General features: G+C 38.7%; 53 protein-coding genes, 1 other RNA gene and 6 pseudogenes (1 of these 60 running past the window's edge). 41 read left to right on the forward strand and 19 right to left on the reverse strand.

Translation table 11 applies throughout. The annotated features are described in order from the left end of the window. Nucleotides 1-12: 12 nt before the first annotated feature. Entirely contained in the window at nt 13-1,152 is a 1,140-nt protein-coding gene (locus NDM98_RS01995; protein ID WP_251608879.1) for a Gfo/Idh/MocA family protein, read from the forward strand. A 46-nt stretch (nt 1,153-1,198) separates the two neighbouring features. Further along, nucleotides 1,199-2,167 carry an aldose 1-epimerase gene (locus tag NDM98_RS02000; protein WP_251604057.1) on the forward strand — a complete coding sequence of 323 codons (969 nt, stop codon included), beginning with the start codon at nt 1,199-1,201 and terminating at the stop codon, nt 2,165-2,167. A 25-nt stretch (nt 2,168-2,192) separates the two neighbouring features. On the opposite strand, the gene NDM98_RS23745 is transcribed toward NDM98_RS02000, so the two are convergent. Both NDM98_RS23745 and NDM98_RS23750 read right to left on the reverse strand, forming a co-directional pair. Further along, entirely contained in the window at nt 2,193-2,846 is a 654-nt protein-coding gene (locus tag NDM98_RS23745) for an ROK family protein (RefSeq protein ID WP_307728595.1), read from the reverse strand. Continuing rightward, on the reverse strand, nt 2,818-3,360 hold the full coding sequence (locus NDM98_RS23750; protein ID WP_307728596.1) for an ROK family protein: 543 nt from the start codon (nt 3,358-3,360) through the stop codon (nt 2,818-2,820). Before NDM98_RS23750 ends, NDM98_RS23745 begins: the two co-directional genes overlap by 29 nt. Before the next feature lie 122 nt (nt 3,361-3,482). Between NDM98_RS23750 and xylA the strand changes: the two genes are divergently transcribed. Beyond that, nucleotides 3,483-4,814, forward strand: a complete 1,332-nt coding sequence (gene xylA, locus NDM98_RS02010) for a xylose isomerase (RefSeq protein WP_251604060.1) — start codon at nt 3,483-3,485, stop codon at nt 4,812-4,814. A gap of 60 nt (nt 4,815-4,874) precedes the next feature. Continuing rightward, a pseudogene (gene xylB / locus NDM98_RS02015) lies at nt 4,875-6,372 on the forward strand (xylulokinase). An 85-nt stretch (nt 6,373-6,457) separates the two neighbouring features. Here xylB and NDM98_RS02020 read toward each other — a convergent pair. Both NDM98_RS02020 and NDM98_RS02025 read right to left on the reverse strand, forming a co-directional pair. Beyond that, a complete protein-coding gene (locus tag NDM98_RS02020; RefSeq protein ID WP_203086826.1) occupies nt 6,458-6,658 on the reverse strand; it encodes a cold-shock protein in 201 nt (66 codons plus the stop codon). A gap of 182 nt (nt 6,659-6,840) precedes the next feature. Beyond that, entirely contained in the window at nt 6,841-7,023 is a 183-nt protein-coding gene (locus tag NDM98_RS02025) for a hypothetical protein (protein ID WP_251604063.1), read from the reverse strand. Nucleotides 7,024-7,129: 106 nt separating this feature from the next. Between NDM98_RS02025 and NDM98_RS02030 the strand changes: the two genes are divergently transcribed. From NDM98_RS02030 to NDM98_RS02050, 5 genes are all read left to right on the forward strand, one after another. Further along, a complete protein-coding gene (locus tag NDM98_RS02030) occupies nt 7,130-7,600 on the forward strand; it encodes a MarR family winged helix-turn-helix transcriptional regulator (RefSeq protein WP_251604066.1) in 471 nt (156 codons plus the stop codon). After that, the gene (locus NDM98_RS02035; RefSeq protein WP_251604069.1) at nt 7,597-8,577 is read left to right on the forward strand and encodes a ring-cleaving dioxygenase; all 981 of its coding nucleotides are present in this window, start codon (nt 7,597-7,599) and stop codon (nt 8,575-8,577) included. Before NDM98_RS02030 ends, NDM98_RS02035 begins: the two co-directional genes overlap by 4 nt. 22 nt (nt 8,578-8,599) lie before the next feature. After that, the gene (locus NDM98_RS02040; RefSeq protein ID WP_251604072.1) at nt 8,600-9,214 is read left to right on the forward strand and encodes an alpha/beta hydrolase; all 615 of its coding nucleotides are present in this window, start codon (nt 8,600-8,602) and stop codon (nt 9,212-9,214) included. A 154-nt stretch (nt 9,215-9,368) separates the two neighbouring features. Next, a complete protein-coding gene (locus NDM98_RS02045) occupies nt 9,369-10,079 on the forward strand; it encodes a hypothetical protein (RefSeq protein ID WP_251604075.1) in 711 nt (236 codons plus the stop codon). A 110-nt stretch (nt 10,080-10,189) separates the two neighbouring features. Next, the gene (locus tag NDM98_RS02050) at nt 10,190-10,342 is read left to right on the forward strand and encodes a hypothetical protein (RefSeq protein ID WP_251604078.1); all 153 of its coding nucleotides are present in this window, start codon (nt 10,190-10,192) and stop codon (nt 10,340-10,342) included. A gap of 2 nt (nt 10,343-10,344) precedes the next feature. Here the strand turns inward: NDM98_RS02050 and NDM98_RS02055 are convergent, their stop codons facing one another. Together NDM98_RS02055 and NDM98_RS02060 are read right to left on the reverse strand one after the other, a co-directional pair. Continuing rightward, nucleotides 10,345-11,682, reverse strand: coding sequence for an alkaline phosphatase (locus NDM98_RS02055; protein ID WP_251604081.1), 1,338 nt, complete (start codon nt 11,680-11,682; stop codon nt 10,345-10,347). A 114-nt stretch (nt 11,683-11,796) separates the two neighbouring features. Then, on the reverse strand, nt 11,797-12,072 hold the full coding sequence (locus NDM98_RS02060; RefSeq protein ID WP_251604083.1) for a hypothetical protein: 276 nt from the start codon (nt 12,070-12,072) through the stop codon (nt 11,797-11,799). A gap of 126 nt (nt 12,073-12,198) precedes the next feature. Here NDM98_RS02060 and NDM98_RS02065 point away from each other — a divergent pair, with 126 nt between their 5' ends. From NDM98_RS02065 to NDM98_RS02075, 3 genes are read left to right on the forward strand one after another with little or no spacing between them, the layout of a single operon-like run. Continuing rightward, nucleotides 12,199-13,014 (forward strand): ABC transporter ATP-binding protein, encoded by an 816-nt coding sequence (locus tag NDM98_RS02065; RefSeq protein ID WP_251604086.1) that lies wholly within the window; start codon nt 12,199-12,201, stop codon nt 13,012-13,014. Beyond that, complete coding sequence (locus NDM98_RS02070; RefSeq protein ID WP_251604089.1) at nt 13,011-13,547, forward strand: GNAT family N-acetyltransferase; 537 nt, start codon at nt 13,011-13,013, stop codon at nt 13,545-13,547. Before NDM98_RS02065 ends, NDM98_RS02070 begins: the two co-directional genes overlap by 4 nt. 12 nt (nt 13,548-13,559) lie before the next feature. Then, nucleotides 13,560-14,156, forward strand: a complete 597-nt coding sequence (locus NDM98_RS02075) for a DJ-1/PfpI family protein (protein WP_251604092.1) — start codon at nt 13,560-13,562, stop codon at nt 14,154-14,156. A 42-nt stretch (nt 14,157-14,198) separates the two neighbouring features. Here NDM98_RS02075 and pepF read toward each other — a convergent pair. Continuing rightward, nucleotides 14,199-16,006: pseudogene (pepF, locus tag NDM98_RS02080) on the reverse strand (oligoendopeptidase F). Between the two features lie 150 nt (nt 16,007-16,156). On the opposite strand from pepF, the gene NDM98_RS02085 reads away from it, so the two are divergent. Next, entirely contained in the window at nt 16,157-18,445 is a 2,289-nt protein-coding gene (locus NDM98_RS02085) for a DEAD/DEAH box helicase (RefSeq protein WP_251604095.1), read from the forward strand. 21 nt (nt 18,446-18,466) lie between these two features. Continuing rightward, complete coding sequence (locus NDM98_RS02090; protein ID WP_251604099.1) at nt 18,467-20,035, forward strand: bifunctional metallophosphatase/5'-nucleotidase; 1,569 nt, start codon at nt 18,467-18,469, stop codon at nt 20,033-20,035. Nucleotides 20,036-20,085: 50 nt separating this feature from the next. Here the strand turns inward: NDM98_RS02090 and phnE (NDM98_RS02095) are convergent, their stop codons facing one another. The 4 genes from phnE (NDM98_RS02095) to NDM98_RS02110 all read right to left on the reverse strand — a co-directional run bounded on the left by phnE (NDM98_RS02095) (nt 20,086) and on the right by NDM98_RS02110 (nt 23,512). Further along, nucleotides 20,086-20,868: a phosphonate ABC transporter, permease protein PhnE gene (phnE, locus tag NDM98_RS02095; RefSeq protein ID WP_251604102.1), complete on the reverse strand. Its 783-nt coding sequence runs from the start codon at nt 20,866-20,868 to the stop codon at nt 20,086-20,088. After that, on the reverse strand, nt 20,865-21,665 hold the full coding sequence (gene phnE, locus NDM98_RS02100; protein ID WP_251604105.1) for a phosphonate ABC transporter, permease protein PhnE: 801 nt from the start codon (nt 21,663-21,665) through the stop codon (nt 20,865-20,867). Before phnE (NDM98_RS02100) ends, phnE (NDM98_RS02095) begins: the two co-directional genes overlap by 4 nt. Next, complete coding sequence (gene phnC / locus NDM98_RS02105) at nt 21,662-22,432, reverse strand: phosphonate ABC transporter ATP-binding protein (RefSeq protein WP_251604108.1); 771 nt, start codon at nt 22,430-22,432, stop codon at nt 21,662-21,664. The genes phnE (NDM98_RS02100) and phnC overlap by 4 nt, the downstream gene beginning before the upstream one ends. 111 nt (nt 22,433-22,543) lie before the next feature. Then, nucleotides 22,544-23,512 (reverse strand): phosphate/phosphite/phosphonate ABC transporter substrate-binding protein, encoded by a 969-nt coding sequence (locus tag NDM98_RS02110; RefSeq protein WP_251604125.1) that lies wholly within the window; start codon nt 23,510-23,512, stop codon nt 22,544-22,546. 374 nt (nt 23,513-23,886) lie between these two features. On the opposite strand from NDM98_RS02110, the gene NDM98_RS02115 reads away from it, so the two are divergent. The 16 genes and pseudogenes from NDM98_RS02115 to NDM98_RS02190 all read left to right on the forward strand — a co-directional run bounded on the left by NDM98_RS02115 (nt 23,887) and on the right by NDM98_RS02190 (nt 37,373). Continuing rightward, entirely contained in the window at nt 23,887-25,143 is a 1,257-nt protein-coding gene (locus NDM98_RS02115; protein WP_251604128.1) for a ribonuclease H-like domain-containing protein, read from the forward strand. Between the two features lie 226 nt (nt 25,144-25,369). Further along, nucleotides 25,370-25,870 (forward strand): spore coat protein, encoded by a 501-nt coding sequence (locus tag NDM98_RS02120; protein WP_251604132.1) that lies wholly within the window; start codon nt 25,370-25,372, stop codon nt 25,868-25,870. Nucleotides 25,871-25,932: 62 nt separating this feature from the next. Next, nucleotides 25,933-26,485 (forward strand): annotated as a pseudogene (locus tag NDM98_RS02125) (SLOG family protein). Nucleotides 26,486-26,574: 89 nt separating this feature from the next. Further along, nucleotides 26,575-26,893, forward strand: a pseudogene (gene gpsB / locus NDM98_RS02130) (cell division regulator GpsB). 18 nt (nt 26,894-26,911) lie between these two features. Beyond that, nucleotides 26,912-27,310 (forward strand): reverse transcriptase-like protein, encoded by a 399-nt coding sequence (locus NDM98_RS02135; RefSeq protein WP_251604134.1) that lies wholly within the window; start codon nt 26,912-26,914, stop codon nt 27,308-27,310. Between the two features lie 76 nt (nt 27,311-27,386). After that, nucleotides 27,387-27,772: RNase P RNA component class B (gene rnpB, locus NDM98_RS02140), an RNA gene on the forward strand. Nucleotides 27,773-27,957: 185 nt separating this feature from the next. Continuing rightward, entirely contained in the window at nt 27,958-28,950 is a 993-nt protein-coding gene (locus NDM98_RS02145; protein ID WP_251604136.1) for an ABC transporter substrate-binding protein, read from the forward strand. Between the two features lie 62 nt (nt 28,951-29,012). Continuing rightward, nucleotides 29,013-30,014: an ABC transporter permease gene (locus NDM98_RS02150; protein ID WP_251604139.1), complete on the forward strand. Its 1,002-nt coding sequence runs from the start codon at nt 29,013-29,015 to the stop codon at nt 30,012-30,014. Next, a complete protein-coding gene (locus NDM98_RS02155; RefSeq protein WP_251604143.1) occupies nt 29,998-30,792 on the forward strand; it encodes an ABC transporter ATP-binding protein in 795 nt (264 codons plus the stop codon). The genes NDM98_RS02150 and NDM98_RS02155 overlap by 17 nt, the downstream gene beginning before the upstream one ends. Nucleotides 30,793-31,008: 216 nt before the next feature. Next, nucleotides 31,009-32,229 carry a serine/threonine transporter SstT gene (sstT, locus tag NDM98_RS02160; protein ID WP_251604146.1) on the forward strand — a complete coding sequence of 407 codons (1,221 nt, stop codon included), beginning with the start codon at nt 31,009-31,011 and terminating at the stop codon, nt 32,227-32,229. Nucleotides 32,230-32,384: 155 nt separating this feature from the next. Further along, entirely contained in the window at nt 32,385-33,512 is a 1,128-nt protein-coding gene (locus tag NDM98_RS02165; RefSeq protein ID WP_373370347.1) for a THUMP domain-containing class I SAM-dependent RNA methyltransferase, read from the forward strand. 231 nt (nt 33,513-33,743) lie between these two features. Further along, nucleotides 33,744-34,100, forward strand: coding sequence for a DUF4870 domain-containing protein (locus NDM98_RS02170; RefSeq protein WP_251604149.1), 357 nt, complete (start codon nt 33,744-33,746; stop codon nt 34,098-34,100). A gap of 126 nt (nt 34,101-34,226) precedes the next feature. Continuing rightward, the gene (locus NDM98_RS02175) at nt 34,227-34,589 is read left to right on the forward strand and encodes a hypothetical protein (RefSeq protein WP_251604152.1); all 363 of its coding nucleotides are present in this window, start codon (nt 34,227-34,229) and stop codon (nt 34,587-34,589) included. Nucleotides 34,590-34,638: 49 nt separating this feature from the next. Further along, on the forward strand, nt 34,639-36,207 hold the full coding sequence (locus tag NDM98_RS02180) for a gluconokinase (RefSeq protein WP_251604155.1): 1,569 nt from the start codon (nt 34,639-34,641) through the stop codon (nt 36,205-36,207). A gap of 111 nt (nt 36,208-36,318) precedes the next feature. Further along, entirely contained in the window at nt 36,319-37,095 is a 777-nt protein-coding gene (locus NDM98_RS02185) for an N-acetylmuramoyl-L-alanine amidase (RefSeq protein WP_251604158.1), read from the forward strand. A gap of 74 nt (nt 37,096-37,169) precedes the next feature. Beyond that, nucleotides 37,170-37,373: a hypothetical protein gene (locus NDM98_RS02190; RefSeq protein ID WP_251604161.1), complete on the forward strand. Its 204-nt coding sequence runs from the start codon at nt 37,170-37,172 to the stop codon at nt 37,371-37,373. Nucleotides 37,374-37,393: 20 nt separating this feature from the next. Here NDM98_RS02190 and NDM98_RS02195 read toward each other — a convergent pair whose 3' ends face one another. Then, nucleotides 37,394-37,717: an iron-sulfur cluster biosynthesis family protein gene (locus NDM98_RS02195; protein WP_251604164.1), complete on the reverse strand. Its 324-nt coding sequence runs from the start codon at nt 37,715-37,717 to the stop codon at nt 37,394-37,396. 134 nt (nt 37,718-37,851) lie between these two features. Here NDM98_RS02195 and NDM98_RS02200 point away from each other — a divergent pair, with 134 nt between their 5' ends. Together NDM98_RS02200 and NDM98_RS02205 are read left to right on the forward strand one after the other, a co-directional pair. Then, nucleotides 37,852-39,351 carry a carboxypeptidase M32 gene (locus tag NDM98_RS02200; RefSeq protein ID WP_251604167.1) on the forward strand — a complete coding sequence of 500 codons (1,500 nt, stop codon included), beginning with the start codon at nt 37,852-37,854 and terminating at the stop codon, nt 39,349-39,351. A gap of 114 nt (nt 39,352-39,465) precedes the next feature. Next, on the forward strand, nt 39,466-39,927 hold the full coding sequence (locus NDM98_RS02205) for an NADPH-dependent FMN reductase family protein (protein WP_251604170.1): 462 nt from the start codon (nt 39,466-39,468) through the stop codon (nt 39,925-39,927). Between the two features lie 63 nt (nt 39,928-39,990). On the opposite strand, the gene NDM98_RS02210 is transcribed toward NDM98_RS02205, so the two are convergent. Continuing rightward, a complete protein-coding gene (locus NDM98_RS02210) occupies nt 39,991-40,617 on the reverse strand; it encodes a MarC family protein (RefSeq protein WP_251604173.1) in 627 nt (208 codons plus the stop codon). A 153-nt stretch (nt 40,618-40,770) separates the two neighbouring features. Between NDM98_RS02210 and NDM98_RS02215 the strand changes: the two genes are divergently transcribed. The 7 genes and pseudogenes from NDM98_RS02215 to NDM98_RS24515 all read left to right on the forward strand — a co-directional run bounded on the left by NDM98_RS02215 (nt 40,771) and on the right by NDM98_RS24515 (nt 49,051). Next, a complete protein-coding gene (locus tag NDM98_RS02215) occupies nt 40,771-41,826 on the forward strand; it encodes an ABC transporter ATP-binding protein (protein ID WP_251604177.1) in 1,056 nt (351 codons plus the stop codon). Continuing rightward, a pseudogene (locus tag NDM98_RS24890) lies at nt 41,823-43,357 on the forward strand (ABC transporter permease/substrate-binding protein). Before NDM98_RS02215 ends, NDM98_RS24890 begins: the two are co-directional and overlap by 4 nt. A gap of 63 nt (nt 43,358-43,420) precedes the next feature. Continuing rightward, a complete protein-coding gene (locus tag NDM98_RS02225; RefSeq protein ID WP_251604180.1) occupies nt 43,421-43,834 on the forward strand; it encodes a CoA-binding protein in 414 nt (137 codons plus the stop codon). A 227-nt stretch (nt 43,835-44,061) separates the two neighbouring features. Next, entirely contained in the window at nt 44,062-46,038 is a 1,977-nt protein-coding gene (gene parE / locus NDM98_RS02230; protein WP_251604183.1) for a DNA topoisomerase IV subunit B, read from the forward strand. Continuing rightward, a complete protein-coding gene (gene parC / locus NDM98_RS02235) occupies nt 46,031-48,475 on the forward strand; it encodes a DNA topoisomerase IV subunit A (protein WP_251604186.1) in 2,445 nt (814 codons plus the stop codon). The genes parE and parC overlap by 8 nt, the downstream gene beginning before the upstream one ends. 89 nt (nt 48,476-48,564) lie before the next feature. After that, on the forward strand, nt 48,565-48,900 hold the full coding sequence (locus NDM98_RS02240) for a hypothetical protein (RefSeq protein WP_251604189.1): 336 nt from the start codon (nt 48,565-48,567) through the stop codon (nt 48,898-48,900). After that, nucleotides 48,833-49,051 carry a TraR/DksA C4-type zinc finger protein gene (locus NDM98_RS24515; protein WP_373370348.1) on the forward strand — a complete coding sequence of 73 codons (219 nt, stop codon included), beginning with the start codon at nt 48,833-48,835 and terminating at the stop codon, nt 49,049-49,051. The genes NDM98_RS02240 and NDM98_RS24515 overlap by 68 nt, the downstream gene beginning before the upstream one ends. A 42-nt stretch (nt 49,052-49,093) precedes the next feature. On the opposite strand, the gene ytvI is transcribed toward NDM98_RS24515, so the two are convergent. The 4 genes from ytvI to motA all read right to left on the reverse strand — a co-directional run bounded on the left by ytvI (nt 49,094) and on the right by motA (nt 51,967). Next, the gene (gene ytvI, locus NDM98_RS02250; protein WP_251604195.1) at nt 49,094-50,215 is read right to left on the reverse strand and encodes a sporulation integral membrane protein YtvI; all 1,122 of its coding nucleotides are present in this window, start codon (nt 50,213-50,215) and stop codon (nt 49,094-49,096) included. 150 nt (nt 50,216-50,365) lie between these two features. Further along, entirely contained in the window at nt 50,366-50,857 is a 492-nt protein-coding gene (locus tag NDM98_RS02255; RefSeq protein ID WP_251604198.1) for an OmpA family protein, read from the reverse strand. Then, complete coding sequence (locus tag NDM98_RS02260; RefSeq protein WP_251604201.1) at nt 50,833-51,183, reverse strand: flagellar motor protein MotB; 351 nt, start codon at nt 51,181-51,183, stop codon at nt 50,833-50,835. Before NDM98_RS02260 ends, NDM98_RS02255 begins: the two co-directional genes overlap by 25 nt. Further along, nucleotides 51,173-51,967 carry a flagellar motor stator protein MotA gene (motA, locus tag NDM98_RS02265; protein ID WP_251604204.1) on the reverse strand — a complete coding sequence of 265 codons (795 nt, stop codon included), beginning with the start codon at nt 51,965-51,967 and terminating at the stop codon, nt 51,173-51,175. The genes NDM98_RS02260 and motA overlap by 11 nt, the downstream gene beginning before the upstream one ends. A 331-nt stretch (nt 51,968-52,298) precedes the next feature. Here motA and NDM98_RS02270 point away from each other — a divergent pair, with 331 nt between their 5' ends. Together NDM98_RS02270 and NDM98_RS02275 are read left to right on the forward strand one after the other, a co-directional pair. Beyond that, on the forward strand, nt 52,299-53,168 hold the full coding sequence (locus NDM98_RS02270) for a YitT family protein (protein WP_251604207.1): 870 nt from the start codon (nt 52,299-52,301) through the stop codon (nt 53,166-53,168). Nucleotides 53,169-53,355: 187 nt separating this feature from the next. Further along, the gene (locus tag NDM98_RS02275; RefSeq protein WP_251604210.1) at nt 53,356-54,240 is read left to right on the forward strand and encodes a DUF6612 family protein; all 885 of its coding nucleotides are present in this window, start codon (nt 53,356-53,358) and stop codon (nt 54,238-54,240) included. A gap of 368 nt (nt 54,241-54,608) precedes the next feature. Here the strand turns inward: NDM98_RS02275 and NDM98_RS02280 are convergent, their stop codons facing one another. Together NDM98_RS02280 and NDM98_RS02285 are read right to left on the reverse strand one after the other, a co-directional pair. Continuing rightward, nucleotides 54,609-55,301, reverse strand: coding sequence for a M23 family metallopeptidase (locus NDM98_RS02280; protein ID WP_251604213.1), 693 nt, complete (start codon nt 55,299-55,301; stop codon nt 54,609-54,611). Between the two features lie 905 nt (nt 55,302-56,206). After that, nucleotides 56,207-57,671 (reverse strand): annotated as a pseudogene (locus tag NDM98_RS02285) (ATP-binding cassette domain-containing protein); it runs 798 nt beyond the window's last position.

The raw sequence follows: 57,671 nt of genomic DNA on the forward strand, positions 1-57,671 counted from the left end.
ATTAGAATAGGTATGATTGGTTATCAGTTTATGGGAAAAGCCCATAGCCATGCATATCGTGATATTCCATTTTTCTTTTCTACAAAAGCTAAACCAATTCTGAAAGCACTCTGTGGTAGAAACAAAGAAGCGGTGGAGGAAGCGGCTGAAACAATGGGTTGGGAATCGGTCGAAACAGACTGGCGAGAGCTTATTAAGAGAGATGACATCGATGTGATTGATATTGTTACTCCTAATCATACACATGCTGAAATCGCTATTGCAGCAGCAAAGGCTGGGAAACATATCATAACTGAAAAACCACTTGCCTTAACAGTTGAAGAAGCAAAAGAAATGAAAGAAGCAGTAGAACAGCATCAAGTGATCCATATGATTTGTCATAACTATCGTTTTGTTCCGGCTATTCAATATACAAAACAATTAATTGATCAAGGTCGACTAGGTAAGATTTTTCATTTTAGAGCAAATTATCTTCAGGATTTTATTATAGATCCGAATTTTCCGTTGATCTGGCGCTTGAAGAAAGAAGTGTCTGGTTCGGGGTCACTGGGTGACATCGGGGCACATAGTATTGATTTAGCCCGCTTTTTAGTTGGAGAAATGGATGAAGTTGTTGCAATGACCGAAACGTTTATTAAAGAGCGACCATTGGGGGAAATGTCAGGTGGTTTAAAAGCTGAGGCAAACAGTCAGGAGCTAGGAGAGGTAACCGTTGATGATGCAGTAGCTTTTATGGTGCGTTTTGATTCCGGAACCTTTGGAACTTTCGAAGCTACTCGTTTTGCAACAGGCAACCGAAATCGGAACACATTTGAGATTAATGGAGAAAAAGGATCCGTTCGTTGGGATATGGAGAATATGAACCATTTAGATGTGTATTTTACGGATGATGAAAAAGGAACTCAAGGATTCAGGAGAGTCCTGTGTACAGAGGAAGAGCACCCGTATGCAGAAGCATATTGGCCAGCAGGACACATCATTGGTTATGAACATACATTTATTCATTTACTCTATGAATTCTGTGAGTCTATTATAAATAAAAAGCAAGCAAAACCAGATTTCCATGATGGCTATCAAAATCAATTAATATTAGATGCTATTCAAAAATCTGCCACACATAAAAGATGGGAAAAAATCCCGAAAGCTGACTAAAGAAGATCAACTACGGTCTTCTACATAAAAGTAAAGGTGTGTTTACATGACTGCATATGTAAAAGAATCTGATTATCTTGGCGTTAAAGCTATTCAAGCAGGAACTGCTGAGTTAGACATTATTATCGTACCAGAGTGGGGATCAAATCTAATATCTATCACAACAAAAAATCCTCAAGTTGAGATCCTAAGAAAACCGGAAACGATTGAAGAATATGAACAGGCTCCCGTTCAATTTGGTGTGCCTATTCTGTTCCCACCAAACCGAATCAGTGATGGGCAATTTGAGTTTCAAGAACAGACCTATACATTTGATATAACAGAACCAGATAAACATAACCATATTCATGGGTTCGTATTTTCAAAACCGTGGAAACTCACGCATATGGAGGCGAATGGAAATCAAGCAAAAATTGTTACAACCATCCATTCTGCAGATCATCCTGATATTCTTAGACAATTCCCACATCCGTTTCGTATTGAAATGATATATTTGTTGGAGGGAACTATCTTAAAAAAGCAAGCCGTAATTACAAATCTAAGTGAAAAAGAGTTTCCATGGGGACTTGGCTATCATACAACTTTTACTTTTCCAGAGAAAACAAGTCGGTTCTCGCTTGCGGCAGATGAGCAGTGGGAACTGAATGAACGGTTGCTTCCGACTGAAAACATTATAAAGACCGAGTATACAGAGATTAAAACAGGAATAAATCTTGAAAAAGTAGAGCTTGATGACGCTTTTTTGGCTAAAGAACATCGGTTGGAAGCCAATCAAGCGGTACTAGATTTAGAAAATGGACGCATTCAAGTTCGATATAAGGCTGATGAATCGTTTAAGCATTGGGTTGTGTACAACGCAGATGGTAAACAAGGCTATGTTTGTCCAGAGCCATACACATGGATTACTAATGCACCAAAACTTTCTTTGCCAAAAGAGATTACAGGAATGCAGACTTTAGCGGCGCAGAAGTCGATTACAGTTAAAACAGAAATCGAAGTGATCATACAACCTTAATCGAAAATAAACCGCACAGTATCTCTTATATTGTGCGGTTTATTTTATGGTGCTGGTGATCATCAATAAACTGTTCGATAGAAAATGCTGTGGCACCAAGTACGGTTGAATCGGTAACAAGCTCCGAAAATACAATCTCAGTATGCAATTGCTCAGCAAACATTCGCTTTTCAACGGTTGCAATTAATTCTTGATAAAGGTAGTTATGTGCAAGTGCAAGCCGATTTCCAATAATGATTTGGTTTGGGCTGAACGTATGAATTAATGAAACAATACCTGCTCCGAGATAACGAGCAACATTCTCAAACTGCTGAACCGCCTGCTGATCTCCAGTTTTAGCTAGTTTTAATAATTCCTCAAGTGTTCTACTGGAATTGCTATGAGTAAGTAGGGCTTGCTCTGAAGCATATAACTCCCAACAACCTAAATTGCCGCAACGGCATGTGGGGCCATTCATCTCCATGGTCATATGTCCAACTTCTCCAGCATGTCCATGCATTCCTTTAAACAGGTTTCCATCTAATATAAGACCGGCGCCAATTCCAATGCCGACACTTAAATAAAGAATATTTTTTTGGTGTTCAGATGTATTATACGTTTGCTCACCAAGCACTCCGAAATTTGCTTCATTATCAATCCATACGGGAACGTCAAATGTCTCCATTAATTGTTGGTTCATTTGAACATGTTTCCAAGCCTAAGTTTGGGGCATGCAGAATGGTTCCATCAGTTGAGACGATAGCCGGTACACCAATTCCAATGCCTATTAAACCATAATAGGAGGTAGGGGACTTCTCACGTAATTGATGAACCATTCTAATGATTGTTTTTATGGTTTGCTCAGGTGGCATATTTTCGTGATCTTCTTGAAATTTTAAAAGGATATTCCCTTTTAAATCTGTTAAAACAGCAAGTAAATAATTTACGCCTAAATCAATTCCGATCGAAAAACCAACGCGTTCATTAAAATGCAATAAAACTGGTTTTCTACCACCGCTTGATTCACCAGGTCCAATCTCTAGCAAAAGTTCTTCGCTCAACAACTCGGCAACTAATGTCGAAACGGTCCCTTTATTTAAACCGGTTGCTTGGGCAATGTCTGCTCTTGATATCGGTTCCTGCTGTCTTACCATTTGTAAAACAAGCTGTTTGTTTTCCTTTTTAACAATAGTCTGATTAAGCGGCATAGTCATGGGAAGCTCCTCTGAAAAAAGATTCATTTTACTTAGTTTATTCAATAGACAAAGTGAAAGCAAGCTGTTATACTTTTTTGTGATGCAAGCGTTATCATAAATTGAATAGGAGAGTGTTATACATGGCTGTATTCAAAGATGTGGAACGTATTCAGTACGAAGGTCCGACCTCAAAGAATTCATTAGCATTTAAATATTATAATCCGAATGAACAAGTGAATGGTCAATCAATGGAGGAAATTCTTCGGTTCTCTGTGGCGTATTGGCATACGTTTACAGCAGGTGGAGAAGATCCATTTGGTTCTGCTGTCATGGAGAGACCATGGTTACATCTTCAAGGATTAGATCTTGCAAAGGCACGTGTAGAAGCAGCATTTGAATTATTTGAAAAGCTAGATGTTCCATATTTTTGCTTTCATGATATTGATATTGCTCCTGCTGGGTCATCATTAAGAGAAAGCAATCAGAATCTTGATGTAATCACAGCGATGATCAAAGATTACCAGAAAACAAGTAAAACCAAGTTACTTTGGAATACAGCTAACCTATTCACGCACCCACGATATGTACACGGAGCTTCTACATCAAATCTTGCTGACTCATTTTCCTATGCTGCGGCACAAGTAAAAAAAGGTTTAGAGATGGGCAAGGAGCTTGGTTCAGAGAACTATGTATTCTGGGGAGGCAGAGAAGGTTATGAATCTCTTCTAAATACCGATATGAAGTTAGAACAAGATAATATGGCTCGTTTTTTCCATATGGCTATAGAATATGCAAATGAAATCGGATATACCGGTCAATTTTTAATTGAACCAAAACCAAAGGAGCCAACTAAGCATCAATATGATTTTGATGTAGCTACTAGTTTATCCTTTTTACAAGCATATGGACTTGCGGATCATTTTAAATTTAATGTAGAGGCAAACCATGCGACATTAGCGGGTCATACGTTTGAACATGAATTGCGTACAGCAAGAATTCATGGAATGTTAGGATCAGTTGATGCAAACCAAGGCGATCCACTTCTTGGTTGGGATACTGATGAATTTCCAACAGATATGTATTCTAGTACACTTGCAATGTATGAGATTCTTAAAAACGGAGGACTTGGTAGTGGTGGGTTGAATTTTGATGCGAAGGTCCGAAGAACATCTTTTGAACCAATTGATTTATTTGAGGCACATGTAGCAGGTATGGATTGCTTTGCAGTTGGGTTGAAGGTTGCTGCAAAACTAATAGAAGACCGAGTGTTGGATGAACTTGTAGAAGATCGTTATTCTAGTTTTAAAGAAGGAATTGGACTAGATATCGTCGAAGGAAAAAGTAGCTTCCGTCAATTAGAGGAGCATGCACTTGGTCTCACGGAGATTCGTCCGCGTTCAGGGAAACAAGAAAAATTAAAAGGTATCATTAATCAATATCTACTTGAAACAATGCAATCGGTAAAAGCATAGCTCAAAACGTTGGAGTGTTTCTTCAGCGTTTTTTAAAATAAAGACAATTGAGGTGGTACGATGTCTTATGTAATCGGAATTGATTTAGGAACTAGCGCGGTAAAACTGATCCTTGTCGCTAAAGATGGTGAAGTTATCGATGAAGTAAGTAAACCATATCCTTTAATCCAACCCAAATCAGGTTATAGTGAACAAAATCCTGAGGAGTGGGTGAGTCAAACCAAACAAGGAATCTCAGAACTAGTTGAACGGCTTCAGGGTTCAGCTGATGAGATTGAAGGGATCAGCTTTTCGGGTCAGATGCATGGTCTTGTTCTGTTAGATAAAAGTTATCACGTTCTACGACCGGCTATTTTATGGAACGATACGCGCACAACAGCGGAATGCCGGTTAATAGAAGAGACTGTTGGTAAAGATACATTGTTACGTATAACAAAAAATCCCACACTAGAAGGGTTTACGTTACCTAAACTATTATGGGTAAAAGAACATGAACCAGACATATATTCTCAAGTTGCTGTTTTTTTATTACCGAAAGATTATCTTCGTTACGCGCTAACTGGAAAGATTCATAGTGAATATTCTGATGCAGGCGGGACTTTGCTTTTAGACATCCAAAATCAAACCTGGAGCAAAGAACTCTGCGATAAGTTAGAAATTAATGTTAATATGTGTCCACCGCTTGTTGAATCGCATGCTTTAGTTGGTCGCGTAACGACGCAAGTTGCCAAACAAACGGGTTTATCGGAACAAACAAAAGTATTTGCTGGCGGGGCAGATAATGCATGTGGAGCTATAGGCGCAGGAATACTTACTGAAGAAGATACACTCGTGAGTATCGGAACTTCAGGTGTTGTTTTAGCTTATGAACAAGATAAGAATAAAAAAATGAATGGCAAGGTACACTTTTTTCACCATGCGCAACCTGGTGCCTTTTACAAAATGGGGGTCACTTTATCTGCAGGCTACAGTTTGAGTTGGTTCAAGGACACATTTGCTACTGATGTACCTTTTGAACAATTAATTAATGAGGCGGGGGCCCGTGAGCCAGGTGCAAATGGATTATTATTTACACCTTATTTAACAGGGGAACGAACTCCACATGCAGATTCTGCTATTCGAGCTAGCTTTATTGGAATGAGCTCAACTCATTCTCGAGCTGATTTTGTAAGAGCTGTATTGGAAGGCATCACGTTTTCATTACGAGACTCCATTGAATTATTTCGAGAAGAGGGTACACCAATTAAACGCATTATTTCGATTGGCGGCGGGGCCAAGAGTAATGTATGGCTACAAATGCAGGCGAATATCTTTAATACGACAGTAGTTAAACAAACAAATGAACAGGGACCTGGATTAGGTGCTGCAATGCTCGCAGCGTTTGGAGTTGGCTTGGTTTAGTAGTTTAGAAGATTGTGCAAACGCCTTTTTACATGAGGATGCTGTGTATGAGCCGGAGCAAGAACAAGTTCAACGATATGACGCACTGTATCAGCTTTACGTAAAAATATATAAGCAAACCAATGAGCTTAATCAATCATTGTCAGTCTATCGATAGACATAAAAAAGAAGCTGCGTCTGTTCATAAACAGGCGCAGCTTCTTTTGAGTAAATAAAAACCCCCTCGAGAGGGGGTTGGTTAATTATGCTTTTTCAACGTTAGCTGCTTGCTCGCCACGGTTACCTTCAACGATATCAAAACGAACTGCTTGGCCTTCTTCAAGAGTCTTGAAGCCTTCGCTTTGGATAGCAGAGAAATGTACGAATACATCGTCCCCGTCTTCGCGCTCGATGAAACCAAAACCTTTTTCTGCATTAAACCATTTTACTGTACCTTCTAACATGTGTGTTTCCTCCTTGAAATTGTAGTACTAATTACGTTAACCATCAAGCTTCAAGAGGAAACGACATAAGGTATTCCTTCTATCCACGTTAATAAAACAATAAGTAGCATAGGTACATATTAGCACAGGCTACAGCAATATGCAAGCTATAATCTCGTAACCTGTGCAATTAAAAATCGCTTTTAATCACTCGACGATTTGTTTTTTGTTTTTTCAGGATGGCGCTGTTCTTTTTCCTCACGATTAATCTCTTCTAATGGTAATTCATCAATAGGCATGGATGATTGATCATGGTGACTTTGAGCATCTTCGTTCTTTTTGAATTTCTCTTTATCCACTTGTGCTTTTTTATTTGCTTCAGTCATCTTAATCCCTCCTTATTATTGTGCATAACCCATAAATATAATTTTAAACATCGGCTTGACTTCTATCAGTTTAGTGCTAAACTGATAACAAGAAGGGAGGCGTAAGATGCATAAGCCAAAAGAGCCACGTACAAAACAACAACGATTAAGTTTGTTATTATGGTTTCGTTTAGCTCGTTTCTACAATCAAAGTAACCGAATGTCTAATGAACATGTAAAGCCTTATGATTTAACAATCTCACAGTTTGATTTGCTTGTTCAGACACAGGCTAATCAGCCGATCTCACAAATGGATTTGGCCGAAAAACTTCTTGTCACCAAAGGTAGTATCACTCAAATGCTCGCAAAACTTGAACAAAGAGATTTAATTAAAAAAGAGCAAGATTGGCGTATCAAACGTATTTCACTGACGGAAAAAGGTGAATTACTTATGCAACAAGCGCGCCCTGACCAGTCAGCATTTCAATCTTCACTGTTTTCATCCTTAACTAGAGATGAACAAAAACAATTAAATATATTATTAAAAAAAATTCAAAAAGGGATCGAATCCCATACAAATCAGGAGGATGAACAATGAATATTTTGCCACTTAAAGGACAACATCATGTATCAGCGATTACAGCTAACGCTAAAGAAAACTTGCATTTCTACACAGAGATCTTGGGAATGAGATTGGTTAAGAAAACAGTTAATCAAGATGACACATCCGTTTATCATTTGTTTTATGCAGATGAGCGTGGTAACCCTGGAACAGATTTAACATTTTTTGAAATTCCGCATGCTGGAACGACTTATGAAGGGACAAATAGTATTAGTTTAACTTCATTACGAGTTGCTGATGATAATGCGCTTGACTACTGGGTGAACCGTTTAGAAGAACACGATGTGAAACATGAAGGGGTTACTGAAGAGTCAGGTAGGAAAACACTTGCATTCCGTGATTTTGAAGGACAGCGTCTACAGTTTGTGTCAGATGAACATAATCAAGGTGTTGCTGGCGGGAAACCATGGGATAAGAGTCCAGTGCCTGTTGAACATGGTGTGGTTGGTTTAGGACCTGTTCGTTTAACGGTTAGCAGACCTGATATTACAGCCAAAGTTCTAGTAGACGTGATGGGATTCAGTGAGGTACGTTCGTACACAGAGGAAACTAGCAGTCAAACCATTCGAGTATTTGAAACTGGTGAAGGTGGTACAGGTGGTGAGATTCATTTACTTGAGAGGAATGATCTTCAGCGTGAAAGACCGGGTAGAGGAAGTGTACACCACGTTGCTTTCAGAGTGGAGAATCAAGATGAATTAAACAAATGGGTTGAGCACATCAGTGCATCTGGACTTCCGAATTCAGGATTTGTAGAACGTTATTATTTCCGTAGCCTGTATTTCCGCGAACCAAATGGCATTCTATTTGAACTAGCGACAGATGGTCCAGGGTTTGAAGGAGACGAATCATTTGATACTTTAGGCGAGAATCTTGCATTGCCTCCATACCTTGAAAATCAACGTGAACAAATTGAAGCAACGATTAAGCCACTACACACAAAAAAAGGATAAGTATAAAAGGAGTGTAAAGCCAATGCATCATGAACATCTATTCAAAAAAGGTGAGGACACTAGCTTGCCAACAATTGTTCTTCTTCACGGTACAGGTGGAGATGAAAATGACTTACTTCCTATCGCAGAGATGATTGCAAAAAAAGCATCTGTACTTAGTGTACGTGGAAATGTATCTGAGAATGGTATGAATCGATACTTCAAACGTCTTGCTGCGGGTGTTTTTGATAAAGAAGATCTTTCAAAGCGCACAAATGAATTACACGAGTTTATTCAAGATGCAGCACATAAATATGAGTTTGATGCGAAAAAGGTTATTGCAATTGGTTACTCAAATGGAGCAAATATCGCAGCAAATTTGATTTATACGATTCAAGATTCATTGTATGGAGCTATCTTGTTTCATGCTATGCAGCCTCAAGAAGCTGTTCAAGTTGGACGCATTGAGCAAACAGCAGTGCTAGTCTCATCTGGAAAACGTGATAATATGATCCCAGCTGTAGAATCTGAAAAGCTGATTCAAACGCTTAAGCAATCGGGCGTAGATGTTACAGAATTCTGGACTGAAGGCGGTCATGAGCTAACGCGTGAAGAAATAGTCGAAGCCACACGATGGTTTACGGAACAAACAAAGTAAATCGCATAGATCAGGCACCTGATATTTGATCAGGTGTTTTTTCTATTTATGTAAGATAGTGCGAATATCCTTAAAACGGTTGACTTTCACTGCAATGATTTATAGTATAAAGGGGTTTCAGAGACTTATTTATTGCTAGAAATGAGGTCGTAACATGTCAGAACATGAAACAGGGATAAATGAAGAGCAACTATCCAAGCGTAAAAACTGGGTGCTTTTTGGAATTATAGGTATTATGACTTTAGGTATTATCTATTTAGCTATTTTTCAAGATATCTGGTATCGAGTAGTCGTATTAACGGCACTGATCTCCGGTGGGATTTTAATTTATCGACAGCTTTCTTCTATTCAGAAACATCTTAATGGAGGAGTACCAAGAGTTGAGCTATCAGATGACGTTGAAGATGCACGACTTTCTGAGCCGGAAATGCTTGAAAAGGAAACGGAGCTTCAACAGCTTGATCTAGATCGAACTCAAATGTTTGAAGAGTTATTAAGTCGATCTGCCATTGAAGAGCATGAAAAAACAGCATACCGAGAAAAAATGGCTGAAAAAGAAACAGAAACCTCGCGAATTCGTGAAGAGCTAGGACATGCGCCGAGTAAATTGCAGCAGGTATACGAAGGAACTAAAAAGTATTTTGTTAAAGATAATCCGATGAAAGAAATTGCCGCATCACTTGATTCTGAAATCATTGAAAATGGAACACTTTCAGAACTTAACGACGAAATCCAACGTATGATTCCTAGATTATCTAGAGAAAGCCTTGAATCACTAGAAAACTCAAATTATATGGATGAATCTTATAAGCTCACTCGATCAGGCTATAAAGAGCTTGTACAAGCAGCTGATCAACTTAAATAATGATGAAAAAGCACACGCCCTTATTGAAGAGGTGTGTGCTTTTGCTTTGTGTTTATATAATATCGATAGAGGGAACCTTGTTCACAAACAATATAAAGGGAGGAGTTAAGATGGTTATTATACTTGGGATGATTCTTTTTCCTATTGTGATTCTTCTTGCCTTAGTGCAAATAGTTCGAGGTTCTCAATTAAAAAAGGAACATCAAATCGAGCAGATAGTCACTCGGAAATTAAAAGAACATTATTCGAATCAAAAAGATTGATATTAATTGCCTATCAAAGCTTGCCGAATTCCTTGAAACACATCTGTATTATCAATTGTTCCAGTAAAATTAGTTGATTGGGGACCATAAGCATAAATTGGAACATCAATTGCCGTATGATTATCACTCGTCCAAGCCATTCCCGCTTTTTCACTAACTAGTGTATTAAGCGCCATTTTGGGGTCATTACTCTTTTTAATCCGTTCTAGCTCATCACCTGAAAAAGTCATAGATGTCTCCTCAGTTATCACCTCTTCTAAATTTGAGAAGGAGTGATCCACAAGTTGTATCATGTCTGCACCAGTCATGGAAACATCGTGTAGATTGGATGGGTTGAACTCGTCATCTGGTTGAATGGATAATCCACCTGTATCATGGTCACCGACGATAACGACTAATGTTTCTTTGTCTTGCTCTGCGAAATCAACAGCTAATTTAACTGCTTCCTCAAAAGCATGTGTATCTTTCATTGCGTACGCTGCATCGTTATCATGACCAACCCAGTCAATTTGACTGCCCTCAACCATTAGGAAAAAGCCTTCATCGGATTGAGAGAGGTGGTCAATTGCAAAGGAGGTCATTTGCGCAAGTGATGGTTCAATTATACTTGGACCAAAATTGGCGAGCAGCGCATCGTCTGCAAACAGTCCTAAGAATTTTTTTGATGAATCTGCTTCTGTAGCCAGTAGATCACGTTTGGTTTCCATATAGGTAAATCCATTGTCTTCCGCTTCTCCAATTAAATCTACACCATCTTCGCGAATTCCGCCTTGCTCAGGAGATTGAAATTGTTCCCTGCCACCACCTAAAAGTAAATCTATACCATCATGATGAATAAGTTGTTTAGCAATGCCTTCATAATCATTTCGTCCTTCAACACTAGCTGCAAAAGCTGCCGGAGTAGCATGATTTATGGTAGACGTGGCAACGAGACCATTCTTCTTGCCAGCTTGTCTAGCCAAATCAACAATTGATTCTAATTCCTCGCCTTCTGGTGAATAACCAATGACGCCATTATTTGTTTTAACTCCTGTAGCAAGTGCTGTTCCAGCAGCTGCAGAGTCGGTGATCAACGAGTCTGCTGAATGAGTTGCTACCATTCCTTTTAGCATCTGTTTTTCTTCCCAAATAGGTGGTCCATCTTCTTTAAATAATCGATAACTGTCTGCATAAGCGGTTGAGAAGCCATCAGGAATCAGGAATATCACATTATTAACTTCATCCCCAAAAGCATCAGGCATGTCAACACCAGAATCCGATGCACTCGCAGAAAGCATAGGGGAGAGGGATAACCCCACTAGAGTAATTGCAGTGAACGTAATTGCTAGATTCTTTTTCATATAAAAAAGCCTCCTTCAGAATAGGTTCGTCCCCATTCTAACAAGAGGTTATGTCGTTCATGTTACTTGGATATTAACAAACAGTGAATCAATGTAAAGACACTTAGTGTGATTTCACAAAAAAAGTCGAAAACTTAACCAGCTTTGCTTAATCGACGTGTAGGTACCAATGGCTGCTAACCCATAGCACAAACCCATAAGAGCACCTAGAAGAGTGCTTTGACGACAAGATATACGTTTTGACACAGACAAGCCAATACCAACTAGCACAGAAGGAGTAAATGGATACTTTACATAAGCTAAACGATTTAACAATTGACCAAGTAGACAAAAAATCGGGGCCAAAAACTCAATTTCAATGACGGCAGTTTGAACAAACGTAGAGATCACACTGCTCGCTCCTTTGTTTTTATCTTAGTATGTGCAGAAACATAAAGCTTATCCAAAAGAAATAAAAAAGCTCTGTGCTATACTGAAAAAAAAGATCATTTTTTCTGATAATTGGAGGGGGAAGGCATGTCAACAAAGGTTATTACACTCGATAATGTGTCGTGGAGACGTCAAAAGAAACCCATTCTTGAAGACATTCAGTGGGAGGTTCAAAAAGGGGAGCATTGGGCCATTCTAGGGGCAAATGGTTCTGGGAAAACGTCAATACTTAAGCTTATCACTGGGTATGAATGGGCTACAACTGGCACCATAGATGTTTTGGGGGAACGCTTTGGACAGACAGCCATCTTTGACTTACGCAAACGAATTGGTTGGTTAAGTGCCTCACTAGATGAAAAATATCGGAACTATGAGGGTTTATCATGTGCAGATGTGATTGTGAGCGGAAAAAATGCTTCAGTTGGGATCCATGAACAGGTTGATGACGTCGATATTCAACAGGCTCTAAGTCTTGCAAAAGAAATGGGTTTGTCTCATGTGTCTCATTCACCCTTAAGGAACTTATCACAAGGTGAACGAAAAAAAACATTTTATGCAAGAGCGATGATGACTAGTCCTGAGATTATGATTGTTGATGAGCCAACTAGTGGACTTGATATCCTTGCCAGAGAACAATTTCTCACGCATTTACAAAACGCACACTTAAATGCTGAAAGTCCAGTATTGCTGTATGTTACTCATTATCCTGAAGAAATTATACCTGCGGTGACCCATGTATTATTGCTCAAAAATGGCAGGGTTGTAGCTGCGGACAAAAAAGAAAAGGTTCTAACAGATCAACTTTTAACGCAGGCTTTTGATGTTCCGATTTTTGTGTCTTGGCGAGATGAACGACCATGGATTCAAGTTGGCTCCATCGCAGAAGTAGGAAAAAGCACATGATTGGCGATTTAATTTATTTACGTTCTTTTCAAATAGAAGATGCAGAAGATTTACTTCTCATGCAAACGCAGAACAAGCTGTTTTTTGAGCAGTATTCAATGATGCGTACAAATGATTTTTATTCAATGGACTATCAGAAACAAATGATTAAGCAGTTTTCACAGCTTAAGCTTCAAGGAATAGAATTTCATTTTGGAATATTCTTAAATGATACAGATCAACTAATTGGAACGATTGATTTATTTCAGCTGTATCGTGGTTCTTTACAAAGTGCCATGATTGGTTATTTTATTAGTCACGCCCATAATGGAAACGGATATGCAACAGAGGCATGTAAGTTACTTGTAAACTATGCATTTTCTAATCTAAAACTTCATCGGTTAGAAGCAGGTGTTATGCCTCGTAATCTCGGCTCAATTCGTGTACTTGAAAAATCTGGTTTCCATAAAGAAGGCATTGCAAGAAAAAACGTACGTATTAATGGGGTATGGGAAGATCATCAAGTTTTAGCCTGTTTAAATCCAAATGACTGAGGAGGATTAACGATGCAAAGAGTGCCACAAACCGTTTTAATCTATTTATTTGATGAAGTAGAAGTTCTTGATTTTGCTGGTCCTTTTGAAGTATTATCTCTTGCTCAAAAAGAAAATCAACCATTCTTTCAGGTATACACCATTTCTGAAACTGGAGGAGCCATTCGAGCAAGGAACGGACTAGTGGTTCAGCCAGATTATGGCTTTGATACGTGGGATGGTCAGGAGGACCTAGTCATTATCCCTGGTGGTCGTGGAGCGCGAGAAATTGAAATTCATAAAGAGTCGGTCTTGGAGTGGATACGAACCATGTATCAAAAATCTACTATCTTAGCATCTGTGTGTACAGGATCCTTACTACTCGCTGAAGCCGGACTACTAAAAGAGAAGGAAGCAACAACACATTGGGCAAGTCTAGATCATTTTGAATCTACATATCCGGACGTTCACGTAAAGCGCGGAGTCAAATTTGTTGATCAAGGCGACTTAATAACCTCAGCAGGTATTTCAGCTGGAATTGATATGTCCTTTCATATCGTGAAGAAGCTAATTGGCGTTGACAGTGCTAAAGCCACAGCGAAGAGAATGGAGTATGATATAAAGTTATAGAAAAAACGCCTCTTCATTTGAAAGAGGCGTTTTTTAAATGACTTACTCGGCATAGCTTTCTTCGAGCTGAGTAATTAACTCTCCGACATATTCAACAGAGGTACGAATGGTATCAGGATTACTCATATCTACCCCTGCGTCAGCAAAAAGATCTAGTGAACTTTTTGTTCCTCCGGCTTTTAGCATCTCAAGCCAACGATCGATTGCCGGCTGACCTTCCGATTCAAATGACTTATATGCAGCAGTAGAAGCGGCAAGACCAACAGAATACGTATATGGATACAAGCCCATATAATAATGAGGTTGTCTCATCCATGTTCTTCCCGCACCTTCATCTAACACAACTGCATCTCCCCAGAATCCTTCAAGTACTTGATTCTTCGTTAGACGTAGTGTGGATGCTGTTAAAGGTTCGCCTGCTCCAGCTAGCTCGTATACGCGTCTTTGGAATTCACCTTCTAGCAAGTGAGTGACAAAATTATGGTAATACGTTCCGAGGAACTGTAGGATAACCCAACGTTTCATTTGTGGATCGTCTGTTTCTTGTAATAAATGGTTACCCAGAATTAACTCATTCATCGTTGACGGTGCTTCAATATTGTAAAGTGATGGTCGCACAGATGAAAGGGGTTGATGTTGGTTAGCTAAGTAGAAGTGACCCGCATGGCCAAGTTCATGAGCAAGCATAAAGGCACCACGCATATTGCCTGTCCATGTCATCAAAATGTACGGATGAGCACCAAATGGACTTGAACAAAACGCACCTGTACGTTTGCCGATATTACTTGCACGATCGACCCAAGCGTTCATTTAAAGCTTTATCAAGCATCTCTGAGTATTCAGGACCCATGACTTTTAATGCTTCTTGAATCAGATCTGAAACCTTTTGATAGGTTGTTTCAGGTTGAAACTCTGGATCAAGCGGTGCTTTTAAATCACAAAATGTTAATTCGTCTAAGCCGAGTACACGCTTTTTAAGTCTCGCAAATCGTTGCATATGAGGCGCAAGCTCTTTGTAGATGATATCAAGTTGATTTGTGTACATCTGCTGGCTAACACGTTGCTCGTGTAACAACATATCTGTCGCAGACTCATAGTTACGTAGACGTGCCAGCGTCACATGTTTTCCAACTTCAGTTGCATAGGTTTGTGCATACGTATTTTCGTATTTTGCTAATGTAGCATCAAAGGTTTTATAGGCATTTCTACGTTCATCTGTGTCCGGAGATAATTCGTATTGATCCTCAAATAATGCAAACGAAAGAGATTTTTCTTCACCCTTTGCTCCTTTAAAGGATGGGAAGGTCATATCAGCTGATTTACTAGCTGAATAAATGGCATAAGGTGATGTTAAAGTTGGACTCAATGCTTGCAGAGCTTTCTCTGTTTCTGCATGAAGAGAGTATGGTTTTTTAGATAGAATCTTATCAAGTAATATATTAAATTTGTTGAACCCAGGCAGTACTTCAGTAAATTGTTGAATGGTTGCTTCTGGAATGGAGAGAATTTCAGACTCGATAAAAGAAAGAGATGCAGATACTTCAGCTAAAATGTCAGTGGAAACAGCATAATCTGCTTGCGCTTCTGCATTGGTTCCATCAACAGATAGTTTTAGATTTGCATATGTAGAGATAAGGACAATTTTTTCCATAATAGATTCTCTAGCTTCCAAGCAATTTAACAGATTCTCAGGTCGCTCAGCTAGCTTTCCTGAAAAGCTTGTAATACCCTCTACAGCTTGGAGACAATGCATAAAGTGCTTCCTGCCAAGACCCTCTTGTTTCAAAAAGATCAGTTAAATCCCATGTTTCTGAATAATCAATCTCTGAACGGTGTGCTAAAGTTGTCAAATGATTTTCCTCCTTTTATTCGTAAAGCGAATTAAATGTAGTATACACTAGATTGGGAAGGAAGTTTAGCGAAAAGTTCTAGGCATGCCTATAGTAAAACAAACAAACATTCGCTACAATAGAATAAGAAGAATGTTTAGGGGTGCAAGTATGTTTAAAAAAAGCTTACAACAACTATTGCGTGACTTAAAAGAGAATGAATCCTTTAAGGAACAGATTGTTCATTGGCACGAACTTGAAGCAGTGGAAGCAAGGACTTGCCCGTTTCCGGACCAGATGAATAACAAACTAGTTCAGGCTTTGCAAAAAAGAGGAATTGGTGAGCTGTATACTCATCAGGAAGCTGCATATTCAGCAACACAAAAGGGTGAAAATATAGTAGCGGTAACTCCAACGGCATCAGGTAAAACACTTTGCTACAATTTACCGGTCCTCCAACAAATTTCAGAGAATAATGAGAGCCGAGCTCTTTATATTTTTCCTACTAAAGCGTTAGCACAAGATCAAATGAGTGAACTTAATGAGCTCATTGATGAAATGGATGTACCAATTCGCTCTTACACATATGATGGTGATACATCTCCTTCCATTAGACAAGCTGTAAGAAAGGTTGGGCATGTAGTTATTACCAATCCTGATATGCTACATTCAGCAATCCTCCCACATCATACAAAATGGGTATCGTTTTTTGAGAATTTACAGTACATCATTATCGATGAACTACATACATATCGTGGGGTATTTGGAAGTCATGTTGCAAATGTCATTAGGCGACTAAAACGCATAGCAGCTTACTACGGGGCAAACCCAACATTCATTTGTACATCAGCAACCATCGCAAATCCCAAAGAGCTAGCAGAAGAATTAACAGGCCGACCAATGCGCCTAATTCAAAACAATGGAGCGCCTAGAGGAAAAAAACACTTTATCTTTTACAACCCTCCGATTGTGAATGAACCGCTAAATATACGTCGAAGTGCAACAGTTGATGTCAATGAGTTAGCAAAGCAATTTTTAACAAATGGCATTCAAACAATTGTGTTTGCAAGAAGTCGAGTGCGTGTTGAGATTATACTAAGTCATCTACAGGAATTAATTAAACATCGCTTCGGTCCAGATACGATACGAGGGTACCGCGGTGGATATCTACCAAAACAACGACGAGAAATTGAAAGAGGTTTGCGAAAAGGTGACATCATTGGCGTTGTGAGTACAAATGCACTTGAGTTAGGAGTAGATATCGGTCAACTTCAAGTATGTGTGATGACGGGTTACCCTGGTTCGATTGCGAGTGTTTGGCAGCAGGCGGGAAGAGCCGGGCGGAGGCAAAATGAATCTGCCATTATCATGGTAGCTGGTTCCTCTCCGATTGATCAATATATTATTCAACATCCTGAGGCGTTTTTTGATCGCTCTCCAGAGTCAGCAAGGCTCAATCCAGATAATTTAATAATCTTAATGGATCACTTAAAATGCGCGGCCTACGAGCTTCCATTTAAACGAGGAGAAACATTTGATGGTGTTGAGATTGAAGAAATCCTTGAATATTTAACTGAGCATCAGGTTTTACATGAACGAGCAGAGAAATGGTATTGGATGAATGAGTCGTTCCCGGCACATGGCATAAGTTTACGCTCAGCCTCTCAAGAAAATGTCGTGATTATCGACCAAAGTGATGTAACCAAGCATACGGTCATTGGAGAAATGGATCGTTTTAGTTCGATGACTCTATTACATGACGAAGCGATCTATCTGCACCAAGGCACTCAATACCAGGTTGAATACCTTGATTGGGACGAACGTAAGGCATTCGTAAGAGAAGTATCTGTGGAGTATTATACGGATGCAAACTTAGCTGTTAAGCTGACTGTGCTTGAAGAAGATGAGACCAAGCAGCGTCCTTATGCACATCTATCTTATGGAGATGTGATGGTTAATGCAAAAGCAACCATATTCAAGAAGATTCGCATGAGTACATTTGAGAACATTGGATCTGGTCCAATTCATTTGCCGGAAGAAGAGCTACATTCAAGTGGGATGTGGTTCAGCTTTTCGCCGGAGTTAATTGAGCAGTTTGGAGAGGCGTCACTCGAGGCAGGATTAATGGGGTTTGCGCATGTTCTTGGGGCGGTATGCCCAGTTTTTGCAATGTGTGACCGTAATGATCTTCATGTCGTTCCACAAATAAAGGCGGATCACTCGGAACGTCCAACTGTTTTTGTCTACGACAGCTATCCAGGTGGCATAGGACTTTCAAAAGAAATTTACCAAAAGGTTGATTCCGTACTGCAGCATGTACAAAATTTGGTTGAATCATGCCCTTGTCAATCAGGATGCCAAGCTTGTGTTGGCGCCACCAGTTCATTCGGACAACTTGAAACAAAACAAATTGTGAAACGTTTAGTTAGTGGACTACTAGCGGATAAAACGAGCTACTAAATAGAGATCAGGAGAGATAACATGAGTAAAATTCAACTGAATGTGTTTGAAACAAGTGATGTACATGGTCACATTATGCCACACAGGTACCGAACAGAAGATGATTTACCTCTTGGTTTGGCCAAAATTGGCTCTTTAATTAAAGAAGTACGTAGCAAAGAAAACCATGTGTTGGTTGTTGATAATGGTGACTTAATTCAAGGAACTCCACTCACAACCTATTTTTCAAAACTTGATACGGATCAAGAACATCCACTTATTCGTGCTGCAAACTTGTTAGATTATGATGCGGCTGTACTTGGAAATCATGAGTTTAATTTCGGCTTAGATACACTGAATCAAGCTGTTCAAAACTCTACATTTCCATGGTTAGCAGCTAATATTGTGGATGAACAGACCAAGGAATGTTACTTTGGAAAGCCATATATTGTGAAGGACTATGACGGTGCAAAAGTAGCGTTACTTGGTTTAACTACACAATATATCCCTAATTGGGAAGACCCTAATCATATCGTAGGTCTAGAATTTGTTGATTGCGTGGAGTCAGCGAAAAAATGGGTTTCACACATCCGACAGCACGAACAGCCAGATGTTCTTATCGTTTCATACCATGGAGGATTTGAACGAAATCCTGAAAATGGCGAGTTGGAAGAAAGGGAGACGGGGGAAAATCAAGGATATGCGCTTTGTCATGAAGTAGAGGGTATTGATCTTCTTCTTACTGGTCACCAACACCGTTTACTTACGGGCAAGTGTGGAGATGTTCACATCTTACAACCAGGTTGCTTCGGTGCGGCTGTTGGTAAGGCAGTCATCGAGCTAGAAAAAAACTCAGATAAGTGGCAAATTACATCTATTCAAACTGAATTGCTTGATCTTGATCATGTCAAAGCAGATCCAGCTATTGTTAAAGCTTCTGATCTCTTGGAAAAAGAGGTTCAAGGCTGGTTAGATGAGCCAATTGGTTATGTTGAAGGAAGTTTGCGAATTGAGGATGCGTTTGATGTACGGTTAAACAAACATCCTTTTACCGAATTTATTAATAAGGTTCAAATGGAAGCTTCAAACACTGCAATCTCTAGTACAGCTCTGTTTGACAACACATCTAAGGGTTTTCCTGACAAAATCACCATTCGTGACGTGATGTCGAATTACATTTATCCGAATACATTAAAGGTGTTAGAGATCACAGGAGAAGAATTAAAAGCTGCACTAGAACGTAGTGCAAGTTATTTTATGCTGACAGATGGCGAACCAGCTATCAATCCGGCCTTTCTTTACCCTAAACCACAACATTATAACTATGATATGTGGGAAGGCATTCGATACACCATTGACCTCTTAAAACCAGAGGGGGAGCGAATCGTACAACTAGAAGACGAGCATGGAGAACCGATTCAACTAGGCAAGACCTATGAAGTGGTTATGAGCAACTATCGTGCTAGTGGTGGTGGCGAATACACGATGTTTAAGGACAAACCTGTGATACGAGAAATGCAAGACGATATGACAGATTTGATTATTCAATACGTGCAAAAACATCAAACAATCTCTTCTGCAGTTAATCAGAATTGGAAAGTTATCTGGTAATAAAAAACAAGCAGGTACCATATCAACATGGTCCTGCTTGTTTTTCTTATTTAGACGAGCTTAGCTCTTATTTTTCCTGATACAAAGTCAACGAGTGTAATCATCACAATGATTCCAAGTAAGATAATACCAACTCGTTCCCAGTCTCGAACTTGAAGCGCAAAAATTAACGGTGTACCAATACCACCAGCTCCAATGACACCTAAAATAGAGGCGGCACGAATATTTACTTCAAATCGATACATAACGAAATTTAAATAACTAGGTAGTATTTGTGGTACAACAGCAAACCAAAGTGTTTTAACCGGATTAGCACCTGTGGCAATCAATGCCTCTGTTGTACTTAAATTAACACTTTCTACATCATCAGAAAATAATTTACCAAGCATCCCTATAGATCCAATTCCAAGAGCAAGTACCCCAGAAAAAGAACCTGGTCCTACTGCTTTAATAAAGATTAAAGCGAAGATAATGTCTGGAAATACTCGAATAAAGCTAAGGATAAATTTACCAAACTGAGAAATGACTCGTGATTTAACGATATTACGAGCTGCAAGAAAAGCTAATGGTATACAAAAAACAGCTGCAATAAATGTACCAAGTATCGCAATCGCTAATGTTTCAATTAACTTCGCAATTAAATCCTCACCGGCAGGGTCATACACATAGTCCCAATCCGGGTTGAATAATCCGCTAAAGATTGCTCGAACAATTTGACCAGAGGTTTCTTTAACCTCAATTGTAGGTAGACCTGCAAAAGCCCATATGTAGATGAGCATAAGAACAATGACAACAACAAAACGTGTAAAGATCTTTTTCTTTTGTGGGTTCATGATAATTTCTCCCTTAGAGACGTACTGATAAAGTCAATAATCAGTACAACAATCAAGGTATATAGAATGATGGTAGATACCCTGGCGTAATCAAAAAATCCAAGTGCTTGGTCATAATACAAACCAATTCCACCTGCGCCTACAAGACCAAGTACTGCCGCCGCTCTTACATTAACCTCAAATGAATAGAGGCTAAATGACAAGAATTGAGCGGTAACTTGAGGTATAACACCAAACATCACTAGCTTAACCTGGTTTGCACCTACTGCGCGCATCGCTTCAAGTGGACCTTCATCAATTCCTTCAATGGATTCATAGATTAATTTACCGATAATCCCCATTGAAAATCCAATTAGAGCCAGGACACCGGAAAAAGCACCAATTCCAAAAATCGCAACAAAGATAGCAGCTAATAGGAGATCAGGAATCGTACGAATTAAATTAAGCAACCAACGTGCAGGCACATTGATAAGTGGTGTTCTTAATACGTTTCTTGCAGCAAGAAGTGCAAGAGGCATAGCAAGCAACGCACCAAACGTTGTTCCAAGTACTGCCATTCGTATCGTTTCTAGAATCGGTTCGGTAATTCTCGTAAAATAAGCCCAATCCGGTGGAAACATCTCCTTTACGAGGTCCCACATATTTGGAGCACCTTTTTGAAGCTCAGAGAATGAGAACCCAACATTGTGTCCGCTATACCATAGGATCGCTAAAATAAGCAAGGCAGAGAAAGTTTGTTTGGTTTTTTTCTGCCGATAAGGTGAAGTGTTCTTTTGATTTGGAGAAGATGGGCTCATGCGTTAACACCCAACATTTCTTTATCATCAATCGGACGACCGTAAATTTCAGCAAACGCCTCATCTGTTGCTTCTTCTACAGGGCCATCAAAAACAATTTCACCAGCTCTTAAACCAATAATACGCGTTGCATAAGCGCGAGCTAAATCAATAAAGTGTAAATTAACAATGGTTGTTATACCTAGATCATTATTAATACGTTTTAAATCATCCATGACTTGTTTTGTCGTTAATGGATCAAGAGATGCAACAGGCTCATCAGCTAAAATAATTTTAGCTTCCTGAGCTAATGCACGGGCAATCGAAACACGTTGTTGCTGCCCACCAGATAACTCGTCTGCTCTTGAAAAAGCTTTATCTGGAATGTTTACTCGCTCCAATGCTTTCATTGCTAAATCCTTGTCTTCTTTTGGAAAAAGACCAAAAATCATTTTAAGAGTAGAGTGGTAACCTACGCGTCCCGATAATACATTACGAAAAACGGAAGAACGTCTCACCAAGTTGAAGTTTTGAAAGATCATGCCGATGTCACGTCTGATTTTATACAAACCTTTTCCTCTAGCTTTTGTAATAGATTGGCCATCGATTAGGATTTCTCCGTCAGTAATTTCATGAAGGCGATTAATAGAACGAAGCATTGTTGATTTTCCAGCACCAGATAAACCAACAATGACCACAAACTCACCTTTTTCAATCGTTACATTCATGTTTTGAAGGCCTTTTGTTCCATTTGGATAGACCTTTGATACATTTTTAAACTCAATCATGATAAATCCTTCCTTCTATTAGGAATAATAAAAATGGTTGGTGCTCCGCAAGGTACGGAAACACCAACCACCTACATACCGTTTACATCTAAATGACGACCCGTACGAGTCCTACTCTGTTTTTACTTTTTCGTTGTATTCACGAACAGTTTCGAATTTACTGTCGTCAGATTTAACATATCCTTCATGTGTATACACGTCTTTGATAATAGCTCGGCCATCTTCACTTTCTCCAATTGCGATAAATGCTGCTTGGATCTTATCTTTCCATTCTTGATCCATGTCAGGAAGAACAGCAATTGTATCGTTTGGAATTGGCTCTGTAAATTCAAGGATTTCTGTATCTTCAAATACAGATGGGTAATCACTTGTTACAACATTACGAGCATCTTGGAATGTTGCAGCTGCATCAACATCTCCGTTTAGTAGAGAGATAATCGCTTGGTCATGTCCTTTAAGTGTCACTGGCTCAACATCTGTTAATGGATCTAATCCTGCATCAATAAGAACCGCAGCAGGCCATACATAACCAGCTGATGACGTTACACTTTGATAACCCATTTTTTTGCCTTTTAGATCTTCAATGCTTTCAATACCAGAGTCTTTTTTAACAATAATTTGAGATTTATAGAAATCAACTAAATCCTCAGTAGGAGAACCATCCTCGTCGTTTACTCCATAGCGCTGTGCTTGCAAAATAACTTCTGCAGCGCCACGCTCTTCAGCTAATACATACGCTGTAGGGGGTAGGAAGCCCACATCAACTTGTTCTGAAGCCATTGCTTCAACAATGGTGTTGTAGTCAGTAGATACACTTACTGTAACTGGGATATCAAGTTCTGCAGTTAAAAGATCCTCTAGAGGCTTAGCTTTTGCTTCAAGAGTATCTGCATTCTGAGAAGGAACAAATTGAACACGTAGCTCTTCAGGAACATAACCTGTTGCTTCTTCTGTTCCATTGTCATTCTCGTCACTACCAGTGTTTTCTTCTGGAGCGTCAGAATCACCGCTTCCACAGCCAGCAAGTAAAACGGCTGCTAATGTAAATGATAAACCAGTACCATACAAATGCTTTTTCATTAATAAAGACCCCCTAATTATATGTATAAAACTATCAAACAAAAATCATTATAGCAAAGTATTATTAAAATCATGTAAAAGTTTTGTGAATTATGGTGTAATCATTACATTATAGGTAATCAGGATTTAACCAATTCCCTCCTAAAAATCTATACTTCCCTGATAAAAGATAGATAGATTTGCTAATAGTTAAATAATAGATTAACCATTGTTACCATTTTCATTATACAATCTCTAGGATATATGACAATAACTTTTGTAATAAAATTTATCATTCTCTATTTATAAATAAAATTATGGGAGGCGAATCGTTTGGAAAAGCAAACAAACATTCGCTATACTGGATATATCATTCAACAAGTGAGGTACAAGCCATGCAAATGCGAAATAAACTAAATCGTTTACAAACGCATACAGGATTAAAAGCTGTGGAGCCTAAATCTACTAATAGAGAAGTAGAAAAGAATCTATCATTCTCAATTGATTATCAGAAACAATGGGAAGAGTTAGGAGCTACGATTAAGTGGCTTGATGAACAATATGTTGTGGTGCGTGAAGTGGTTTATCCGCTAGACATCAAACATGGTCATTTTTCGTTTAATCAGCTAGAGAGCGCTTGCCTAAAATGGGAAAAAGCAAAAATAGACCATCCGCTCTCATCACAAAATCTCAAATCAGAACAGCTACTTTTTTTCGATACGGAAACAACAGGTCTATATACAGGTGCAGGTCATCATATTTTTTTGCTTGGCTACGCACAGGTTAAGAAGAGTGGGGTACATGTAACACAATATTTGTTACCAGGTCCGGAGGCTGAAGCTGCTCTTTATTATCACTTTTTAAAAGATGTTGATGATCTTAGTCACTTGGTTACATACAATGGAAAGGCTTTTGATTGGCCACAAGTCAAAACGAGACACACATTTGTCCGTGATCAAGTACCGAAGCTTCCTGCATTTGGTCATTTTGATTTACTGCATGCATCACGAAGATTATGGAGTGATGAGCTCCCCTCTTGCAAACTTCCTATAGTAGAAGAGCATAAACTAGGTTTTAAACGTCAACATGATACACCAAGTTATCTTGTGCCTATGCTTTACTTTGATTTTGTAAGAGATCAGGATCCAGTATTAATGGAAGGTGTCTTAAAGCATCATGAATGGGACCTACTTTCATTAATTTCGTTATATATCGAGCTCTCATTTAAATTAACTGACAGTGCATATGAGCAATCAAATGATAATGAACATTATGAGATGGGTAGATGGTACACAAAGATTGGAGAACAACAATTGGCTTATCAACATTTACAACGAGGTATGATGAGTCATCATCACAACGTTGCCTCAAAAAGTGTATTTGAATACGCTGGTTTAGTAAAAAAACAAAAAAATATGAGTGAAGCGCTAGCTTATTATAAGAAATCTATTGAAAACAACTATAAACAAGCAGAAGCGGCCATTGAATGCGCAAAGATGATGGAGCATACTTTTAAAGACTTGAATGAAGCAGAGTATTTCACTAATATTGCAATGGATTCAATTTCTAATTCCAATATAGAAAACAATAAAAAGCTGCATGTTGAATTAAATAAACGATTAGATCGACTTCAAAAGAAATTACGTATGTAGAAGTACGGCTATTTCCTGGGCAAGCGCATAATAGGCGCCGTTTCACCATTTTTTTCGATTAAGACAACACGAAAACTGTAAAAAGATGTAGAACAATAGAAAGGTAAGTCTTTATGTTAAAGTATCCCGGGATAAATTCCTCTAAAATAGGTGTTACAACTAGTACACATGTACACGAATGAACATAGGTTATTAGTGATTCTAAATAAAAAGGAGGCACTATCCTATGTATGGAAAGAAAAAGCACTGTAAACCTTGTAACCCTTGTGGACCGACAATGCCTGCGTATACACAAAAGCCAACTAACACTCAAATGATGCCAGCCGTTGTTCACCCAACGAAGTATAGTGTAGTTGAAAAAACATGTGAGTATATCGTTCCTGAAGTTCATCCTACTCATACAGATTATGTAACAAATCATGTGTATAAACATGTTCATAGCTGTCCTCACACTCAAGCAAATCACCAAAATGTGAGCAATCAACAGTTTATGTCTAATAATCCAGTAATGGGTGCTCAATCAAATGGTCCAGTAATGGGAGCCCAAAGTAACGCTCCTGTGATGGGTGCTCAAAATAATGCTCCAGTAATGGGAGCTCAAAGTAACTGGCCTGTAATGGGTGCACAGAGTAACGCTCCAGTAATGGGAGCTCAAAATAATGCTCCAGTAATGGGAGCTCAGAGCAATTGGCCTGTAATGGGTGCACAATCAGGTAAAAAACGTTAAGATAATAAAGCGAAATCACACGGGTCCTAGTTGACCCGTTCTTTTTTTAGGAGGAACTTGTGATGAAGACATTGTTAGTTACAGGATACAAACCGCATGAACTCGGTGTTTTTGATGACAAACATGTAGGGATCCAATACATAAAAAAAGCAATAAAAAGGCGTGTTACTTCGTTGATTGAAGATGGTGTGGAATGGATCCTCATTAGTGGTCAACCAGGAGTTGAGTTATGGGCAGCAGAATCAGCTTTTGAATTAAAAGAGATGTATCCTGAACTTAAAGTGGCCATTTTACCACCGTTTTTAGAACAGGAAAGCCAGTGGAAAGAAGCAGCGCAGGAGAAGTATCAACAGGTTTTAAGTGAGGCTGACTTTGTCAAACCAATTACGAATCGAGTATATGATAGTCCAGGCACAATTGCGCTTGAAAAATGATTTTTTAGTTGAGAAATCAGATGCCATGCTTATTTTATATGATCAAGAACAACCAGGAACTCCTAAATTTTATTTAGAACCAACCTTAAAAAAACAAAACAGTCAGAGTGGCTATATGATATATTATTTAACACCGGAAGATATTGAAGATGCTAGACGAGAAGAAGAAATGGATTGGTAGCAAGTTTTGAAACAAAATTGACTTTTCACAGGACTTTTGAAAAAATAAAAGAGAGACTAGTTAGTTTAGACTAAGCAGGGGTGATATTGATGAGTAATCAAGAAATTAAACATTCAGCAAAAGAAATTTTGAATAAAGATTTTAAAACAAGTATGAGAGGGTATAACCCGGATGAAGTGGATAAGTTTTTAGATTCCATTATCCAGGATTATGAGCTTTATCAGAAAAAGGTTGAACAGTTAGAGCAGGAAGTACAACAACTCCGAAAAGAAAACAAAAAGCTTCAGGAGCGACCTACTAGACAAGCTCAGGCACCAAGCCCCTTCTACTAACAATACCAACTACGATATTTTGCAACGTTTATCTAACTTGGAGAAAAAAGTTTTTGGAAGTAAAATGTACGAATAATTCAGGAGGAATGAAACTTTGATTGAAGTTTATTTTGATGGAGCTAGCGCTGGTAATCCTGGCCCGTCTGGAGCAGGAGTGTTTATCAACTTCAAAGACGGAACGGTAGAAGAAAATTCAATTACTTTACCACCAATGTCTAATCATGAAGCTGAATATGAGGCCTTTATATGGGCTCTTAAAAGGTGCACCGAACTAGGCTTTACTCATGTTTCGTTCCGAACGGATTCACAATTGATTGATGATGCAGTTGAAAAACAATTTGTCCGTAACCCTCTATATAAACCATACTTGGAGCAAGCTTTGTCTCTGATTAATCAGTTTGATTTATTTTATCTGAAGTGGATACCAAGTAAATCAAATCGAAATGCTGATCGACTTGCTAGGTTGGCGATCCCAAAACAAAAAAGAGCGTAAGTTGAATGAGTGGTTGCAAGGTGGAGCATATCGAGCTATAATAGATTAGCGCGATCGCGTATCAGGTTTAAGTTAAGCATTCAGGTGGCCGCTGTGCAGCAATGCATAGAGGAAAGTCCATGCTCGCACGAGCTGAGATGCTCGTAGTGTTCGTGCCTAGCGAATTCATAAGCTAGGGTAGTTGGGTAACTGACTAACGGCAGGAGAATTGCCTACGTCCAGTAGGATATGGTAAACGCTCCTTGAAAGTGCCACAGTGACGGAGTCCATCTGGAAACAGATGGAGTGGAACGAGGTAAACCCCTCGAGCGAGAAACCCAAAAATAGGTAGGGGCATTTTCTGATTTGGAATTGAACAAAATCAGAAGGACAGGATTCATTTCCTGTAGATAGATGGTCACCACCAGCGTACGAGGCTCATCACCGCTTGCAGTACAAAGGTACAGAACATGGCTTATCGAGTGCTTAACGATGATTGACTGATTAATTGAATCAATAAATTAAAATCCCCAGATGAGGGATTTTTTTGTTTTGTCTGAATCCTTTAGCGCTAACACGCATTAATATGTGTAAATTTTTGTTTACACGTTCTGAAAATTCAATTAACATAAGAACTATGTTTATAGATAAAAAAGGGGGAAATCAATATGCTTAAGAAATGGGGATTGTTACTATCAGCTCCTTTGCTGATAGCTGCTTTATCTGCCTGTGGAAATTCAGATGATGAAAATGCGGAAAACGGAGAGGACCCAGAATTCACAATTGGTGCAACACAGATTGTTGAACATCCATCTCTTGATGCAGCCTACCAAGGTTTTCAAGATGCTTTAACGGATGCTGGAATCAATGCGGAGTTTTCATTTCAATCAGCTCAAGGTGATCCAAATAATACATCAACGATTGCAACAAACTTTGTTTCTGATGGTGTCGATATGATTTTTGCCAACTCAACGCCTAGTGCAATAAGTGCTTTACAGGCGACTCAAGAGATCCCAATTGTCTTTACTTCTGTTACTGACCCTGTCGAAGCAGGTCTCGTTTCAGCTCTTGACGAGCCAGGTGATTCAATTACAGGTGTACGTGATCTTCATCCAGAAGCAATTGATGACACAGTTGGGTTTATTAATGAGTATTTCCCGGATTCAACAATAGGGCTAGTGTATAATGCCGGAGAATCAAACTCAGTTGTTCAGATTAATGCCATTAAAGAGTCTGTTGAGGGAACCTCATTAACAACAACAGAACGAACAGTTGCTACTTCAGCGGATGTTCAATCAGCTGCTTTGGCATTAGCAGAGGATGCTGATGTCATCTATCTTGTAACTGATAATACCGTTATCGCAGCTTTAGAGTCCATTGTAGGAATTTCGAACGATAGAGGAATTCCGTTAATCGCTAGTGATCCTGAGTCACTTGATTCAGGTGCGTTTGCCGCATTTGGTGTTGATTTCCATACATTAGGATACCAAGCAGGTGAAATAGCTGCAGATATCTTAACTGGTGAAAAATCACCTAGCGATATTCCTGTTGAATCGCCAGCTGAGATTAATTTAGTGATTAATCGTGAGGCAGCGGAAGCACAAGGAATTGAATGGAACGAAGCTTGGGACGACGCAGCAGAGACATATGAATCGAAATAACATCTAACTCGAGACCGGCCTACCGCTTCGGAGGGTCGGTTTTCTTTTATAAAGGAGAAGTGATGAACATGCTTGCGATTTATGGAGCATTAGAACTTGGTTTTATTTATGCCATTATGGCTTTAGGCGTGTATCTAACGTTTCGGATATTAGATTTTCCTGATTTAACAGTAGACGGGAGCTTTGTGACAGGTGCTGCTGTTGCTGCGTTAGCTATTGTTAATGGTGTAGATCCATTTATCGCAACGATATTAGCTGTTTTAGCTGGTTTTGTAGCTGGCTGTATCACAGGTTTATTACATACAAAAGGTAATATTAATCCGCTACTTGCAGGTATCCTGATGATGATCGCCTTGTATTCAATTAATCTTCGTATCATGGGTATGCCACGAATTTCTCTACTTAACGAACCGACGATCTTCGCATGGGTTCGAGAAGGGTGGAATTCGCTTGGTATAGACGACGCACTTCGTTCTTTTTTCCAAGGTCTCGGGATGACAACTCTGCCTTCAACTTGGTCACTTCTTATCGTGACAATTATGGTCGTATTGGTGATTAAAATCATCACAGATTATTTCTTAAAAACAGAGGTTGGTCTTGCCATTCGAGCAACTGGTGATAATAAACGAATGATCCGTAGCTTCTCAGCCAATACCGATTTTTTAATCATACTGGCACTTGGCTTATCTAATGGACTTGTTGCCCTTTCCGGTTCTCTTATTGCACAGCAAGGCGGATTTGCTGATGCAGGCATGGGGATAGGGATGATCATCATTGGGCTCGCTTCAGTCATAATTGGTGAAGCTTTGTTTGGAACAAAATCGATTTTCCGAACAACTCTTGCAGTTATATTCGGGGCTGTTATTTATCGAATTGTTGTTGCCCTAGCTCTTAAAGTAGATTTTCTAGAAGCAGGCGATATGAAGCTCATCACCGCAGTATTAGTAATTGTTGCGCTTATCTCGCCCAAAGTCATTGAGAAGCAACGCGAAAGAAGAAAACGTAGGCAGAAGCATCGACTCGCAAAAGGGCAAGGAGGTGGAGAGAATGCTGAATCTGCATGAAGTCGCTCTAACATTTAATGAAGGTACTGCAGACGAGAAAAAGGCACTTCAAACCATCGAATTAAATTTGGAAAAAGGCGACTTTGTCACCATAATTGGTAGTAATGGCGCTGGCAAATCCACGTTAATGAATGTGATTTCAGGGGCCTTATTACCTGATCAAGGTGATATTCAAATTGATGGTAAAACCGTCATTAAGCATCAGGAATATAAACGATCTGCTTTTATCGGCAGGGTGTTTCAAGATCCAATGGTTGGTACAGCTCCATCGATGACCATTGAAGAAAACCTGGCTATTGCTTATTCTCGAAATAAAAAACGGACGTTAAAGCTTGGTGTAAACAAACAACGTAGAGACTTTTTTAAGCAATCACTCGAATCGCTTCATCTTGGTTTAGAGAATCGTTTTACAGCCAAAGTTGGCCTTTTATCCGGTGGGGAGAGACAAGCCTTATCACTACTTATGGCGACTTTTACTGAACCAAAGATATTATTACTCGATGAACACACCGCGGCTCTCGATCCATCACGTGCTGAATTAATTACAAACTTAACGAGAGATATTGTTTCACGACACAAACTAACAACCCTAATGGTTACTCACAATATGCAACAAGCGTTAGACCTAGGGAATCGTTTGATTATGATGGATCAAGGTCAGATAATCTTGGATATCCCAGAATCGAAAAAGCAGGATCTAACAGTAGAAGGGTTATTACAAGAATTTAAACGAATCCGTGGTTCACAAATGGAAAGTGATCGTGCTGTTTTAGGATAATGTTAAAATGAACTGCCTCCATTATCGTGCTGATAATGGAGGCAGTTTTTTCTGCATTCTAGCAGGCGTTACGCTTTAAAGCGCTAAAATTATACTTGTTTTTGTTGAACGATCACTATATAATTACACCTAATGAGAAGACAGGTGTCTTTTTACAGAGGACTAGTTTGATACATATCATCTTGTATAATTCTACATCTAGAGAATGGAGCTATCATGAAAACAGTTTTGAACAGATGGAATCGTCTTGGCTTAGTTAAACAAATTATTATTGGTTTAATCATCGGAATAATACTTGCCTTAACCATACCTGAGACAGCTCAACCGATTACAATTGTAGGTGAGCTATTTGTTGGTGCGCTTAAAGCTATAGCTCCCGTTTTAGTCTTATTTTTGGTTATATCTGCTTTTGCTCAGCATAAAAAAGGGCAGCAGACAAATATGAAATCGATTATTAGTCTCTATATCATCGGGACCTTCTGTGCTGCTGTAGTGGCAGTCATAGCAAGTTTTCTATTTCCAGTACGCTTAAATCTTGTTAACAGTCCTGAAGGTTTTCAGGCTCCAGAGGGGTTATCGGAAGTCCTTCAATCCTTATTATTAAATATTGTTGATAATCCTATTAATGCCATCATAGAATCCAACTTTATTGGCATTCTCGCTTGGGCTATTGTGTTTGGACTAGCTTTTAGACGCACACCTGATACAACAAAAACGATGCTACAAGATATTTCTAATGCTGTTTTGAAAGTTGTTGAGTGGGTCATTAAGCTTGCCCCATTTGGGATTTTAGGTTTAGTATTTGAATCCATTTCAACAAGCGGTCTTGATGCACTTATTAGCTATGGAAAATTACTTGTTGTGTTAATTGGCTGTATGCTCATTGTTGCATTAGTTACTAATCCGCTTATCGTTTACATGTTGTCTAGAAAAAATCCTTATCCATTGGTCTTAACTTGTCTGAAAGAAAGTGGGATTACGGCCTTTTTCACTCGGAGCTCGGCTGCAAACATCCCAGTGAATATGAAGCTAAGTGAAAAGCTTGGATTAAATAAAGATACATATTCTGTTTCCATTCCTCTTGGAGCAACCATTAATATGGCCGGTGCAGCAGTGACGATCTCTGTGCTAACACTTGCCACTGCTCACACGTTAGATATTGAAGTAAATTTTGTGACAGCACTTATCCTCTCTTTTATTGCTACAATTAGTGCATGTGGCGCTTCAGGAGTGGTTGGTGGTTCCTTATTATTGATTCCACTTGCCACAAGCTTATTTGGAATCCCAACTGATGTGGCGATGCAAGTAGTAGGGATTGGCTTTATTATTGGTGTTGTTCAAGATTCTGCAGAGACAGCACTCAATTCATCAACGGATGTTGTTTTTACAGCAGCAGCTGAGGAACGAGAGAAACGAAAAGTTAATAAAATGAATTGAATTATTTAATTGTGAAACTGCACCAGATATAAGGGTGCAGTTTTTACATTTGTCGTTAAACTCATTCGAACCTTTCTTGTCACAAGCTCAGACAACCCGTATAATGAGGAAAGCTGAAAAAATAAGGGAGTTTTGATGGATGGATAAGGTTACGCTTGGTTGCTACAGCCACGATGGGTTTAGAAGCAATCGTAGCGAGAGAGATTAAAGACTTAGGATATGAAGATATAAAAGTAGAAAATGGAAAGGTGACTTTTACCGCAGGAATTGATGCCATTCCACGTGCAAACCTTTGGTTACGTACGTCTGATCGTGTGAAACTGTTAGTTGGCGAATTTAAAGCTTTTACATTTGATGAACTTTTTGAAAAAACAAAAGCATTACCATGGGCGGATCTTATTCCTGCAAATGCCGAATTTCCGGTAATTGGTCGCTCGGTAAAATCCACATTATTTAGTGTGCCTGATTGCCAAGCTATTGTGAAAAAAGCGGTTGTAGAAAGCTTAAAAAAGAAACATAACATTAGCTGGTTTGACGAAGATGGTCCCTTTTATCGAATTGAAGTGGCGCTTCATAAAGATGTGGCGACTTTAACGATTGACACAAGTGGAGAAGGACTTCACAAACGTGGCTATAGATACCTACACAACGAAGCTCCACTTAAAGAAACACTTGCTGCAGCACTTATTAAATTAACAACATGGAATCCAGATCGCCCATTTGCTGACCCATTCTGTGGTTCAGGTACTCTTCCAATTGAAGCGGCAATGATCGGACAAAATCTAGCACCAGGTTTTAACCGCAACTTTGCTTCAGATGAGTGGGATTGGGTTGGAAACGATGTATGGGATAAGGCTAGACAAGAAGTAGAGGATCTAGCTCGTTATGATCAGAAGCTTGATATTCTTGGATCTGATATTGATCACAGAAGCGTAGAGCTAGCGCAAAACAACGCAAAAGAGGCGGGTTTTGCTGATCTAATCACATTTAAACAAATGCAGGTTCGTGACTTTAGCCACAAAGGAAGCTATGGCATCATTATTGGAAACCCACCTTATGGGGAACGAATTGGCGAACGAGATGAAGTTGAATTTATGTATAAGCAAATGGGTGAGGCATTACGTAAACTTGATACATGGTCTGTTTACATGCTCACATCCAACGAGAACTTTGAAGAGCTATATGGCAAAAAAGCATCCAAAAAACGCAAATTATACAACGGGAATCTTAAAACCGATTATTATCAGTATTTTGGTCCGAGGCCTCCTAGAAAAGCGGATTGATTAAATTTATTTTAATGAAGAACACATTATTTTTTAGAAATTCTATTCAGCAAATGTATAGAGGGATCTAAGAAAGAATGTGTTCATTTCTTTTTCATTGTCAACTGAAACCTTATTCAGCATAAACCGTATATAATGTAATAAAGATAAATAAAGCATGTTTATCTAGAAATCTTTCAAATATGCAATTAGATAGTGATTCTAATCATTATATATAAAGGGGAAAAAATAATGTCTAACAACGAAATCATTGATTATACGGAAGAACCATCATCAGATGAGCGTGTCATGGCTATGCTCATCTACCTAACTAGTTTTGCAACGACGATTATTGCGCCATTAATTATTTGGTTACTAAAAAAGAATGAGTCTCAATTTATTGATTTTCACGGGAAAGAATATTTCAACTTTTTCATTTCGTATGCGATTTATGGTATTGTTGCGAGTTTCCTTATGATCATATTAGTGGGATTTTTGCTCCTACCGCTCGTTGGAATATTAGCATTTATTTTCACAATCATCGCAGCAGTTAAGGCCTTTAATGGCGAAAAATATGTCATTCCATTAACAATTCGTTTTATAAAATAATACGTGGACAAAAACGGCGGACTATATGTTCGTCGTTTTTTGGCATCTTAATTGCTATCACTGGTTCACTACTTTCAAGAATGCTATCATGAAAATAATAAGTTAGTAGGGATTGGAGGTGTGGACATGAGCAAGTTAATCATCACAAGTTACCCGTTGGGTGTGGTAGGAGAGAAGTCTATCATTTTTGAAAGCAACGAAACCGCGACTTATCATCAAGTCTTATTTGATGTATTAAAGAAGGTATTTGCAGATAAAGTTCCGGAAGTACTGCCAAAAGAAGGGGACGTATTAAACATTAATGTGATTGAACAAGATGCAACAAGCTCACTTCCACGTATTCAGCATTTTTCATTGCTTGGGGAATTGGAGGATGAATTGGTAGATGTATTGGATGCAGCACAAGAATGGCTAGATGACCAAGATTTAAGTCAAGGAAAGGATCAAGGGTCCCTAGTGAATGAATTAGTAGATAAGCTAGACTTTTAATCATTAAATTTCACTTACCGCATTATGGATTATAAGGAGGAAACTATTAATGAATAACAAAGACACAATCATTTTAGGCATTGATATCGGAACAACAAGTGCTAAATCCGTATTATTTTATACAAACGGGGCCGTTTTAGCTTCAAGTGAAATTAGCTATCCGACATTATCCCCTCAACCTGCTTGGTCAGAGCAAGATCCTGAAGTCATTTTAAGGGCGGTAAAACTATCTGTCTCACAATCGATTGCGTCTTCCAATACTGAGCCAAGTAAAATCGCTGCAGCCGGATTTTCAACGGCCATGCACTCTTTGTTAGCTGTGACCAAAGAGGGAAAAGCGATGACAAATAGTATCATTTGGTCTGATAATCGTAGTGCAGAACAAGTAACTACGTTAAAGCAATCAAATGAAGCATTAGAATTTTATTTAAGGACAGGTACACCGATTCATACAATGTCACCGCTTTCAAAATTGTTGTGGATGAAAGAGCATACTCCTGATGTTTTTCAACGTGCGTATAAATTCATCTCCATTAAAGAATATATTTGGTTCCATTTATTTGGAGAGTTTGTTGTTGACTACTCCATTGCCTCAGCAAGTGGTCTCTTAAATCTCAGCAAAAATGAATGGGATCAAGAAATTCTCCAATATATAGGCATGACAAAAGATCAATTATCAGAACTTGTACCAATCACATACAAACAAGAGCTTAGCCATGCAAGTATCGCACAAGAATTAGGCGTTTCTAACTCGACTCCATTTGTCATTGGAGCGAGTGATGGTGTGCTGGCTAATGTTGGTGTGGGAGCAGGATCCAATGATAAAACGGTTATTACTATTGGAACGAGTGGAGCAATAAGAAGAACCGTAAAAGAACCTAAAACCGACCAACATCAACGAACATTTTGCTATGCGTTAACTGAAAATAGTTGGGTCATTGGTGGCGCGACAAACAATGGTGGTAATGCATTTCGATGGTTTCGAGATGAATGGTCCAAAGGAAAACAAATGGATGATGCACAAGAGATGACAAAGGACGTATACGAATATTTGTTAAGCCTCGCTGAGACATCTCCAGCAGGAGCAAAAGGACTGCTGTTCATGCCATTTCTAAATGGAGAGCGAGCGCCTTATTGGAACCCCAATGCTCGTGCGGGTTTTGTAGGAATTGGCAATCATCACACTCAACCTGATTTTATTCGTTCATTGCTAGAAGGCGTTATTTTTAGCATTTATTCTGTTGGACTTGCCTTACGTGATTTAAGTGGTCCATTGACAGAAATTCGTGCCTCAGGTGGCTTTGCCCGCTCACCATTATGGCTGCAAATTCTTTCTGATGTATTTGGGAAGGAAATTCAAATTCCATCAAGTCATCACGCTTCTGCATTTGGAGCGGGCATCGTCGCTTTACTCGGAACGGGGCATCTGCAGTCACTTGAGGAATCAGATCGTTGGATTGATATTAAGCACATGTATGAACCAAATAAACAAACAAATGAAACCTATCTAGAACTTTTTGAGTTATATGAATCCGTTTATCAAGCTCTAGAGCAGCCGTTCGATCAACTCGCTCGGATCCAGCAAAGGTATAAAAGTCAATCAACGCCTCTCAAGTAGACGGTAATATGATTATGTAAACTTAATGGTTTTTCCATTTCTGAAACATTCACCTCCCCATTTTATAAATGGCCTCTCGATGTATTAGATGAGAACAAAGGAGGAGATCAGATGGTAAAGCTGTTTATTGATCCTGGTCATGGAGGCACAGATCCAGGAGCAGTGGGCCATGGTTTGCAGGAAAAAGCATTAACACTTGAGATTGGACGTCAAATACGGGATATATTGCTACGCGAATACGTTGGTGTGGGCGTGAAGATGAGCAGAACGACCGATGTTTTTTTACCTTTAACAGAACGAACCCGGTTAGCAAATCAATGGGGAGCAACCTATTTTGTATCTATTCATATTAATGCTGGCGGAGGGTCGGGTTTTGAAACCTTTGTTCATTCAAGTCGAAGAACACAAACCGTTAAGTTGCAATCGGTTATGCACGATGAAATGATGACTCGGTTACAAGTAGCAGATCGGGGGCAAAAAGCAGCTGACTTTGCTGTATTACGAGGAACAAAAATGCCTGCAATTTTAACTGAAAATCTGTTTATTGATCGAACGACTGATGCCCACAAGCTAAAAAGCGGAGCCTTTTTGCGGCTAGTAGCCGAGGCCCACGTATTTGGACTTGCCCAAGCATTTCAGTTACAAAAAAAGTCTGTTATACCAAGTCAAAATTCTATGTATCGAGTTCAAAGCGGCTCTTTTGAGGTAATGAAAAATGCGAATCAGGTTAAAAAAAAGATAGAAGAGGCGGGATATTCACCGTTTATTCGTCTTGAGAACGGGTTGCACAAAGTTCAAGTTGGAGCCTTTTCAAATCAATCAAATGCAGAGTCATTAGCTGCAGAGCTTCGTAAAAAAGGGTTTACTGCAGGTGTTTTTCGTTCATAAAACAAACGAGGTATGCATATTCATATAATCGGGGACAATAGTAATTGTATTTTGATTATATGGAGGATAAGACTATGCAGACTACTAGAGGCACGGAAAATACGTATGACGTCATGCTACGTGTTGAAAAAGCGTTAAAAACAACTGAAGCATTTATACAAGCAGAGCTGAATGCAATGAACACAAAACAAACTCAACAAGCAGAAGCATTTATCCAAGAAGCCAGAGCGGATTATCTGGATGCACAAAAATATTATACGTCGCGTCTTTATACGTAAAAAGAAGCGTGAGCATTAGGCTACGCTTCTTTTTTTATGTGTTCCTCTGGATGTGCTGCATCTAAAAAACGGGGTTGGTTGAATTCAACTCGATCAAGATCAGAATTATAGTCAATGGTCATTCCATCTACATACCAAAAATCATCTTCTGTTACAAAAAAAGCGATGCCTTGTTTTTCAAGAATATACGAGTTAGGACTTGGTTCATCTCTCATTACTCCTACAGAAAATCCGCCAGACCCAACTCCTCCAACACGGACAAATAAACGTACGGATTCACCATTCTTCAATTCCATTTCCTCTTTATATAACGTAACGACCGAGTCTGATAATAATAATTGCATTAGATATTCCTCCTAACTTTGTTTAGTTTATCACAATTGAACATTTTTTTAAGCTTGTGAGAAGGACAATTCGTTTCGAATGTCGAAATAGAAAGATGAACAAATATGTACATAAAGATTGGTGGGAATATAGTATGTCAACTGAAAAGAAATACTTAGATCTTGTTCAAAAACAGAATCATTATAACCAAGCCTTATCCTTACTCGCTTGGGATGCGCGCACTGGAGCTCCAAAAAAAGGCGCAGGACAGCGTTCTGAAGTCATTGGCACTCTTTCTTCTGAGGTGTTTGCTTTGTCTACATCTAATGAGATGGAATCATTATTGACTGAATTAGAAGCATCAGAAGATACGATTGCAGACATCACTGCAAAAAGCATCAAAGAATCTCGTAAAGAGTACGATCGCAATACAAAAATTCCTGCTGCTGAATTCAAAGAGTATGTAACTTTACAATCCCAAACAGAAACCCTTTGGGAGGAAGCAAAGGACAAATCAGATTTTGAGATGTTCCGCCCTAATTTAGAGAAATTAATTGACTTTAAAAAGCGGTTTATTGGCTATTATGGTGAAGAAACGGGCCATGCGTATAACACCTTATTGGATGATTATGAGCCAGGTGTTTTTGTTGACACCATCGATGAAGTATTCTCAGATCTTCGTAAAAATTTAGTCCCACTTGTTCAAGCTGTAACAGAATCAGCTCATCAGCCAAAAATGGACAGTTTATTAACTCATTTTCCAAAAGAAAATCAACAAGCATTAAGTCTTGATATCCTAAAAGAAATTGGCTTTGATTTTTCTGCAGGAAGAATGGATGAAACAGTTCACCCGTTTGCAATTGGAATTAACCCTTATGATGTACGTGTGACAACTAAATACAATGAGTCAGATTTTAGAGTATCGTTATTCGGAACCATTCACGAAGGTGGACATGCTTTATATGAACAAAACATCTCACCGGACCTCATTGGTACACCACTTAGTAGTGGGACGTCTATGGGGATTCATGAATCACAATCATTGTTCTGGGAGAAATTCGTCGGGCAAAACTTTGCGTTTTGGGAACGAAATTACCCTCTATTAAAAAAGCATGCGAATGGACAATTTGATAACGTTAGTCTTGAGGACTTTTATTTTGCGGTGAATCAAGCGAAACCTTCCTTAATTCGTATTGAAGCAGATGAGCTAACTTATTGCCTTCACATTATTCTTCGTTATGAATTAGAAAAAGCGTTAATTGAAGGAAGTTTAGCTGTAAAGGATCTTCCACATGTGTGGAATGAAAAAATGCAGGAGTATTTAGGCGTAAAACCAGCAAACGATGGGGAGGGTGTACTTCAGGATGTACACTGGTCTTTTGGCGCATTTGGCTATTTCCCTTCATATGCATTAGGTTACATTTATGCCGCTCAGCTAAAAGAGGCATTTACTAAATCTAATCCTGGTTTTGATCAACTCATTCAACAAGGTGACTATGCTCCAATCCGTAGTTGGATGACCGAGAACGTTCACCAATTTGGTCGAGGAAAAAAACAAGCCGATATATTAAAAGATACAACTGGATCCGGTATTGATGCAAAGCCATTAATTCAGTACCTTCAAAGCAAGTATACAAAACTCTATAAGTTATAAGAAAAAGAAACGGGCCACACGCCCGTTTTTTTTTAACTTATTATTCCTAGTTGACTACTAAGAATAATAAGTGTATGATCAGAGTACGTTAAACGATTGAAAGGAGCATTCTGAATGGCACATATAACATTGTTAGCAGGAGACCAGTTTTTGAACAAAAAAGACAAACTGTTTTTAACGCAATTGGAATCTTGGGTTGTTGAACAAGGTCATAAGCTTTCAGAGGTTCGCATTTCTTCCTTTAGTCAAGACCTGTTTAAAGCGGATATGATCATTTTAGCAATACCGGTAGAACAGCACTCGTATCAAGCCTTTAAGGACTTTATGCAAAGCTTACCTGCCAATAGCTTGCAAGACAAAAATGTCTATCCATTTATTCTAGGTGGTACACCTGCACACTTAAGTATTATGGAGTTATATCTCAACCCATTACTAAATCGCTTAGGGGTAACAGAGCCACTTAAACCAGTTCCTCAGCACATTCAAACATGTAAACATAAACCAAAACCAAAAAATACGTTCTCAATCGAGCGCTTTTATCAATTTTTACAGCTAAATATTCCGCAGTCTGTATAAATGACACCAACCATGCAAAAAAGATGAACGAGCAAACCTATCTGCTCATTCATCTTTTTTCTGTTAAAGTGAAAATACCTCACTCAGTCCACTAACAATCATTTCAACGGCCATAACTGTTAAAATAAGTCCCATTAACCGAGTAATAATGGTAAGCTCCGTTTTATTTAATTTATCATTAATCCAACTTGAGTAATAAAAAATAACAAATGTAACGAGCAAAATTAAAGTAAAGGCAATAAAAACACTTACGGAATGACTAATCTTATCTGAGTGTGCAGACGTTAAGCTCATGACCGTTGCAATCGTCCCAGGTCCTGCAATAAGAGGAGTACCAAGTGGTGTAACAGAAATATCTTCTTTCTCTAATCCTTCTTTATGTTCATCCTCATGGAGTGCTTGACTATGTGTTGATTTGGCACTCACTAACTTATAACCGATTCCAAAAATTATAATTCCTCCGGCTATCCGCAATGCATCTACTGTAATGCCAAAGGCTTTGAATAAAAAAGGACCTACAACTAAAAAAGCAGTTAAAATCGCAAATGCTGTAGCAATTGCTTTAAAAGCAATATGGCGCCGTTCCTTTGTCGAATTGGATTCAGTCATTGCTAGGAATATGGGAATATTACCGATCGGATTCATAATCGCAAAAATGGATACAATAGCTTGAAGCGTAAATGAGATCATAAACAAAAACTCCTGCCTACATATTGATTTGCTATTATGCTGTCCTAATTCTTTTATAACAATTCAATGGTTTTAGTCTTAAAATGCGTATTTTAGGGTATAGAAGGAGTGTATTTATTCTTTATAAAGATCATAAAGAGAGGTTGTGCGGGGTTGATAACGTTTGAAGGGGTAACAAAAACATTTGCTGATGGAACTAAAGGGGTCGATAATCTCTCTTTAACCATTAACAGCGGAGAATTTTTTGTGTTAATTGGACCAAGTGGGTGTGGAAAAACAACAACAATGAAAATGATTAATCGCTTAATTGATCCCACAGAAGGGGTAATTAAGATAGATGATGATCGTGTTCAGGACGTAAATATTAATAAATTACGCTGGAATATTGGCTATGTATTGCAACAGATTGCCTTATTTCCGAACATGACAATTGCTGAGAATATCGCAGTTGTGCCTGAAATGATGAAATGGAAAAAGACCGAGATTCAATCTCGTGTAGATGAACTTTTAAACATGGTTGGTTTAAAACCTGAACAATTCAGAGATCGCATGCCAAATGAGCTCTCTGGTGGACAGCAGCAACGAATCGGTGTTGCAAGAGCGCTTGCTTGGAATCCGAATATTATCTTGATGGATGAGCCCTTTAGTGCACTTGACCCAATAAGTCGAGAGCAGTTGCAAGAGGATATAAGGAATCTCCAAAAAGAAATCAAAAAAACAATTGTATTTGTCACCCATGACATGGATGAAGCATTACATTTAGGTGAAAAAATATGCATGATGCGCGATGGTGCTGCTGTTCAAATCGGCACACCAGAAGAACTTTTGACTAATCCAAAAGATGAGTTTGTGCAACAATTTATCGGAAGTCGAGCTCTTAAAAAGGGAAAAACGAGTTCTGAGAATAAGATCCGCTCATTTATAAATAAAAGCAGTTCATATCTTCGCCCTGAAATAGATGAATTGGATGAGCAGCTGCAATTTACAACAAAGCCTGATGGCAGCCTTAATCAAACGTATTTTCAATCGGTTCACCGAACAGATGTACAAGCTGTTTCAGGTGATTATACGGCGAAGGATGCCTATACAACCCTACAAAAGCTAGAGATTCCCGCGATACCCGTAGTAGAGGATGAGATGATTATCGGCACAATCTCATACGAGGATCTAGCGAGAATGGCTGCTGAAGGGAGTGTGGCAAGCAAATGAGTCATTTGCAGGATTTTTATCAGTTATTTTTACAAAGACAAGATATGCTGTGGTCTTCTTTATGGGAGCATCTACAGTTATCGATTATCTCCTTATTAATTGCTGTTTTTATTGCCGTTCCATTAGGCATCGTTTTATCGAGAAAAGATCGAATCGCCGAATTTATCATTGGTATTGCGGCTGTTCTTCAAACTATTCCAAGTCTAGCCTTACTCGGATTTATGATTTTATTTGTAGGCATAGGTACAACACCTGCAATTATTGCCTTAACTGCTTATGCCCTTTTGCCTATTTTACGGAATACATATACGGGTATAAAAGAAGTAAATCCGGCTATTCGCGAAGCAGCTCGTGGAATGGGTATGAACTCATATCGTAGTCTTATTAAGGTAGAGCTACCGATTGCCTTACCAACCGTTATGGCCGGTATTAGAACGTCAATGGTGTTAATTGTAGGTACGGCAACACTAGCTGCTTTAATTGGTGCTGGTGGTCTTGGAGACCTCATTATGACTGGTATTCAACGTTCGAATAACGAGTATATCTTACTTGGTGCGATCCAGCCGCTCTTTTGGCTCTATTTTTTGATGGGATATTACGTGTTACCGAACGATTAAGCAAGCGTAGCTCGTATAAACCAGTATTAGCTGTCATTGGTTTAGCTTTAGCTATTATTTTTGTCCCAATGCTTGCTATGCGTGGTTCAATTGGACCAGATCTTGTAGTTGGAGGAAAAATGGGTGCTGAACCTGAGATAGTTGGCAATATGTATAAGCATTTAATAGAAGACGAAACGGATCTAACTGTTGAGGTACAAGGAAATCTAGGAGCAACGGATTTTGTCTTTAATGCCTTACGTGTAGGAGATATTGATGTGTATCCTGAATTTTCAGGAACCATTGTTGGTGAGCTTTTAGCACTGGATGACTTCAGTTATGACCCTGATGAAGCTTATGAACAAGCAAGGGAAGGAATTTATGATGAGTATCAATTCCGCTTCCTTGAACCGATGCTATACAATAATACGTACGCAATTGCTGTACCAAGAGATAAAGCCGAGGAAAATAACATTGAAACGATCTCTGATTTAGAATCAGTAAAAGATGACTGGAGATTTGGTTTTTCCTTCGAATTTATTGATCGCCAAGATGGGTATGCAGGATTTCCGGACCGGTATGGATTTGAGCTTGCTAACGTTTCTTCTCTCGATGTCTCTGCAGGCATTCGAGCGATTGAAAGTGAAAACATTGAGGGAACAGATGTGTTCTCAACAGATCCACAAATTGTCGAAAATGATCTCGTAGTGCTAGAAGATGATGAAAGTTTATTTCCACCTTATCAAGGAGCTCCTTTGATTCGAGAAGAAACATTGGAGCAATATCCGGAGCTTGAAGATATCCTGAATCAGCTTGCAGGAAAAATTTCTGAGGAAGATATTCAAGAATTAAATTATTTGGTCGATATTGAGGATGAAAACCCATCGGATGTAGCAAGAGATTATCTGGTTGAAATCGGATTGCTAACTGAATAATGAGTGTTAATGCAGGAATTGGGGTATGATGTTTGTACATGATTTATGAGAGGAGTGATGGAAATGACAATCGAGAACCCATCAAATCAGGCGATTACAAATATTTTTCACACAAGTAAACGAATTGCTGTGGTAGGATTATCAGATAACCCAGAGCGTACCTCCTATATGATTTCAGAGGCGATGCAAAAAGCAGGCTATGAAATTATCCCCGTGAATCCAACTGTCACAGAGGTATTAGGTGTAAAAGCTGTGTCATCCCTCAAAGAGATTGAAGGTGACATTGATATCGTGAATGTGTTTAGAAGAAGTGAATTCCTTCCTGATATCGCAAAAGACACTGTAGAGGTTGGTGCAAATGTCTTCTGGGCACAACTTGGTGTTACAAACCAAGAAGCCTATGATTATTTACGTGAACACAATATCACAACGGTTATGAATCGCTGTATCAAAGTAGAGCACGCCAAATTCAAGTAAAATGTTCAGGGAGGATGCCAATATGGTATCCTCCCTATATAAACGAATAAGTTAAACGTACATCATTTATAAAAAATCGGCCAAATCTAAAGAATAACGATACAAAAATAGAAAAGATCCTTGATATAACTGAAATAACCATTAGAATTAACTTATATCATACGCTGAGAAACACATGTTCGGTTTTGTGCTACAATAGCTGTAGCAAGTTGAAAGGGGTTCAGACGTTGGCAAAATCACAGATAGAATATAACGATGATGCGATACAGGTACTAGAGGGCTTAGAAGCTGTTCGTAAAAGACCTGGGATGTATATTGGTAGCACAGATGCAAGAGGGTTACATCATCTCATTTATGAAATTTTAGATAACGCTGTGGATGAGGCAATGGCCGGTCACGGTAATTACATAAAAGTAACACTACACTCTGATGGGAGTGTCTCAGTTTTAGATAACGGTCGAGGTATGCCTGTTGGAATGCACAAAATGGGTAAACCCACACCAGAGGTCATTTTAACTGTTCTTCACGCAGGTGGAAAATTTGGACAAGGTGGATATTCTACAAGTGGAGGCTTACATGGAGTAGGTGCTTCTGTTGTGAACGCACTTTCTGAATGGCTAGTCGTTGATATTAGACGAGATGGTGAGCTTTATCAACAGCGATTCGAAAAAGGTGGAAAACCAGCAACAACACTTGAGAAAAAAGGCAAAACTCGAAAGTCCGGAACGGTTGTTCGCTTTAAGCCGGATCCGACTATTTTTACAACAACCACGTTTAATACAGAAACATTATCAGAGCGCTTACGTGAAGCGGCATTCCTTTTAAAAGGACTACAAATTGACCTTTCTGATGAACGAGGCTCTGAAACGATTGAGGAATCCTTCGTATTTGAGACAGGTATTGAAGCATTTGTTCATTACTTAAACGAGGGCAAGGAAACACTACATCCGGTCATCACATTTAACGGGGAACAGAATGGAATTGAAATGGAGATGTCGTTTCAGTTTCATGATGCGTACACTGAAAATGTATTAAGCTTTGTGAACCATGTTCGAACAAGAGATGGTGGAACACATGAGCTTGGTGCAAAATCTGCGATGACAAGAAGCTTTAATGAACACGCAAGGAAATTGAAGCTTCTAAAAGATAAAGATAAAAATCTTGAAGGTGCAGATATACGTGAAGGCTTTACAGCGATTATTTCGATTCGTGTTCCAGAGGCTCAGCTTCAGTTTGAAGGACAAACAAAAAGCAAATTAGGCACACCAGAAGCACGTTCTGTTTTAGATGGCGTTGTTTCTGAGAAGCTTGCTTATTTCTTTGAAGAGAATCCGGACATTGGGACAAGCCTCATTCGAAAAGCAATTAAAGCCTCGCAAGCTCGCGAAGCCGCAAGAAAAGCACGTGAGGATTCACGTAATGGTAAGCGGAAAAAGCGTGATGTGTTATTAAGTGGGAAACTAACACCTGCACAATCACGTAATCCAAAACGGAATGAGCTATATCTAGTGGAGGGTGACTCAGCAGGAGGTTCGGCTAAACAAGGTCGTGACCGTAAGTTCCAAGCTGTATTACCCTTACGAGGAAAAGTCATTAACACAGAAAAAGCAAAACTAGATGACATTATGAAAAATGAAGAAATCCGCACAATTATTCATACAATTGGCGCGGGCGTGGGTGCGGACTTTACAATTGAGGATGTAAACTACGATAAAGTTGTCATCATGACTGATGCCGATACCGATGGGGCACATATTCAGGTGCTACTACTTACATTTTTCTACCGCTATATGAAAGAGCTATTTGATGCAGGAAAGATTTACATTGCCTTACCTCCACTATATAAAGTGAGTAAAGGAACAGGTAAAAAAGAAGTGGTTGAATACGCGTGGGATGAGCGTGAACTAGACAAAGCTACAAAGGCAGTCGGCAAAGGTTATGCCCTGCAGCGCTATAAGGGTTTAGGTGAGATGAATCCCATTCAATTATGGGAAACAACCATGGATCCTGAGACACGTACATTAATTCGAGTTACACTTGATGACGCAGCAAGAGCCGAAAAGCGTGTAACGACTTTAATGGGGGACAAAGTTGAACCCCGTAGAAAGTGGATTGAGTCTCATGTCGCATTTGGACTTGAAGAAGAGACAAATATCCTTGAAAATGAAAACCTTGGTGTAACGGAGGGCGAGCAAAATGTCTAAAACTGAACGATATCTTGATCTTCCGTTAGAAGACGTAATCGGTGATCGATTTGGACGATACAGTAAATATATAATCCAAGAGCGGGCATTGCCAGATGCACGAGATGGCTTAAAGCCCGTTCAACGACGAATTTTATACGCAATGTATAAGGAAGGGAATACATCCGAAAAGGCATACCGTAAATCAGCCAAAACTGTCGGGAATGTTATCGGTAACTACCATCCACACGGAGATTCTTCCGTATATGAAGCCATGCTGCGCATGAGTCAAACCTGGAAGGTGCGTCAGTTACTAGTCGACATGCACGGGAATAACGGCTCAATTGATGCGGATCCTCCAGCAGCGATGCGTTATACAGAAGCAAGACTTTCTTCAATTAGTTCAGAGCTTTTACGCGATCTAGAAAAAGACACCGTTGAGTTTATTGAGAACTTTGATGATACGGAAAAGGAACCGGTGGTACTACCAGCTGGTTTCCCAAATCTACTTGTGAACGGTTCAACGGGAATATCCGCAGGTTACGCAACAGATATTCCACCTCATAATTTACGCGAAATCATTGATGGAGTCATTATGCAGATGGAAAATCCATCAACCACACTTGATGATCTTCTCCAGGTTGTGACTGGACCTGATTTCCCTACTGGTGGCATTGTACAAGGACTTGAAGGCATCAGACAGGCCTATCAGACCGGTAAAGGCAAGGTCGTTGTGCGAGCTAAAACAGAGCTTGAGGATATGCGTGGAGGCCGTCAGCAAATTGTCATTACTGAAATTCCATACGAAGTTGTTAAATCAAATCTCGTGAAGAAAATGGATGAGATTCGTTTTGATAAAAAGGTAGACGGAATCACGGAGGTTCGTGATGATACCGACAGAACGGGTTTACGTATTGTTGTGGAGTTAAAGAAGGATGCGGATCCAAATGCGATCCTACATTATTTATTTAAAAACACGGATTTACAAACAACGTATCACTTTAATATGGTCGCTATTTATCATAAAGCACCTCAATTAATGGGACTACAGGCATTAATCCAAGCATACATAGATCACCAAAAGTCTGTGATTAAGCGACGTTCTGAATTTGAGCTGCGCAAGGCACAAGCTAGGGAGCATATTGTTGAAGGGCTAATAAAGGCTGTATCAATCCTTGATGAAGTGATTAAAGTAATCCGTGCCTCTCAGGATAAACGAGATGCAAAAAATAATCTTATCGATTCATTCCAGTTCTCTGAGGAACAGGCAGAGGCTATTGTAAACCTCCAGTTATACCGTTTAACAAATACGGATGTTACCACTCTTCAAAAAGAAGCAGAAGAGCTTAAAAAGCAAATTCAAGACCTAGAAGCGATTTTAGCTAGTGAGAAAAAGCTCATCCAAGTCATTAAGAAGAATTTAAAACGAGTGCAAAAAGAGTTCGGTGAAGATCGACGAACGCAAATTACAGCTCAAATTGAAGAACTTAAAATTAACATGGACGTTTTGATTGCAGCTGAGGATGTTCGTGTAACGGTTTCTGAGTCTGGATATGTTAAACGTACGAGTTTGCGCTCATTCACTGCATCAAGCAAAGAGCCACCTGGTATGAAAGAGGGAGATAGCGTACTCTTTAATGAGGAGCTAAACACTACAGATACATTGCTACTCTTTACGAAACAGGGAAATTATTTATTTATACCGGTGCATCAGCTTCCTGATATTCGCTGGAAGGATAACGGGCAGCATGTCGCAAACTTAGTTACTATTGATCGCGATGACGAATTTTTGTGCGCGATGGGTATACGTGAATTTAAGGAAGAAGACTCACTCTTATTCCTAACAAAAGAAGGTATGGTCAAACGATCTCAGCTATCGCTCTATCAAGCAACTAGACACTCCAAGGCACTTGTTGCCTTAAAGCTAAAAGAAAACGATGAATTACTTGCAGTAACAAAGACAAAAGGAACCAACGAAATATTCCTGGCAACACGAAATGGATATGGATTATGGTTTGGTGAAGAAGAAGTTAGTTTAGTTGGACAGCGTGCAGCTTGGGTAAAAGCCATAAATCTAAAAGAGGATGATGTTGTCATCGGAGCGGAGACCTTCTCCTTAGATGAAAAGGTAGAATTTATCTTAGCTACTCAGAGAGGTTCAGTTAAGAAGATGGCAATAACCGAGTTTGAAAAAGGCTCCCGTGCAAAGCGTGGGTTGGTTATGCTACGTGAATTAAAGAGTCAGCCTCACCGCCTAGTTGGATGCAAACGTATTTTAACAGCAGGGGATGAATTTATTTTAACCACTGATAAAGGAACAGAAGAAACGATACGAGCAAAATCTTATCGACCAAGTGATCGATACAGTAATGGCTCCTATGCCGTAGATACACAAAAAGAAGGAACGTTAATCAATATTCAACGAGTACCTAAAGATCCCACAAACGAAAAAGAGTAAGCCTTAATGGCTTATTCTTTTTTTTGCAGCTGTGATTAGGTTTAAACCCTCTTTATAGGGGAATAAAGAAGAGAAAGGAGGCAATACGTATGCCATTAACAGATAAACAAATTCAAACCTTAAAACAGGATCTGCTCGATCTGAAAAAGAACCTTGAAGGGAATGAAGGATTCACAACGGATTTTAGTGAATCAACTGGAGAAGTTTCAAACGGAGTCGATAATCATATGGCAGACCAGGCCGCTCAATATGAAGACCGAATGAAAGAACAAACGTTCCAAGCGTGCAGACCAAGAAAAACTTCAAGAGGTGGAGGAAGCTCTGCAGCGAATAGAAGATGGAACATATGGATTATGTGTGGATACGGGAGAAGAAATTCCATACGAAAGATTAGAAATTGTTCCTTATACAAAACGCACAATTGAAGCTCAGGAAAAAGTGGATCAAGAAGGCAATGATCAAGACGCAGATCAACAGTTTGCTGAGTCGATGGAAAATGTTGCTGACAAAGATACATTAAGAGAAGATACATTGACCACACAAAAGCTAGATAAAGAACAGGACGCCTATAAATAACAAAAAAGCATTTCTCATATTGATAATGAGAAATGCTTTTTGTTATTCCTTTTTCCACCCTTCGCGTATAAACAAGCCAATGGATGTCGTGATACCAATATCATGAAAGATCATAACTAAAACAAGGATAAGTGGACCTACAATGATCCCCACAGCTCCCATTAACTGAAGACCTGCGAACATAGAAATCAACACTGCTACAGGGTTAAGGTTCAAGCTACTTGAAAGAACTTTAGGCTCAATCATCTGGCGAATCACGACAATAATGGCATAAAGAATTAGAATTCCAAAAGCAAGAGAGTAGTCCCCACTAATTAGTAAATAAACTGCCCAAGGTAAGAGAATCGTTCCCGTACCGAGGTAAGGAAGAAGCTCGGCTAAACCTACAATGATTGATAAAGTGAATGCACCATCAACACGTATAATAAGCAATCCAATATACACAATTACCGCTGTGATAAACATGAGAATGACTTGTGCTCTGATAAAACCAAATAGCCTTACTCTAATCCCATGAATAAATGCTTGGATTTTAGTTCTAATACTTAAAGGGATGACTTTACGGAAAGCTGTTTGATAGCTATGCCAACTTTTTCCCATGAAATAAATACTGATGACACCAAATAAAAACGCAACTAAAAAAGCAGGTAATCCGAGCAAAATGGAATATGTCCAATCAAGTAATGATTGCCCCGTTTGCCCAATTAAGTTCCCAAGTTGTCCTCCTAATTGAGAGATACTCTGCCTAAGTGCGTCTTGTTGTGTTTGGTCTAGACTGTTAAATAAACCAAGCCCTTGTTGCCAAAATGGTAGAACCGTCTCATTAAAAAAGCTTTGAAACTTAAGAGAACCTGTTTCAATCCATAATGGAACTTGATCAAAGAAACGTCTTAAACTAAAGTAAATTAAAAATCCTATACCCGTTAATAGGGAAGAGACAACGATAATACCACCAAGTAAACCAACTAAACTTGCAAATCCTGAATTTAATTTTAGTTTAGTCTTAAGCAAACGCATAAGTGGCTGCATCATCCATGCAAAAAAGGCAGCAATCCAAAAAGGATAAGTTACTGTGAACAATTTAATAAATAGCCAGCTTGCTACGATCAGTGTGATTGTGAATAAAACCGCACGTAACGCCATAAAGGCATGGGCCTTGGTCATATAGAGTGTATTCCTTTCCGTCGCTCTGCAAATATATAGCTATATCTATCTTATACATCTGTTGTTTCTTATATATTAATTCCCTTAAAATCCTGTGTCAAACCTTAGCAGACAATCAAAAAAGAAACACTCCGAAGAGCGTTTCTTATCTTAATTTTGGTCAGAAAATTCTATTTCTAGTCGTTCTCTTTCAATATTAAATGGCAAAATCAAAATTTCAACTCGACGATTTTGCTGTCGACCTTCCTCTGTTTCATTCGATACAATCGGTTTGTATTCACCATGTCCGGCTACAATAAACTGATTTGGTTTCAATCGCTCGTTTTCTAAGAAATAGCCTAGCACATTCTCTGCACGTGAAATACTCAATGTCCAGTTCGATTGAAACTGAGGTGTATTAATTGGTCGATCATCTGTATGTCCAGATATCTGGATATAACGAGGTGGATCTGTTGCAAGCATATCAGAGATTTCGTACACAATTTCTTGAGCATCTGTTTTTAACTCATCACTCCCTGAATCAAACAGAATGTTATCGTTGATCGTAATAAGCAGGCCATCCGTACCTATCTCAGTAGTTAAGCGGTCACTTAATCCTTGTTCTTCAATATAACGATTTAATTCTTTCTGGAGCTCCCACAAATCCTCAGATGGCCCGTCTTGATTTGTTCCATCTGAATCGTTTTGTTGCTCGTCTTCTTCTTGATCCTCTGAATCTTCAGGAACAGCTGCAGAATCAGGGGAGAGGTACCTTCGCCTTCTAGTGAATCCGAGTACTCTAATATACTTGTTCCACCTAAGGCTTCATTTAAAGCTGATTTTAACGATTCATAACGTGTATTATCTACTTGTCCCATAGCGAATAAGATAATGAAGAGTGCCAATAATAATGTTAACATGTCAGCGTAAGGTAATAGCCAACTTTCATCTACATGTTCTTCGTCATGCTTTTTTCTTCTAGCTGACATTTTCCTGCTCAGCTCCTTCAATATAGGAAAGCTGCTCTTTTTCGCCCATATAAACACTCAAATATTCTTCAATAGCACGGGGCGAGCTTCCGTTTAAGATAGCGATTGTACCTTCCACAATCATGTGATTATGAAGAACCTCAGCTCTTGATTTGCGCTTTAACTTATTGGCAAAGGGATGAAACAATACATAGCCACAGAAGATCCCAAATAATGTAGCTACAAATGCTGCAGCAATCGAATGTCCTAATGCCTCTGTGTCATCTAAATTCCCTAATGCGGCAATTAGTCCTAAAACAGCTCCTAAAACACCTAAACTAGGAGAGTATGTACCTGCTTGAGTAAAGATTGAAGCACCAGAGGAATGGCGATCCTGCATGGCATCAATTCGTTCATTTAACGTATGACGAATGAATTCAGGCTCTTGGCCATCGATCATCATTCGTACAGCTTGTTTAAAGAAAGGATCTTCAATTTCACCTACTTTAGCTTCTAAAGCAAGCATACCTTCACGACGAGAAATGGTCGCATATTCTACAAACTGTTTAACCAATTCTTCTTGTGTAACCTGTTTTTTCTCAGTGAATAATACTTTAAACAAACTAGGAATTCGTTTTACTTCTGAAAAAGGGAAGGCGATAAGAATAGCTGCTGCTGTTCCTGCAAATATAATAAGCAACGCAGCTGGATTTACCAGAACAGATAGGCTGGTTCCTTTAAAAACCATCCCAATTAAGACTGCAGCAACTCCTAAAACAATCCCGATGTATGACGTTTTATCCATAATAATTCTCCTTAAAATATAAAATGATAGCTATAGTATACTATACTTAAGTCCTAGTTAGTAAGAATGGGATGAAGTTCTATTAAAATGCTTGTTAAGACTTAGTAATTTACCATTAATTGAATGAAAATAAGGATAAATGATGTGTAAACATTAAAAAATACTTGTCGATATCGCAGGAACAAGTAAATAATAAACGATGATAATTATACTTAAAATCAAAATAAATAAACCAAAAGACCTATAAACAAAAAAGACATTTCTTTATTTCGACACAATTTGATATACTTTTAAAGACGGAATGCTTCGTGTATGGAAAGGACGTATAGAAATGCCCAGAAAACACAAAAAGGAGACATTACTGCACTTGATAGGGCGAATTGTCTTAATCATAATAGGTGCAATAATGGCTGCGGGTTCGATTGAGTTATTTTTATTACCTAGTTCTATCATTGATGGAGGGATCATTGGGATCTCGCTTATTCTCAATAACCTAACAAATATTAATTTTGGGATTCTCGTTTTTATCATTAATCTTCCATTTCTCTATTTCGGCTACAAATTTATAGGTAATAAATTTTTGCTATCATCACTTATTGGAATCATTACATTATCTCTAGGTGAAACATATTTACATCATTTACACTTACCTGCATTCACAACATCTCCTTTACTTGCAACTGTATTTGGAGGAGTGTTCTTGGGAGCAGGTGTGGGAATTGTCATTAGATATGGAGGCGCACTTGACGGTACCGAGATACTTGGGATTTTATTTTCAAAGAAATTTCCTTTTTCAGTTGGGGAATTTGTCATGCTTTTTAATGTTTTCGTCTTTGCATGGGCAGGATATGTGCTTGGAGCAGAGCAAGCAATGTATTCGATTATTACATATTTTATAGCAGCAAAAACCATTGATGTCGTGATTCAAGGTATTGATGAAACAAAAGCGGTATTAATCGTGTCGGATTATTATGATGAGCTTGCAGATGCAATTACGTCAGAGCTTGGTCGTGGGATTACAATGTTAAGTGGAAAAGGCGGGTTCAAAAACGACAAGAAAGAGATATTATATGTGGTTGTAACAAGGCTTGAAGTGATGACGTTGAAAAACATCGTAACGGATATAGATAAAAAAGCGTTTATCACAATTATGAATACACAAGAGGCTCATGGATCTACATTTAAATCAGGTGTTCATTAAAATAACCAAAAAAAAGTGGACAGCATTTTGCTGTTCGCTTTTTTGCTTTAATTCAAGTAGGTATTTAGATGTGAAAAAAGAGGACTTTACCAAAACGCGAGATACTCACGCATTAAATATGATATAATGTGTATTAATATGAAAATAAGGGAATGTTTTTAACTGGTTTTAGAAAAGGGAGTATATCATGGTAAAAGAAGTTCTTAAAAAACTTTTGCTGCTAGTTAGCCTTTGCCTATTAACATCTTGCGTGGCAAACGAAGAAGGTAATCAAAGTATAACTGATCAAGAGAAAGAGCCAACAATTAATGAGATCATACAAAAATCCAAAGCATCGTTAAGTGAAGTCAACAATTTTACGTTAAGTTCTGACAACACCCAGGTCATTTCAAGAGGGGAAGAAAGACGAGAAACGATAACGAGTTACGGTTTAACCTATTATAACGAATCTCCGTTTGCCTATCACCAAAAACTCGAAACATCTGTAAGCAACTCACATTCTTCTAGAACTGAAAACACAGAAGCAGAGCAGTATGTAAAAGAAGATATGGCCTTTTTATTGAATAATTCCTCGAATATTTGGATGGAAGTTCCTTTGGAATTAACAGAAGACCTACTTAGTTTTCAAAACCCTCAATTTGAGGTAAACAGATACCTTGATTTAATGGAAGAATACAAGGAAAACATCGAGTTAGAAAGAACGGATAACTACCATATTTTGAGTTTAGAAGGAAGAGGACTTGAAGTACGAGAAGCTGTTATGCAGCTTTATCGGATTAGTAACTTAGCAAACGAACAGCAGTCCGTTGATATTGTTAATCAAATGGAGATAGAAGCCATTGATTATGACTTGTATATTAATAAAGACACATATCTACAGGATAAAGTAGAAATCTCCATTCAATTAAATACAACGTTTGAAGGAGAACCAGTTGACGTCGAAATAAACATTCAGACTGACATTACAGATTACAATGACACAGAAACAATCATAATCCCAGATCATATCATTAATGATTCTGAGGAATATAAAATGGAACTAGGAAATTCACTAACTGGTTCAGATGATTAAACCGAATGATAAACACTCGGTTTTTTTCTTTTGTCTCAAAACAAGAAGAATACTTAGATATTGAGACCAATTTTGTTAAAAACGTTTTGGTTCCGATAATATATATTATGTAAACCTAATAGTTTTTACGGATTAAAGCTTTTCGTTAGTTCAGTATTCAGATTCCATTCTTTGATCCCAGCTTGGAAATTATCAGCTAATCAGTTTGTTTTTGTTCACGACTGGTAGTTTAGATGGTAGTCCAGAATCACTCGGTAATATCTCCATATTTTTTTAAATGATAATATCGATTAATTCCATTTTTGCAACTTATGCCTATTTTTCTGGCGGTACCACTTTATAGAGTTTAAATTTATTCCCATTCATCACTATTTTTGAAATCTTATTCTATCCTTGTTTGTTGGGATTCCATTACTTACTTTTTCCCATAAGCCATTTTTAAATATTTCATATTGTTCAAAAGCAAAAGGCAGTCCGTTTGTCTTAGCTATGTCACTACTATCCATAAGTTGAAAATGCAAATGCGGAGCAAAGGAGTTCCCTGAATGACCAACTCTACCTATAACTTCACCTTTTACTACACGCTGACCAACTGAAACCTGAATTGACCCTGTTTGAAGATGGACTAATCCAGCATATACATTGTCGTCACACTCTATAATGATGTAGTTGCCAGCAACTGATTGAATATCGTCTTTTTTCGGGTCGAAATAATTAGCATTTTTATATGCATTAGACATATCTGAAAGCAATTTTGTTCTTGCTCGTTCTTTATAACCATCCTCTGCTTGGATAATGATTCCTTCACAAGGAGCAAACACTTCTTGCCCCCAACAATAATAATCGTCTAAAGGAACTCCAAAAAGTAGATATTGCGCCAAACTAGTACGATAGGCTGGCCATCCTTTTCTTTCCCAATCCACTTGAATAAAGTCATAAGCATATCTTGATCCAAATTGGTTTGTACCGTGACTTGGAATTTTTGTCCCTGGTGTGTTAGGAGAGTACCATTCTCCTCGTAAAGGAAACTCTACAATTATCGGTTCACGCGCATCAATCATTTCATGTCCCTCCTTTGTTTTACAATGTATTTTGTTTGAATGACATTGGTACGTAAAATATTTTGGTTTGTAAGCCTCTCTGCTGTTCTCCAATGCTTAGGGTATTAAAAACTAGCATATTATTAAGAAAGAGCTCTCTCCTACCTTGACCTCTAGTTGCATGCTTTGAATAGGTGAAGTAAATTATGCATATACAATTAATAAGACGCAGGTGTTTTCGCACCTACTCCTTTCAAGTTCCCTCATGAAGTACGACAAGCCCATCTGGTTATATAACAAGAGTTAACCACCCTTTCAAAAGCTAGGCACAGCTAGGGGTGGTTATTTTTTTGTTTCAATATTCATAATTACAACAATCACTATAGTTATGTATACATTCCAAAACTTAGAATGACATATGCTAAGTCTGTTGTAATCATAGGCCTGGCACTTCACTGTATGTTTCTACCAAAATTATAACATGAAAGGGAGTCTTCTGCTAAGTACGAAATCTTTTTATGTACTTCTATAACCTCTTATAAAAGCTAGATAGATCATGTCAATCAAATCTTGAAATGCTTTATAACCACAAGCCAAAACCAATTAAAAATACTCTTTCTATAATAGAAATCCATCTAATATTCATCTCATTCAGCACTTTATTCCTTAAATTTCTCCCCAAAAAGCTTTTAATATGACATAAGCAAGTTGAGGCATATGAGATGTGATGTTCACTTAAGTTCTTATGGAAAATAACAATCACTTAACACAAAAACTACGCCAATATTTGACGTAGTTAATTCTTTCTATTTTAGGGAAATCCGGTATAGAATCGTGCCGACAAAGTAGGTAGCCATTCCAAGCTAAGAATATTATTACTTTTGACTTCTTTCTCATTTGATAACACCTCCTGTTATCAGTTAGCATTAATCCTGCATTAGATATCTCCCTGTAATCGATAGCTTGTTTTGAATAATCTCTAAAGGTGTACCCTCAAATACAACTTGTCCACCTCTGCTGCCTCCGTCTGGTCCCATATCAATGATCCAATCAGCTTGACTGATGACCTCTAGGTTATGCTCTATGACAATGACGGTATTTCCTGCATCAACAAGTCGATTCAGAATAGCCATAAGATGCTCAATGTCCGACATATGCAGACCTGTTGTTGGTTCGTCTAAGACATAGATGCTGCCTTTTTTATGGAGTTCACTTGCGAGTTTAATTCGTTGGCATTCTCCTCCAGACAGCGTGCTGAGTGGTTGACCAAGTGTAATGTAGTTCAGTCCAACGTCACTCATGGCCTGCAGTTTTCGTACCACCTCTTTTATCTGGAAAAATTGCAAGGCTTGTTCAACTGTCATGCTTAATACATCAGCAATGGATTTTCCGTCTAGCTTATACTCAAGCACTTCTTCCTTAAATCGTTTCCCTTCGCACACTTCACATGGCAATTTTACACTGTCTAGAAATGCAAGATCCGTATAAACCACACCTTGTCCTTGGCAATTCTCACAAGCTCCTTTGGAATTAAAGCTAAATAACCCTGGACTCACTTTGTTTGCAGAAGCAAAAGCCTTACGAACCTGATCCATGATACCAGTGTATGTAGCGGGATTGGAGCGTGTTGAGCCACCTATGGCTGATTGGTCAATGACAATGGTATCTGGATTCTGATCCAAGAAAACGTTGTTGATTAATGAACTTTTGCCTGATCCAAGCAACGCCAGTTACGACGGTAAGAACACCTGTCGGAATATCTACACTCACATGTTGTAAATTATGAAGATTTGCATCTGTAACCGACAGTTTACTTACCGGCTGCCTACTCTCCTGCTTTAGTAGTATTGGTCGTTTCATATGTGTACCCGTTAACGTATCTGCTTCCAACAATCCTTGGAAGCTTCCCTCATACATAATTGAACCACCACGACTACCAGCATGTGGACCTACATCTACAATATGATCTGCTACCTTTATAACATCCGGATCATGTTCAACAACAATAACTGTATTACCCTTATCACGTAGCTTCTCAAGTAACTCATTTAATCGATGCACATCACGGGAATGTAGGCCAACACTTGGTTCATCAAAGATATAGGTAACGTCTACAAGACTACCACTCAAATGCTTAACTATTTTAACTCTTTGAGACTCACCGCCTGACAACGTATCCGTCTCACGATTTAGTGTTAAATAATCAAGACCGATATCCTCTAAATGCTGTAACCGCCCGATTAACGAGGAAATGACAGGAGTGGCAACCGGATCATCAATCTCTTTTACAATCCGAATGAGCTTGCCAACCTCCATAGATGACATTTCTGCAATGTTTAAATCATTAATCTTACAGTTAAGCGCGGCTTGACTTAGTCTAGCTCCCTTACA

It is taken from the genome of Alkalicoccobacillus plakortidis, assembly GCF_023703085.1.
Taxonomy (GTDB): Bacteria; Bacillota; Bacilli; order Bacillales; family Bacillaceae_D; genus Alkalicoccobacillus; species Alkalicoccobacillus plakortidis.

Bases quoted from the DNA above. Each gene is read 5' to 3' on its own strand.
- NDM98_RS02275 (WP_251604210.1), top strand. From the start codon at position 53,356: ATGGTAAAAGAAGTTCTTAAAAAACTTTTGCTGCTAGTTAGCCTTTGC.
- NDM98_RS02110 (WP_251604125.1), bottom strand. From the start codon at position 23,512: ATGAAAAAGCATTTGTATGGTACTGGTTTATCATTTACATTAGCAGCC.
- motA (WP_251604204.1), bottom strand. From the start codon at position 51,967: ATGGATAAAACGTCATACATCGGGATTGTTTTAGGAGTTGCTGCAGTC.
- NDM98_RS23745 (WP_307728595.1), bottom strand. From the start codon at position 2,846: ATGAACCAACAATTAATGGAGACATTTGACGTTCCCGTATGGATTGAT.
- NDM98_RS02205 (WP_251604170.1), top strand. From the start codon at position 39,466: ATGGCACATATAACATTGTTAGCAGGAGACCAGTTTTTGAACAAAAAA.
- NDM98_RS02070 (WP_251604089.1), top strand. From the start codon at position 13,011: ATGATTGGCGATTTAATTTATTTACGTTCTTTTCAAATAGAAGATGCA.
- NDM98_RS02055 (WP_251604081.1), bottom strand. From the start codon at position 11,682: ATGAAAAAGAATCTAGCAATTACGTTCACTGCAATTACTCTAGTGGGG.
- NDM98_RS02190 (WP_251604161.1), top strand. From the start codon at position 37,170: ATGCAGACTACTAGAGGCACGGAAAATACGTATGACGTCATGCTACGT.
- NDM98_RS02225 (WP_251604180.1), top strand. From the start codon at position 43,421: ATGACAATCGAGAACCCATCAAATCAGGCGATTACAAATATTTTTCAC.
- NDM98_RS02145 (WP_251604136.1), top strand. From the start codon at position 27,958: ATGCTTAAGAAATGGGGATTGTTACTATCAGCTCCTTTGCTGATAGCT.
- NDM98_RS02280 (WP_251604213.1), bottom strand. From the start codon at position 55,301: ATGATTGATGCGCGTGAACCGATAATTGTAGAGTTTCCTTTACGAGGA.
- NDM98_RS02270 (WP_251604207.1), top strand. From the start codon at position 52,299: ATGCCCAGAAAACACAAAAAGGAGACATTACTGCACTTGATAGGGCGA.
- NDM98_RS01995 (WP_251608879.1), top strand. From the start codon at position 13: ATGATTGGTTATCAGTTTATGGGAAAAGCCCATAGCCATGCATATCGT.
- xylA (WP_251604060.1), top strand. From the start codon at position 3,483: ATGGCTGTATTCAAAGATGTGGAACGTATTCAGTACGAAGGTCCGACC.
- NDM98_RS02035 (WP_251604069.1), top strand. From the start codon at position 7,597: ATGAATATTTTGCCACTTAAAGGACAACATCATGTATCAGCGATTACA.
- phnC (WP_251604108.1), bottom strand. From the start codon at position 22,432: ATGATTGAGTTTAAAAATGTATCAAAGGTCTATCCAAATGGAACAAAA.
- NDM98_RS02150 (WP_251604139.1), top strand. From the start codon at position 29,013: ATGAACATGCTTGCGATTTATGGAGCATTAGAACTTGGTTTTATTTAT.
- NDM98_RS02040 (WP_251604072.1), top strand. From the start codon at position 8,600: ATGCATCATGAACATCTATTCAAAAAAGGTGAGGACACTAGCTTGCCA.
- NDM98_RS02240 (WP_251604189.1), top strand. From the start codon at position 48,565: ATGCCATTAACAGATAAACAAATTCAAACCTTAAAACAGGATCTGCTC.
- NDM98_RS02170 (WP_251604149.1), top strand. From the start codon at position 33,744: ATGTCTAACAACGAAATCATTGATTATACGGAAGAACCATCATCAGAT.
- NDM98_RS02045 (WP_251604075.1), top strand. From the start codon at position 9,369: ATGTCAGAACATGAAACAGGGATAAATGAAGAGCAACTATCCAAGCGT.
- ytvI (WP_251604195.1), bottom strand. From the start codon at position 50,215: ATGACCAAGGCCCATGCCTTTATGGCGTTACGTGCGGTTTTATTCACA.
- NDM98_RS02120 (WP_251604132.1), top strand. From the start codon at position 25,370: ATGTATGGAAAGAAAAAGCACTGTAAACCTTGTAACCCTTGTGGACCG.
- NDM98_RS02185 (WP_251604158.1), top strand. From the start codon at position 36,319: ATGGTAAAGCTGTTTATTGATCCTGGTCATGGAGGCACAGATCCAGGA.
- NDM98_RS02085 (WP_251604095.1), top strand. From the start codon at position 16,157: ATGTTTAAAAAAAGCTTACAACAACTATTGCGTGACTTAAAAGAGAAT.
- NDM98_RS02210 (WP_251604173.1), bottom strand. From the start codon at position 40,617: ATGATCTCATTTACGCTTCAAGCTATTGTATCCATTTTTGCGATTATG.
- NDM98_RS02025 (WP_251604063.1), bottom strand. From the start codon at position 7,023: ATGACTGAAGCAAATAAAAAAGCACAAGTGGATAAAGAGAAATTCAAA.
- parC (WP_251604186.1), top strand. From the start codon at position 46,031: ATGTCTAAAACTGAACGATATCTTGATCTTCCGTTAGAAGACGTAATC.
- NDM98_RS02260 (WP_251604201.1), bottom strand. From the start codon at position 51,183: ATGTCAGCTAGAAGAAAAAAGCATGACGAAGAACATGTAGATGAAAGT.
- NDM98_RS02195 (WP_251604164.1), bottom strand. From the start codon at position 37,717: ATGCAATTATTATTATCAGACTCGGTCGTTACGTTATATAAAGAGGAA.
- NDM98_RS02115 (WP_251604128.1), top strand. From the start codon at position 23,887: ATGCAAATGCGAAATAAACTAAATCGTTTACAAACGCATACAGGATTA.
- NDM98_RS02180 (WP_251604155.1), top strand. From the start codon at position 34,639: ATGAATAACAAAGACACAATCATTTTAGGCATTGATATCGGAACAACA.
- phnE (WP_251604102.1), bottom strand. From the start codon at position 20,868: ATGAACCCACAAAAGAAAAAGATCTTTACACGTTTTGTTGTTGTCATT.
- NDM98_RS02155 (WP_251604143.1), top strand. From the start codon at position 29,998: ATGCTGAATCTGCATGAAGTCGCTCTAACATTTAATGAAGGTACTGCA.
- NDM98_RS02175 (WP_251604152.1), top strand. From the start codon at position 34,227: ATGAGCAAGTTAATCATCACAAGTTACCCGTTGGGTGTGGTAGGAGAG.
- NDM98_RS02065 (WP_251604086.1), top strand. From the start codon at position 12,199: ATGTCAACAAAGGTTATTACACTCGATAATGTGTCGTGGAGACGTCAA.
- NDM98_RS02200 (WP_251604167.1), top strand. From the start codon at position 37,852: ATGTCAACTGAAAAGAAATACTTAGATCTTGTTCAAAAACAGAATCAT.
- sstT (WP_251604146.1), top strand. From the start codon at position 31,009: ATGAAAACAGTTTTGAACAGATGGAATCGTCTTGGCTTAGTTAAACAA.
- NDM98_RS02020 (WP_203086826.1), bottom strand. From the start codon at position 6,658: ATGTTAGAAGGTACAGTAAAATGGTTTAATGCAGAAAAAGGTTTTGGT.
- NDM98_RS02050 (WP_251604078.1), top strand. From the start codon at position 10,190: ATGGTTATTATACTTGGGATGATTCTTTTTCCTATTGTGATTCTTCTT.
- NDM98_RS02000 (WP_251604057.1), top strand. From the start codon at position 1,199: ATGACTGCATATGTAAAAGAATCTGATTATCTTGGCGTTAAAGCTATT.
- NDM98_RS02090 (WP_251604099.1), top strand. From the start codon at position 18,467: ATGAGTAAAATTCAACTGAATGTGTTTGAAACAAGTGATGTACATGGT.
- NDM98_RS23750 (WP_307728596.1), bottom strand. From the start codon at position 3,360: ATGACTATGCCGCTTAATCAGACTATTGTTAAAAAGGAAAACAAACAG.
- NDM98_RS02075 (WP_251604092.1), top strand. From the start codon at position 13,560: ATGCAAAGAGTGCCACAAACCGTTTTAATCTATTTATTTGATGAAGTA.
- NDM98_RS02030 (WP_251604066.1), top strand. From the start codon at position 7,130: ATGCATAAGCCAAAAGAGCCACGTACAAAACAACAACGATTAAGTTTG.
- phnE (WP_251604105.1), bottom strand. From the start codon at position 21,665: ATGAGCCCATCTTCTCCAAATCAAAAGAACACTTCACCTTATCGGCAG.